The 57,671-nt window shown below is 70.6% G+C and carries 45 protein-coding genes and 1 pseudogene (1 of these 46 running past the window's edge); 17 read left to right on the forward strand and 29 right to left on the reverse strand.

Going from position 1 to position 57,671, the window contains the following annotated elements:
* The 9 genes and pseudogenes from BLW78_RS21815 to BLW78_RS21855 form a co-directional block, all read right to left on the reverse strand.
* On the reverse strand, positions 1-2,537 hold a 2,537-nt coding region (locus tag BLW78_RS21815), incomplete at its 3' end, for a S8 family peptidase (protein WP_244527012.1).
* Positions 2,538-2,981: 444 nt separating this feature from the next.
* A complete protein-coding gene (locus BLW78_RS21825) occupies positions 2,982-5,615 on the reverse strand; it encodes a TonB-dependent siderophore receptor (RefSeq protein WP_091682057.1) in 2,634 nt (877 codons plus the stop codon).
* A 117-nt stretch (positions 5,616-5,732) separates the two neighbouring features.
* Positions 5,733-6,680, reverse strand: coding sequence for a FecR family protein (locus BLW78_RS21830; protein WP_091682059.1), 948 nt, complete (start codon positions 6,678-6,680; stop codon positions 5,733-5,735).
* Between the two features lie 72 nt (positions 6,681-6,752).
* On the reverse strand, positions 6,753-7,262 hold the full coding sequence (locus BLW78_RS21835) for an RNA polymerase sigma factor (protein ID WP_056524283.1): 510 nt from the start codon (positions 7,260-7,262) through the stop codon (positions 6,753-6,755).
* A gap of 569 nt (positions 7,263-7,831) precedes the next feature.
* Positions 7,832-9,481: an ABC transporter ATP-binding protein gene (locus tag BLW78_RS21840; RefSeq protein WP_091682061.1), complete on the reverse strand. Its 1,650-nt coding sequence runs from the start codon at positions 9,479-9,481 to the stop codon at positions 7,832-7,834.
* 390 nt (positions 9,482-9,871) lie between these two features.
* Positions 9,872-10,366, reverse strand: a complete 495-nt coding sequence (locus BLW78_RS31805; protein ID WP_244527013.1) for a hypothetical protein — start codon at positions 10,364-10,366, stop codon at positions 9,872-9,874.
* Between the two features lie 121 nt (positions 10,367-10,487).
* Positions 10,488-11,309: a hypothetical protein gene (locus BLW78_RS21850; RefSeq protein ID WP_091682063.1), complete on the reverse strand. Its 822-nt coding sequence runs from the start codon at positions 11,307-11,309 to the stop codon at positions 10,488-10,490.
* Positions 11,310-11,768: 459 nt separating this feature from the next.
* Positions 11,769-11,919 (reverse strand): annotated as a pseudogene (locus BLW78_RS30760) (IS3 family transposase); the annotation flags it as partial.
* 48 nt (positions 11,920-11,967) lie between these two features.
* Positions 11,968-12,372, reverse strand: a complete 405-nt coding sequence (locus tag BLW78_RS21855) for a hypothetical protein (protein WP_244527014.1) — start codon at positions 12,370-12,372, stop codon at positions 11,968-11,970.
* Between the two features lie 529 nt (positions 12,373-12,901).
* Here BLW78_RS21855 and BLW78_RS21860 point away from each other — a divergent pair.
* Positions 12,902-14,359, forward strand: a complete 1,458-nt coding sequence (locus BLW78_RS21860; protein ID WP_056524270.1) for an FAD-dependent monooxygenase — start codon at positions 12,902-12,904, stop codon at positions 14,357-14,359.
* A gap of 185 nt (positions 14,360-14,544) precedes the next feature.
* On the opposite strand, the gene BLW78_RS21865 is transcribed toward BLW78_RS21860, so the two are convergent.
* Positions 14,545-20,898, reverse strand: a complete 6,354-nt coding sequence (locus BLW78_RS21865) for an autotransporter outer membrane beta-barrel domain-containing protein (protein WP_091682066.1) — start codon at positions 20,896-20,898, stop codon at positions 14,545-14,547.
* A gap of 598 nt (positions 20,899-21,496) precedes the next feature.
* Between BLW78_RS21865 and BLW78_RS21870 the strand changes: the two genes are divergently transcribed.
* The 3 genes from BLW78_RS21870 (at position 21,497) to BLW78_RS21880 (ending at position 23,013) form a co-directional block, all read left to right on the forward strand.
* Positions 21,497-21,820 (forward strand): ArsR/SmtB family transcription factor, encoded by a 324-nt coding sequence (locus tag BLW78_RS21870; protein ID WP_020095886.1) that lies wholly within the window; start codon positions 21,497-21,499, stop codon positions 21,818-21,820.
* 314 nt (positions 21,821-22,134) lie between these two features.
* Positions 22,135-22,560 (forward strand): YeeE/YedE family protein, encoded by a 426-nt coding sequence (locus tag BLW78_RS21875; RefSeq protein ID WP_091682068.1) that lies wholly within the window; start codon positions 22,135-22,137, stop codon positions 22,558-22,560.
* Between the two features lie 3 nt (positions 22,561-22,563).
* The gene (locus BLW78_RS21880) at positions 22,564-23,013 is read left to right on the forward strand and encodes a DUF6691 family protein (protein WP_091682069.1); all 450 of its coding nucleotides are present in this window, start codon (positions 22,564-22,566) and stop codon (positions 23,011-23,013) included.
* A 248-nt stretch (positions 23,014-23,261) separates the two neighbouring features.
* Here the strand turns inward: BLW78_RS21880 and BLW78_RS21885 are convergent, their stop codons facing one another.
* Genes BLW78_RS21885 through BLW78_RS21905 form a run of 5 tightly spaced genes read right to left on the reverse strand, consistent with a single transcriptional unit; the run spans position 23,262 to position 27,949 of the window.
* On the reverse strand, positions 23,262-24,149 hold the full coding sequence (locus BLW78_RS21885) for a VOC family protein (protein WP_091682071.1): 888 nt from the start codon (positions 24,147-24,149) through the stop codon (positions 23,262-23,264).
* A 52-nt stretch (positions 24,150-24,201) separates the two neighbouring features.
* Positions 24,202-25,149 (reverse strand): efflux RND transporter periplasmic adaptor subunit, encoded by a 948-nt coding sequence (locus tag BLW78_RS21890; protein ID WP_020095882.1) that lies wholly within the window; start codon positions 25,147-25,149, stop codon positions 24,202-24,204.
* 57 nt (positions 25,150-25,206) lie between these two features.
* Positions 25,207-25,416, reverse strand: coding sequence for a DUF1656 domain-containing protein (locus BLW78_RS21895; protein WP_091682073.1), 210 nt, complete (start codon positions 25,414-25,416; stop codon positions 25,207-25,209).
* Positions 25,413-27,455, reverse strand: coding sequence for an FUSC family protein (locus tag BLW78_RS21900; RefSeq protein WP_091682075.1), 2,043 nt, complete (start codon positions 27,453-27,455; stop codon positions 25,413-25,415). The genes BLW78_RS21895 and BLW78_RS21900 overlap by 4 nt, the downstream gene beginning before the upstream one ends.
* Positions 27,452-27,949 carry a MarR family winged helix-turn-helix transcriptional regulator gene (locus BLW78_RS21905; protein ID WP_020095879.1) on the reverse strand — a complete coding sequence of 166 codons (498 nt, stop codon included), beginning with the start codon at positions 27,947-27,949 and terminating at the stop codon, positions 27,452-27,454. Before BLW78_RS21905 ends, BLW78_RS21900 begins: the two co-directional genes overlap by 4 nt.
* A 384-nt stretch (positions 27,950-28,333) precedes the next feature.
* On the opposite strand from BLW78_RS21905, the gene BLW78_RS21910 reads away from it, so the two are divergent.
* Positions 28,334-28,495 (forward strand): YjiS-like domain-containing protein, encoded by a 162-nt coding sequence (locus BLW78_RS21910; RefSeq protein WP_244527015.1) that lies wholly within the window; start codon positions 28,334-28,336, stop codon positions 28,493-28,495.
* 14 nt (positions 28,496-28,509) lie between these two features.
* On the opposite strand, the gene BLW78_RS21915 is transcribed toward BLW78_RS21910, so the two are convergent.
* Entirely contained in the window at positions 28,510-29,316 is an 807-nt protein-coding gene (locus tag BLW78_RS21915; protein ID WP_244527016.1) for a phosphatase PAP2 family protein, read from the reverse strand.
* A gap of 120 nt (positions 29,317-29,436) precedes the next feature.
* Here BLW78_RS21915 and BLW78_RS21920 point away from each other — a divergent pair, with 120 nt between their 5' ends.
* Positions 29,437-29,655: a hypothetical protein gene (locus BLW78_RS21920; protein ID WP_020095876.1), complete on the forward strand. Its 219-nt coding sequence runs from the start codon at positions 29,437-29,439 to the stop codon at positions 29,653-29,655.
* 819 nt (positions 29,656-30,474) lie between these two features.
* Here the strand turns inward: BLW78_RS21920 and BLW78_RS21925 are convergent.
* Complete coding sequence (locus tag BLW78_RS21925; protein ID WP_091682078.1) at positions 30,475-33,297, reverse strand: patatin-like phospholipase domain-containing protein; 2,823 nt, start codon at positions 33,295-33,297, stop codon at positions 30,475-30,477.
* A 422-nt stretch (positions 33,298-33,719) separates the two neighbouring features.
* Here BLW78_RS21925 and BLW78_RS21930 point away from each other — a divergent pair, with 422 nt between their 5' ends.
* From BLW78_RS21930 to BLW78_RS21945, 4 genes are all read left to right on the forward strand, one after another.
* Entirely contained in the window at positions 33,720-35,600 is a 1,881-nt protein-coding gene (locus BLW78_RS21930; protein ID WP_091682080.1) for a di-heme-cytochrome C peroxidase, read from the forward strand.
* Positions 35,601-35,754: 154 nt separating this feature from the next.
* Positions 35,755-36,894 (forward strand): helix-turn-helix transcriptional regulator, encoded by a 1,140-nt coding sequence (locus BLW78_RS21935; RefSeq protein ID WP_091682082.1) that lies wholly within the window; start codon positions 35,755-35,757, stop codon positions 36,892-36,894.
* Positions 36,895-36,953: 59 nt separating this feature from the next.
* A complete protein-coding gene (locus tag BLW78_RS21940) occupies positions 36,954-38,258 on the forward strand; it encodes a cytochrome P450 (protein WP_091682084.1) in 1,305 nt (434 codons plus the stop codon).
* A 184-nt stretch (positions 38,259-38,442) separates the two neighbouring features.
* Positions 38,443-39,798, forward strand: coding sequence for a peptidoglycan-binding protein (locus tag BLW78_RS21945; RefSeq protein ID WP_056524238.1), 1,356 nt, complete (start codon positions 38,443-38,445; stop codon positions 39,796-39,798).
* Positions 39,799-39,848: 50 nt separating this feature from the next.
* Here BLW78_RS21945 and BLW78_RS21950 read toward each other — a convergent pair whose 3' ends face one another.
* The 7 genes from BLW78_RS21950 to BLW78_RS21980 form a co-directional block, all read right to left on the reverse strand.
* Positions 39,849-40,031, reverse strand: coding sequence for a hypothetical protein (locus tag BLW78_RS21950; RefSeq protein ID WP_020095869.1), 183 nt, complete (start codon positions 40,029-40,031; stop codon positions 39,849-39,851).
* Between the two features lie 26 nt (positions 40,032-40,057).
* Positions 40,058-40,759 (reverse strand): GntR family transcriptional regulator, encoded by a 702-nt coding sequence (locus tag BLW78_RS21955; RefSeq protein ID WP_020095868.1) that lies wholly within the window; start codon positions 40,757-40,759, stop codon positions 40,058-40,060.
* Positions 40,760-41,038: 279 nt separating this feature from the next.
* Complete coding sequence (gene oxlT / locus BLW78_RS21960; protein WP_091682085.1) at positions 41,039-42,340, reverse strand: oxalate/formate MFS antiporter; 1,302 nt, start codon at positions 42,338-42,340, stop codon at positions 41,039-41,041.
* 429 nt (positions 42,341-42,769) lie between these two features.
* Entirely contained in the window at positions 42,770-44,188 is a 1,419-nt protein-coding gene (locus BLW78_RS21965) for an FAD-binding oxidoreductase (RefSeq protein ID WP_091682087.1), read from the reverse strand.
* A 222-nt stretch (positions 44,189-44,410) separates the two neighbouring features.
* Complete coding sequence (locus BLW78_RS21970; RefSeq protein WP_091682089.1) at positions 44,411-45,712, reverse strand: MFS transporter; 1,302 nt, start codon at positions 45,710-45,712, stop codon at positions 44,411-44,413.
* A 129-nt stretch (positions 45,713-45,841) separates the two neighbouring features.
* Positions 45,842-47,014 (reverse strand): alpha/beta fold hydrolase, encoded by a 1,173-nt coding sequence (locus BLW78_RS21975; RefSeq protein ID WP_091682090.1) that lies wholly within the window; start codon positions 47,012-47,014, stop codon positions 45,842-45,844.
* 131 nt (positions 47,015-47,145) lie between these two features.
* On the reverse strand, positions 47,146-47,355 hold the full coding sequence (locus BLW78_RS21980) for a hypothetical protein (protein WP_091682092.1): 210 nt from the start codon (positions 47,353-47,355) through the stop codon (positions 47,146-47,148).
* A 223-nt stretch (positions 47,356-47,578) separates the two neighbouring features.
* Here BLW78_RS21980 and BLW78_RS21985 point away from each other — a divergent pair, with 223 nt between their 5' ends.
* Complete coding sequence (locus BLW78_RS21985; protein WP_010685278.1) at positions 47,579-48,493, forward strand: manganese catalase family protein; 915 nt, start codon at positions 47,579-47,581, stop codon at positions 48,491-48,493.
* Positions 48,494-48,544: 51 nt separating this feature from the next.
* Here the strand turns inward: BLW78_RS21985 and BLW78_RS31810 are convergent, their stop codons facing one another.
* Both BLW78_RS31810 and BLW78_RS21995 read right to left on the reverse strand, forming a co-directional pair.
* Positions 48,545-49,042, reverse strand: coding sequence for a hypothetical protein (locus BLW78_RS31810; protein ID WP_244527018.1), 498 nt, complete (start codon positions 49,040-49,042; stop codon positions 48,545-48,547).
* Positions 49,043-49,116: 74 nt separating this feature from the next.
* Entirely contained in the window at positions 49,117-49,335 is a 219-nt protein-coding gene (locus BLW78_RS21995) for a hypothetical protein (RefSeq protein WP_020095860.1), read from the reverse strand.
* A 412-nt stretch (positions 49,336-49,747) separates the two neighbouring features.
* Here BLW78_RS21995 and BLW78_RS31475 point away from each other — a divergent pair, with 412 nt between their 5' ends.
* The 4 genes from BLW78_RS31475 (at position 49,748) to BLW78_RS22005 (ending at position 50,794) form a co-directional block, all read left to right on the forward strand.
* Complete coding sequence (locus tag BLW78_RS31475; RefSeq protein WP_020095859.1) at positions 49,748-49,915, forward strand: hypothetical protein; 168 nt, start codon at positions 49,748-49,750, stop codon at positions 49,913-49,915.
* On the forward strand, positions 49,908-50,255 hold the full coding sequence (locus tag BLW78_RS22000) for a hypothetical protein (RefSeq protein ID WP_020095858.1): 348 nt from the start codon (positions 49,908-49,910) through the stop codon (positions 50,253-50,255). The genes BLW78_RS31475 and BLW78_RS22000 overlap by 8 nt, the downstream gene beginning before the upstream one ends.
* Positions 50,256-50,346: 91 nt before the next feature.
* Complete coding sequence (locus BLW78_RS30990; RefSeq protein WP_132368208.1) at positions 50,347-50,541, forward strand: hypothetical protein; 195 nt, start codon at positions 50,347-50,349, stop codon at positions 50,539-50,541.
* 19 nt (positions 50,542-50,560) lie between these two features.
* Entirely contained in the window at positions 50,561-50,794 is a 234-nt protein-coding gene (locus BLW78_RS22005) for a hypothetical protein (RefSeq protein WP_020095857.1), read from the forward strand.
* 719 nt (positions 50,795-51,513) lie between these two features.
* Here the strand turns inward: BLW78_RS22005 and BLW78_RS22010 are convergent.
* Positions 51,514-53,604 (reverse strand): prolyl oligopeptidase family serine peptidase, encoded by a 2,091-nt coding sequence (locus BLW78_RS22010; RefSeq protein WP_091682093.1) that lies wholly within the window; start codon positions 53,602-53,604, stop codon positions 51,514-51,516.
* Between the two features lie 408 nt (positions 53,605-54,012).
* Here BLW78_RS22010 and BLW78_RS22015 point away from each other — a divergent pair, with 408 nt between their 5' ends.
* Together BLW78_RS22015 and BLW78_RS22020 are read left to right on the forward strand one after the other, a co-directional pair.
* Complete coding sequence (locus BLW78_RS22015) at positions 54,013-54,564, forward strand: lipocalin-like domain-containing protein (RefSeq protein ID WP_244527019.1); 552 nt, start codon at positions 54,013-54,015, stop codon at positions 54,562-54,564.
* A 66-nt stretch (positions 54,565-54,630) separates the two neighbouring features.
* Positions 54,631-55,065, forward strand: a complete 435-nt coding sequence (locus BLW78_RS22020; protein ID WP_020096170.1) for a YybH family protein — start codon at positions 54,631-54,633, stop codon at positions 55,063-55,065.
* Between the two features lie 46 nt (positions 55,066-55,111).
* Here BLW78_RS22020 and BLW78_RS22025 read toward each other — a convergent pair whose 3' ends face one another.
* Together BLW78_RS22025 and BLW78_RS22030 are read right to left on the reverse strand one after the other, a co-directional pair.
* Positions 55,112-56,518: an MFS transporter gene (locus BLW78_RS22025; RefSeq protein ID WP_091682095.1), complete on the reverse strand. Its 1,407-nt coding sequence runs from the start codon at positions 56,516-56,518 to the stop codon at positions 55,112-55,114.
* A gap of 83 nt (positions 56,519-56,601) precedes the next feature.
* Positions 56,602-57,671 carry the 3' portion of an aldehyde dehydrogenase gene (locus tag BLW78_RS22030; RefSeq protein ID WP_056524199.1) on the reverse strand. It continues 454 nt past the right edge of the window, so 1,070 of the gene's 1,524 nt are visible here — the last part of the coding sequence; the start codon falls outside the window, past its right edge — the gene reads right to left on this strand; the stop codon is at positions 56,602-56,604.

The raw sequence follows: 57,671 nt of genomic DNA on the forward strand, positions 1-57,671 counted from the left end.
CCGTTGAGGGAGAGCGTGCCGGCCTGGATTGTGGTCGGGCCGGAGAAGAGGCCGGGGCCGGTGAGCAGGAGCGTGCCGGGGCCGGCCTTGGTCAGGCTGGTCGGGCTCGCGGTCTCCAGGATGGCGCCGGCGTAGGTGGAGGCGGCCGCACTGGAGACCGTGAGGGCGCCGTTGCCCAGGACGGCGGAGGCCGGGCCGGCGAGGTCGGTGAGCGTGAGGGCGGTGCCGCCGAGGTCGAGGGCGCCGGTGTTGGTCAGGCCGGTCAGCCCGGCGAGCGGGCCGGTGATCTGCACGAGGCCGGCATTGGTGAGCGTGCCGTTGAACTGCCCGGACAGGCGGGCGATGCCGGTGTTGGTCAGGTCGGCGGTGAGGGTGCCGTCGCTGGCCACCAGGCCGGCATTGCTGAGGCCGCCGGAGGCGGTGAGGCTGGCGCTCTGGGCGACGGCGACGAGGCCGGCATTGGCGAGGGGGCCGGCGAGGCTGTAGCTGCCGCCCCCCGTGACGGCGAGCGTCGCGCCGGCGGCGTTGGCGAAGGGGCCGCTGCCGGCCACGGATCCGGAGACGGCGAGCAGGCCGGCATTGTTGGCGATGGCCCCGTCGATGCGGCCGGCGCTGGCGAGCACGGTGCCGGCATTGGTCAGGCCACCGCTGATCGTGCCGCTGGTGGCGAGGAGGCCGGTGTTGGCCACGCCGCCGCCGATGGCGCCGCTGTTGCTCAGGATGCCGCTGCTGATGACGCCACCGCCGATGGTGCCGGTGTTGAGGGCGGTGCCGGTGTTGGTCAGTCCGCCCGCGAGGGTGCCGGCGTTGACCAGGCTGCCGCTGTTGGTCGCGCCGCCGCCGATGGTGCCGGTGTTGAGGGCCAGACCGGTGTTGGTCAGGCCGCCCGCGACGGTGCCGCTGTTGGACAGCGTGCCGCTGTTGGCCACGCCGCCGGCGATCACGCCGCTGCTGAGCGCCGTGCCGGCATTGGTCGCACCTCCGGAGATGGTGCCGGTGTTGATCAGGAGGCCGGCATTGCTGACGCTGCTCTGGGTCCAGCCGGCATTGAGATAGGTGCCCGCACTCTGGACGGAGACCGGTGAGGTCAGGCTGCCGCTGGCGGACAGGAACAGGGTGCCGCCGGCGACGGTGGTCGGTCCGGCATAGGTGTTGGTGCCGGCGAGTTCGAGGGTGCCGAGCCCGACCTTGGTCAGGCCGCCGACGCCGGAGATGGCGTTGGCGAAGCGGCCGTAATAGGCCTGTCCGTTGTAGGTGGTGTTGACGGTCCAGTCGGAGGTGAACTGGCCCGGGCCGTCGATGGCCTTGCCGAGGTTGAGCAGGCCCCAGCCGAAGGTGGCGTTCGGGGCGTTGGCGGGCCCGTCGCCGAGATGGGTGGCGGTGGTGAACATGGTCTGGGCGATCTGCGGCGCCGTCAGGAACGGGAACGCCTGACGCAGGACAGCGGCGGCACCTGCTACGTGCGGCGCGGCCATCGAGGTGCCTTGCTTAGATCCGTAGTTTGAGCCGTTAAGCCCCGTTCCGACCTGGACGGTGGAGTAGATGTTTGTTCCCGGCGCTGCAATGCACCACGCCGCTGTGACACCGCACAGATTACTGAACCAGGCAATTCGGTTGCTGGAGTCAACTGCGACTACAGACATGATGTAGCCAGAAAGACTGGAGAAGTCGATCTTGCTCTGATCGACTGGTCCGACCGGAGCTACATCCACGCTTTCCATGTTGGCGGATTTCAGTCCGCGGCGAGTGTAAAATTGGTAGATGCCGCTATTGGCATTTTCGGGCTTGATGAACGGGTATAGCGCGGCACCCGTCGGACTCGTCGTCACATCGGGTTGATCCAGACGTTCATTGCCAGCCGCAAACACCAAAAGCATGTCGCGGTCGACCGCCCGCTTTATCGCTCGATACTCATTAATATCGCCTAGCGTGTATTCTTGTGTCGTCAATCTCCGATAGGTTGGATTCGGAATGCCGTTACTATCGAATGGTTCGGAAACAGCAGGTCCATAGCTGCCATTTAAAACCCTAGCTTTCTGCTGAGCTGCGTAATCGATTGCATTTGCAGTATTCGTCAGGTCGAAGAGTGCTAGGAGCGTGCTGTCGAAAGCGACGCCCATCATACCCGTTCCGTTGCGGGCTGCTGCTATTGTTCCCGCTACATGGGTGCCGTGGCTTTTGGGGTCCGTGTCACCGAGCAGAAAAGGATCGTTTGGAGGAATGAAATTACGGGAATATGGAGAAATACGGCCGAAGCGGTTATTAAATTCGGGATGATTCGGGTCAATACCGCTATCAACAACAGCAACCAGGACGCCGTTTCCGGTGAAGCCGCGCGCATAGGCGGTCGCGGCGTTGATCGCTGCCAACCCCCAATCAGCCCGGTATTCGGGCGTGTCGAACTGCGCCGCCGTCAACGGAACGCCGAAGGCATCGAAGGTCGAGGGCGAGCGCGCCGGCACGGTCTGCGCCGCCACAGATCCCAGAGCCAGCGCGAGCGTCGCGAGCGAGCTGCCGACCAGCAATCCGAGCCGCACGGGGCCGCGCCGCCGGCTTCCGGCGCCCGCGCCCCGGCTCGGATCACAGGATCCGGTCACACGCTCTACATCGCTATACTGTTGGACCACCGGACTGACCCCCGTCATGCCTGCCGCAAGCTTTGCACGGGGGTTAGGAAATGCGCGTTCAACGGACTATCACATTGCGGCCACACTCGGTGCCGCGCGCGACGTCCTGAAACGGGGATCCCCCTTTCTGGAACGGATAGCCCCCCGCAATCGCGAGCTTGGCCGAGCGCCGCGGTTCGATGCGGCCAGATCGGGCCAGAACGGCGCCGGGATCAGCCCGCTCCCACGATGCGGCCACAGGCACTGGCGGAAGGTTCGCGAGGCGGTAAAGCGGCGGGCCGACGCCCGCCGATACCCCTCCGGTCCCGGCCGCCCGGAGACGGTCGGCGCCGCGCGCGTCATCGTCCGACGATCCTACCAGCGATAGGTGAGCGTCCCGAACACGCTCCGGCGGAACCCCTCGAAGACGTAGCCGGTGTAGAAGCCCGACGTGAAGTACCGCTGGTCGAAGATGTTGTTGGCGTTCACCGACAGGATTGCGCCCTTCCAGGCCGGGTTCAGCTGGGCGAGGTCGTAGTTCAGCGAGGCGTCGACGAGGGCGTAGGCCGGGATGCGATCGACGTTGGTGGCGTCCGTCCGCTCGCCGACGTAGCGCACGCCCGCCCCCGCCCGGAAGCCGGCGAAGGGCGAGTTCAGCGGCAAGGTGTAGTCGGCGAAGAGCGACAGGGTGTTGTCCGGCGCGTTCGGCAGGCGATTGCCGACGAGCGCCGGGTTGGTCGCGTTCCGCGTGACCTTCGTGTCGAGGTGGGCGTAGCCGAAGATCAGGTTGAACCCGTCGAACAGGCTCGCCTTGCCCTCCAGTTCGAAGCCCCGCGACTCCGCCGCGCCGGTCACGATGAAGAAGCCGGGGTTGCGGGGATCGGCCAGGGGGATGTTGGTCTGCGTGATCTCGAAATACGACGCGGTGACGAGCGCGTTGGTGCCGACCGGCTGCCACTTGACGCCGCCCTCGATCTGGCTGGCCTCGCGGGGCGGCAGCGCCGACCCGTCCGCCCGCTGGCCGGCGATCTGCGGGTTGAACGACGTCGAGTAGGCGGCGTAGGGCACGATTCCGGCGGCGAACTCGTAGCCCAGGGCGGCCCGGTAGCTCAGGGCCGAGAAGTTCTGGTTGTCGACCGTCGTCCGGTTGAGGGTCGCGACCGGCAGGTTCGGGAAGTTGAAGGTGGTCCGGACCTGCTGGTCGACCCAGTCATTGCGCAGGCTCCCCGTGAGGATGAAGCCGTTCCACTTCATCTGGTCCTGGACATAGGCGCCCGTCTGCTGCTGGAGCGCCCGGGTCGAGACGTTCGTGCGCTGCGGGAAGGCGATGCCGAGGTTGTAGAACGGATTGTACAGGTCGATCAGGCGGTTCGCGGCGATCGTCGGATAGCCGTTCGGGAAGGTCCGCGCGTCGCGGCGGTAGTAGTTCTGGAAGCCGACGCCGAAGACGACGTCGTGCTGGATGTCCCAGGTGTCGAAGCGCCCCTGGATATAGTTGTCGGTCAGGAGCCCCTGGCTCGACTGGTCGCGCAGGTACGGGAAGACCGAGACGGCGAGGAAACCGGGCGGCGTGAAGGCCGGGCTGGCGCCGACCGCGTCGAACTTCGAGGTGGTCTCGTAGGCCCGGAAGGCCGAGTGCAGCAGCCATCCCGGCGCGAAGCTGTGGTCGAGGATGTAGCCGATCTCCTTGTTCTCCAGGAGGCCGGTGTTGAAGTTCGGCTGCCCGACGAAGGGGCTGCGCGGGAAGAAGCCGCGCGCGCTCGGCAGGATCGAGCCGACGATCGGCAGGCTCTGCTCCGAGCCGCCGCCGCGGTACTCGGCGTACTTGCCCAGCACCGTGAGCGACGTGTCGGCGTCCGGCCGCCAGGTCAGAGCCGGGGCGATGAAGGTCCGGTCATCCGGCGTGTACTTGACCTGGCTGTCGGCGTTGCGGACGAGGCCGGTCACCCGGTAGGCGAATTGCGGCGCCCCCTCGACCGGGCCGGACAGGTCGAAGCCGGCCTGGATGCGCCCGTAGTTGCCGCCCTGGATGAACACCTCGTTGAACGGCACGAAGGTCGGGCGCTTCGAGACGAGGTTGATGATGCCGCCCGGCTGGCCCTGGCCGTAGAGGACCGAGATCGGCCCCTTCACGACGTCGATGCGCTCGTAGGCGTAGGGCTCGATGTTCTGGTCGAACGAGTTGAAGCCGTAGCGCAGGCCGTCCTCGTAGACGCTGTCGAAATTGTTGGCGTTGAACCCGCGCAGCGTGAAGGTCGGACCGCCCTGGCCGCCGGGATAGTCGACGGCCTGGACGTTGGGCGTGTAGGCGACCGCGAGGTTGACGTCCTGCACGCCCCGGACATTCAGCTCGTCGCGGGTGATGACGCTGACGGTGGCGGGCGTTTCCAGGATGGAATCGTTGCCCTTCGAGCCCGCCGTTGACCGGGTCGCGACGAAACCCGTCGTCCCGAAGGTCGGCTGCTGGGCCTCGACCGAGAGCTCGTCGAGGGTGACCGACGCGGCGGCCGCCCCGACCGGCGTCGGCGCGTTCGAATCCCCCGGCGGCAGGGACGCCTGGGCGTAGCGCGGGTTCACGAGCGTGATCGTCGCGTGCTTCGCCGCGCGGTAGGTCAGCCCCGTCCCGTCGAGCAGCTGCGTCAGCGCCTCCAGGGGCAGGACGTCCCCCTCGACGCCCCGCGTCGCGAGGTTCTCGGTCAGCGCCGTCCGGTAAGCCAGCGACAGACCCGTCCGCGCGATGAGGCTCGCCAGGGCCGGCTCGAGGGGGCCGGGCGCGATCGAGAGCCGGACGCGCCGCTCCGAGAGAGCGCGCGGCGGCGCGGCATCGCCAGTCGCGACGGGCACGATGTTGAGCCGCTCGCCCGCCCGCACGAAGGTCGGGGTGATCGAACGGTCCTGCGCGGCCGACGCCTGCCCGAGCGCGATCAGGGACGCGCTCGCCAGGGCCGCACCGCGCCATGGACCGCCCGGCGCGCGGCCGAGCGTGCCGCCAAGATCCCACACCGCCATTCATGCCCCCGTTCCGCGGAGGGCGGCGCGCTCGGCGCGCGCTCCGTGGCCCTCACGGACAAACGACAATCGAGGCGCGAAACTCCTGACCTCCCCGCGTCGGTTTTTTTCGCCTCGTCAGGCCGGCGGCCTGACGAGGACGAGGTACGGGGTCAGGCGCGTGACGCGCAGGCCCATCGTCGCGGCCAGAACGTCGAGCGCGTCGTCGGTGTCGCGGATGTCGAGCGTCCCGCTGAAGCGCTGCGCGCCGAGCCCCGAACCGAGCAGGACGATGCGCCCGCGCCGATAGCGGTTCAGGTCGGCCACGACCGCGGCGAGGGGCTGCCCCGTGACGACGAGCTTGCCCTCCCGCCACGCCGTGGCGCGCCCCACATCGCCGCGCTCGACCATCAGATGGCCGTCGGCGCTCCGGAGGGCGACCTCGCCGGCTCCGATGGTCACGGCGCCCGCGGTCGTCGACGCGTCCACGCGCCCCTCCGCCACGCCGACCGGTTCGGCGTCCCCGCCGGCCCGGACGAAGAAGCGCGTCCCCACAGCGCGCACCCGCAACCCGCCGCCGTAGACCACGAAGGGTCGGGCGCTGTCGGGCACGACATCGAACACCGCCTCGCCGCGCAGCAGGTGGACGTCGCGCGCGGCGTCCGTGAAGTGCAGGGCGAGCGCGGTGTCGGTGTCGAGGGCGGCGCGGCTGCCGTCGGGGAGCCGCGCCGTCTCGATGTCCCCGATCCCGGTCCAGACGTCGGCGCGGACACGGTCGAGGATCCCGCTCTCGTAGGTGATGAATCCGGACAGGCCCAGCGCTGCCGCGAGGCCGACGAGGCGCGTCGGCGGCGGCCGCCTGCGCCGGCGCGTATCGGGCACGCGCCCGGCGATGCCCCGCCACGCCTCCATCTCCGCGTAGGCCTCGGCATGGGCCGGGTCGGCGGCGCGCCAGGTCTCGAAGGCTGCCCGGTCGGCGTCGGTCGCGTCGGGGGAGGACAGGCGAACCACCCAGAACGCGGCCCGCGCGTAGATCGGGTCGTCGGCGGCCTCGTCGTCGCCCGCGGGCTTGCGCTCCTCCTCCATGTCGACCCGCTGCCCGCTCCGCCCGTCCGACCTATGAAGACCATCGAGGCCGCGAACTCCTGACGTGCCCGATCAGAAAAACTCGTGACACGCGCGACGAATGTGCAGCAGCGCCTTGATGAGGTGCTTCTCGACCATGTTGCGGCTGACGCCGAGACGGACGGCGACCTCCCCGTTCGAGAGGCCCTCGACGGTGCTGAGCAGGAACGCCTCCCGGCAGCGCGGCGGCAGCCCGTCGATCGTTGCCGCGACGAGGCGCAGCTGCTCGCGGGCGATCACCTGCGTCTCGGTCTGGGCGTGCCCGTCCACGACGCTCGACAGTTCGAGATCGGTCATGGATCGGAAGAGGCGCGCTTCGAACCGGCGGCGCTTGCCGAGATTGGCGGCGACGTTGCGCGCGAGGTGGAACAGGAAGAGGCGCGGATGCTCCAAGTCGGTGGTCGTGAGTGCTTTGACGAGGCGAAGATACGTCTCCTGCGCGGCGTCGGCTGCGTCGGCAGGGTTCCCGAGTTTGCGAAGAAGGAACCGCTGGAGGTTCAGGTTCTCACTGCGATGTAGGGCATCCAATGATACCGCCGCCATAACTCCAATCCTCAGGTGCCTCGCCGACGCACACGAGCGCGCGGCGCCGACCGATTAGACTGTCACGCCGAGGATAGACGCAAGCGTTCTGAACGCTTTTAGCCGATCTAAACTGATGCACCTGCTCTCAGCCAAACGCTTGTTCGGCCGCAACGAAACAGCGATGCGAATGCTGGGCCTTGAACTGGAATAGTTCTAGTAGAACGGCTGTTTTCCATGTTCTGTTGCAAATCTGCGGCATGGATCGGGGCATGCCGGTGGCGTTCTGGGACCCGGCTTCGCGCCGTTCGTGGTCGAGACGCGCTCAGCGTCCCGGGGCGGCCTTCCGTCAGACGTCGAACGCCCACGTCCTCGACATGGTGCTCGAACCCGGCCGATCGCGGAGCCGCCCGTTCCGGCCACGCACCTTCGCCTCGCAACGCGGCCTGCGATCTGGCGCTGCGAGGGTCTGAAAAGGGTCGGACTTGGTCCGTGCGGCTATATCCGCTTCGCTACATCTGCCGTCCCACAGCAAAAATGGCGGCATTCCACCCGGAGCCGCCCTTCGGCTGTCGGCTCATCTCAGACGGCTACGCCTGTGGTGGGGAAGCCGACAGGCGGACGTTCTGATCTCCTGGCCGTATCATGGAGGTGCGGTGCGTGACCGCGATGATGGTCAACCCGTCAACAAGGTCACGTAAGCCGTCCATGATGTGCCGCTCGGTCTCGTCGTCGAGGGCCGAACTGGCTTCGTCCAGAACGAGAATCGCCGGTTCGCCGTAGAGCGCCCGCGCGATGGCGATGCGTTGCCGTTCACCGCCCGACAGCTTGAGGCCCCGTTCGCCCACGACGGTCTCAAACCCTTCCGGCATGGCCTCGATGCGCGTGAGGATGGAGGCCTGCGCGGAGGCCCGGCGGAGGCGCTCCGCGTCGAACGGACGGCCCAGCACGATGTTGGCCGACAGCGTATCGTTGAGCAGTGTCACCTCTTGCGGCACGACGCCGACATGGTTGAACCAATCATCGCTCGCGATGCGAGTCAGGTCGGTTCCGTCGGCGAAGATGTGGCCGCCGCTCGGTTGCAATCCCTTCAACAGCAGGCGAACGACGGTTGATTTGCCTGCACCGGTCTCACCCGTAAGGAAGGTCGGCGTGCCGCGGCGAGCGACGAAGGAGAGGTCGGCAACGCCACGACCATTGGCGTAGCGAAAGCTGACGTTCTCGAAAGCGACGATGCCGAGGGACGGCCGGTAGGGCAGCGGATCGGCGGGCTCGAGCTCTTCCGGTGCTCTCCACATCATCGCTAAGGGCCGGAAGCGGGCCGCTGCTTCGACCGACTCCTTGATGGCCATGCCGACCATGTGGAACGGCTCATTCAACTGGATCAGCAACGTGTTGAAGAGCACGATGCCGCCAATCGAGATCAGGCCGCCCTCGAACCGGGGGACGAGGATCAGGAACGTGACGGTCAACTGCAAGGCTGCAGCGATGCCCAGAAGCCCACAGAAGGCGCTGCTCACCAGCGCGTAGCGCCGCAAATTCGCGAAGGCATCACCCGCGCTGGCAGTAAAGCGCTCGGTGATCCATCGTTCGCCGCGTGTCTGGCGCAGGGTGTCGATGACGGCGATGGCGTTGCCGACCAGGCGCGCATTGGCCTGACTTTGATTCATCGCCTCATTGAGAGCGGGTTTGACTTTGCCGATACGCGTGTAGTCGAGCGCGATCACGACCACGCCGTAGATGAATATGATCAGGGCTATGTCCCAGCTGACGAGGTTGCCGAGGACTAGGACGCTGAAGGCGATCTGGACGCATCCAGGGAGCAAGCCTCCGAGCCCGAGCTGGGTGATGAGGTTCAGCGTCTGGGTTCCCTGCTGACGGGCAGTCCCGATCTCCGCGGCGTTGTGCTCCAGGAAGAAGGCTGGCGTCTTGTGTAGGAGGCGCGCAAAGAAGGCCGTATTTGCAATGAACGATAGACGCTCCGCGCAAAGCACGATCAGGAACCGTGATCCAATGCCCAGAGCTTTCGCGCATCCGAACAGGAATGCGTAGGACATGAGGAGCGGGAGCGCGTCGGACCGCACTTGTCCGCGGGCCAGATCGTCGACGGCGCGTGAGAAAAGGTACGGAGCCGAGATCGAGGCCAATGCACCGAGCAAACTGGCCGAGATCACCGCGATGGTCGTCAGGCGGGCGTCACGCCAGTAGGCTCGCAGCAACGCATTCAGAATCGATATCATTCGAAATTGCCAGGGAAAATCCTGAGGGCGATTTTCGAATCCCTCGCAAGCTTGAGGAATGCAAGATTTTTCGCGGCACCCCGCGACTGGATCTGTCCGCCGCGATGCATCCGCCGCCCGGGAGAGGACGGGCAAGAAGCCAACTATCCCGAATAGTTTCCCTGTTCTGCCCTATGACCGAATGACGAACGAATACCCGATATCAACACGCTATATGTTCAGCGCGGGATACATCACATACTGCCATGCCAATCGATTATCCCTCACGCAACCCGGAAATTCGACCTGCTCCGATCCAAGCATCAATACAAGTTCTATTTTACGGAAAACCGGAATGAACCAATAGGACCTGAGTACGAGAGTATCGCTTGACGCAGATCTGCACGCGATTCAATTGGGTTTCCCATCTTCCGCGATGTCTGCCGTGAGCGGGCCGGCGGCCATTTCCTCAATGTGTTCAATCGCGGCTTTCAGACTTATGAACGCGCCGAGCGGGCCGCGCAGGTGTACGACTATCTTTCGCCGACTGATCGGGGTGCCGTCCGCGCTGGGCTCGGAGAGCATCATCTCGAGAGCGAGGCGACCGACGCCTCCTCCGACGCCATGCGTCGATGTGGCTTCGAAGTAGATGACGGGAGCTTCGAGAGTACCTTCGACCTCACTGGGGACGATCGGAACGGAGCTGATCTTGGGACGGCTGGTCAACGGTGTGTCTCCGGTGTTGGCCGCGTCGAGGGTGCAACCGGCCACATTGAGCACGCCATGCGGGCGTGCGCCTTCGCCGATGTCCTTCCATCGCTGCCTGTTCGACCTCCTCTGTCGCGTGCCAACGGTCGCCCGACAGAGCCACGATGCGCCCATGTTCAAGAGTGTCGGGACGATCACCGTCTCCCTGAGAGAGCGAACAGAGGACGAGCGTCACCTGGATCGAGAGGCGGACCGTCGATCCTGAGCAGCAAATGCTCCGGCGATGGCACCGCCCCACCCTCCACTTCGAGAGTTCCGCTCACGGGATGACAAAGGGATCCTCGAAGCCGTCGGGATACGTCGAGCAGGCCGGGGCGTCATTGAGCTTCCGACACGGCCATTGCGATCGGGCAATTCGATCGACGAGCTCGAAACGAGAACCGGTCCAGTGGACGAAGCCGAAGTGGGCCCAAGGGCCCGCGGCCTTCGGATCGTCCTTCTCGAGTGGTGGCGAGTCAGGATCGAATTCCATGATCCAGCGCATGGTGGGCGCATAAGGCAGCTTGTCGTCGAGCAGAAACAGGACGCTGCCGCCGTACTTCGTCTGACGCACGCGGTCGTCGGAGCTCAGGACCGGATCCGTCGGCAGCACGTCCGCACTGACATCCTGCAAGGCGCCGTCGGCAGCGAACCGAAAAGCCTTCCGACCCATGCCGTTGTGGCAATCCAACCCCGCCTCACCCTGATCGCATCGTACGGGCCAGATCAGGTACACGGTGTCTCGGGGGTCCGCTCCCTCGAAGCTGCGGACCATGAACGGGCCGGCCCCCAGCGTGAAGTCAGGACGGCGCCCGAAGCCGGGAGCCGCCAGATAAAAAGCTTTGCGCAGATCCTCACGGCGCGTGTCACGTTCGAGGTCGAACGCTCGGACAGGGAGGGCCAAGACAGCGTGTGCCACATGCTCAGGAGCCGGGCCGAAGCAGTGATCGTCGAAATGAAGCCCGAGGAACGAGGTCCCTCCGCCCGCGTCGTGGGGCTTGCAGATCGCCCCCATGGTCCGCCCAACCTCGAGGGGCATCCACGGACTTGGCATGATCGCCGGGACCCGAGGAAAGACGGGTTCGGCGTCAAACAGCTTCATGGCCGCGGGACGCACGATGGCCCCACGTGCGTCACCCAGTCCCGGAGCATGCCCTCGCGCGCACCCAATGCTGTAAAATCCGACCAGTGATGCGGCCACAAAGAGACGGGATAAGGATTTCATCCGACGACCTTGTCGCACGTCCGCGAATAAGCGATGTCACCAGCTATGGCTCAGCAGGAAATCGGCCCTGTATGGTAGTCAAAAGTCAGGTTTGTTCGTTGCCGCGAGCCACCAGCGTTCCCGCTCTGACTTCGGCAACCGTCGCAGACCCGTCGGACAAACCCGAGTCCACGCAGCGCAAGCGCCTGTGTTTCTGTACGCCGCGTAACAGGCGTCGTCACGCCACGGCGATGAGCTAGTCCGCTGGACAAGCCCACCGAGGTCTATGGTTTTGCGGGCCTGCGCCGTCACCCGCAGTGAACCGCGGCGGCTTTCCCGGAGCCTGTCCGGTTCGGGTCAGGCGGCCAAGGCTCGGACCTCGGCTTCGGCAGAAGCGGCGGGTTTCCGTCTCGGCGGGAGGCAGCGTGCCGATCGGTTGGAGCGGCCGCCGGTGGTTGAACCAGTCGACCCATTCGAGGGTGGCGTACTCGACCGCCTCGAACGAGCGCTCAAGATCTCACGCCGCAGCGTCCATCGCGCCCTACAGGACGCAGCATCACCGGAATCGCTCGGGCCGTCCCCGCCCCTCGAATGACTGGTCGGGCCGCTCGCGCCCCTCGTGTGACTGTACCATCGGGCTCCAGAAGCCATCCGGCGACCAACTGTGCGGCTGCACGGGAACATGCCCGCCGTCCCAGTTGCGAGGCCTCATGTCGGCGATCAGCCTCGACCCAGTCTCGTAGCGGTACATCTCACGGTGGTCGCCATCGGCGCGGCGTCGCACCGCGCTCAGGTCGGTGGTGATGTCGATGGGAGCCATCTTCCGGGAAGCGCTGCGCGGCGCGCGCTTCGCGGTCACGGGCTTCGCATCGAAATAGTCACGGTAATCCCCGTACGACTCGACCGCCATCGCGCCGACCGTCGATCCGAGAAGTATGGCGGCTGCGAGCAACGTCTTCACTATCCCACACCTTCTGCATGCACGGTGGCGTCTAGCAGATCCGCGTTTACGTCGGCCCGCCGAACTGTGTAGGATTGTAGGCGATCTTCCAGAGATTGCGGTGACGTGCGGCACAGGCCGGATGCCGCTCAGGCCGCACGAAGGCGCGGCTCTCCAGCTCTCACGCAGCTCCTGATTTAGCTCCGCCGCGCATCCCGATCTTCCTGGCGCAGGGCAGCACGGACAACCGCGTGCCGCCGCGGGTGACCGAGGAGTATCGCGCGCGGCTGTGCCGAGCCGGCAGCCGGGTCGCGTTCGACCGCGTGCCTGGCGTGGACATCTGTCGATGGCCAAGGACGCTGCGCCGGCGGCCCTCGACCGGATCGGTGACCGCTCCGCCGGCGTGCCGGCACCGAGCGAGTGCGGCGAGCCTTGACCGCCGGACGGCGCCCTTTAGGGTCGGGTCCCTCCGCTGGGCAAATTCGAGACTGAGGGGATACCGCCTCAGGATATGCGACCGAGCGAGCCACGTAGCGCGGGAGGCGGGTCCATGACGGACATTCTCATCGTCGGCGCGGGGCCGGTCGGTCTGACCATGGCGGCGGAGCTGGCCCGCTACGGCGTCGGAGTGCGCCTGATCGACCGCGCCCCGCACGCCACGGAGACCTCGAAGGCCCTCGTGGTCTGGTCGCGCACCCTCGAACTCATGGATCGCATGGGTTGCACGCGAGCCTTCCTGGATGCGGGACTGCGCGCTCCCGGTGCCTCGATCCGCAGCGGCGGCAAGGTGCTCGGCAGCCCGCGCCTGGAAGGCGTGGCGAGCGCGTACAACTTCGCCTTGATGATCCCACAATGCGAGACGGAGCGCCTGCTCACCGCGCAGCTGGGCGCCTTCGGCGTCGAGATCGAGCGTCAGGTCGAGCTGGTCGACTTCGCCGAGACGGCGGACGGCATCGACGCGCACGTGCGACACGCCGACGGACGCGAGGAGACGGTGAGGACGCCGTGGCTGATCGGCTGCGACGGTGCTCACAGCACGGTCCGGCACAAACTCGGCATCCCGTTCTCCGGCTCGGCGCAGGGGGACGACTGGCTGCTCGCCGACGTGCGCCTCGAGGGGCCCGCAGCACCGCCGGCGGACGAGATCGCGACCTACCTGCACCGTGACGGCCCCTTCGTCGTCTTCCCGATCCCGGGCGGTCGGGCGCGCGTCATCGCGACGGTGGGCAAGGCGGATGCGGCGCACCCGCGGCCGGAGCCCACCCTCGACGACGTGCAAGCCCTCGTCGATCAGCGCGCCGGCGGCGGCTTCCGCGTGTCTGACCCGGTCTGGTTGACGCACTTCCGCATCAACGAGCGCAAGGTCGCGGATTACCGGCGCGGGCGCGCCTTTCTCGCCGGCGATGCGGCGCACATCCACAGTCCCGCAGGCGGACAGGGGATGAACACCGGTATGCAGGACGCGGTGAACCTCGCCTGGAAGCTGGCGATGGTGGTGCGCGGTCAAGCGAGCGCGTCCCTTCTCGACAGCTACAGCCCAGAGCGCAGCGCGGTCGGGGAGCTGGTCCTGCGCAACGCGACCCGGCTGACCGACATGGCGACGCTGTCGAACCCGGCAGCGCAGACGGCGCGCAACCTCGCGCTGCGCTTCCTGCTCGGCCTCCATGTCGTCCGCGACCGGATGGCGACGCAGCTGAGCGAGATCGAGATCGCCTATGCCGACAGCCCGCTCTCTCTCGGACACGGCGCCGGGGCGCGTTGGGAGCCTGCTGCCTACGCGGGACCGCCCCCGGGCGCCGGCAGCGAGCCGCGCTTCGTCCTCTATGCGGCGGACGCGACGCGTGGGGCTGAACTGATCGAGCGCTTCCCCGGCCTGCTCGAACCGACGCGTCGGTCGCTGCCGAGCGGTTCCGACCTCATCGTTGTCCGACCCGACGGCTATATCGGTCTGGCTGCGAGGGACGGCGCGTGGGAGACCGCCGAGCAGTATCTGCGAGCCCTCGCGTAAGGTCCGAGCACCACCTGCTCCGCGCTCGTCTTCTGACCTCGCCGCATGCCCGACTTCTTCGGTCCTGGCCGATCCTCTCAATCAGCCCGGTCCAGAGCCAGTCGGTCAGGTCACACCGGCCTGTCCGTCACGCCCGCTTCGTCACCTCCGCCCACGCGACGTCCCTGGAATGGTCCACGTCGCGCTCAGAAGCGCAGCTGCATCCGAGCAGTCCCCGCATGCGAGAGGAAGTGATCGCCGACTTGACCCTGATACTCGCCGGTCACCTCGATGCCGCCACCGAGGCTGATCTGAAAGCCCAGCCCCATCTCGCCGAGGCGATCGGGGATCGACGATTCCGTAGCGAACAGCCCGAGAGCGCCGGTCCCCTGGAAGCTCGCCCGACCGGTGAAATGGTCGTCCGAGAGGAGCGTCACGCCGAGGATACCGTAAGGCCGGATCCAGCGCCCCGCATCGAGGTCGATCCGGCCGCCGATCTCCAGCATCGGGCTGAACGCCACCAGCGTCTTGGCGACCGGTCGCATGTCGAGGTTGAAGCCGGGGGCCCCGGTCTCTGAATAAGCAGGACTGTAGCTGTAGAGCAGATCCAGATCCGCGTAGGGCTTGAGATACCAATCGCCGAACAGGACTTGGTAGCTTGCCCGCAGCCGCCCGCCCGCCGAGAGGATCCCGGACTTGCTGCGCGCCGTGGCCGTGGCGCCGCCGAAGTCGATCAGGCGCCTGTTCTCGGCCCAGGAATATCCGAGATTGGCCGATGCCGCGAGCAGCCAAGGGCCGATCTGGTGCTTGAGCGCCGCCGAGACATCGCCGGCATCGCTGGTCGTTCCGGTGATCCGGTCGGGATCGCTCTGGATGGCGCGGGTGTAGGCGCCGGTCAGACCGAAGAACCAGTCAGGGGCGAACTCGGTCTGAAGGCCGGTCTGGTAGCTGAGGGCGGTCTGGCGATAGCCGCCGTCCTCCGCGGTCGCGGAAAGGGTCGTGTGGGCGCTCGTGATCCGCCCCCAGACACACTCGCCCTCACGCAGGAGCGTGCCGGTGCCGCTGAAGGCCGGACAGCTCATGGCCCGCTGAAGACCTTTGCGGGTGTCGAGCGTCCGGTCGGTCAGGCTGTCCTGGTTGGACTCGGGCTTCAACTCGTCGAGGGCGGCGGCGTAGGCCTTCTGGCTGTCGACCGAGAGGAAGCGCCCGTAGAGCGTTCCGAGCTGCCTGGTATTGCCGTCCCAGGCATCCTGCAGGCCCTGCGCGACGCTGCGCTGGTCCGGCGTGAGCGTGACGCCCGTCGGCTCCGTGAACCGGGCTCTCGGGACCAGGGAGAGGGTGTCGCCCGACGCGACGATCGACCAGGAGATCGGAACCGCGCCGGAATGGAGGCTGCTGCCGACAGCCATGGCGCCGCTCTCCACGACCTGACCGGCCCGGAGGAAGGCGTACCGGCCGGGCAGCAGCCCGTCGATCAGATGCGGCTCGACGAGGCCCTTCAGCGATGCGGTGCCGGTGACGGTGAGGAGATCGGCGCGCAGGGCCCCCTCCGGGGCCAGGGGCGCCACGTCGACGAGCATCCGCCCGTACGCGCTCTGCTCGAAATTGCCGGTCACCGTCGCTCGGGCGACCTTGCCGACGCCGCCGATGTCGAGGGTGGCGCTGTTGTGCAGGCGGCCGTTCGGCCCCAGGGCGATGACGCCTTCGGGTCCGGTGCGCAGGATCGCCGAGGTGCCACCCGTGTTCTGGAAACCGCCGTTGACGAAGGTGACGCCCCCCGCCGGGCCGGCGGCCAGGTCCACGTCGCCGATCACGGTGCCGTAATTGTTGATCTCGCCGGCGGAGAACGCGCCGACGATGGCCCGGCCCGAAGCCGCGCTGACCACGGCGCGCCCGCCGATCACGATCGTAGTGGAGCGCCCGCCGTCGATGCGGATCGCCGCCCCGGTGCCGCTGCCGCCCGTGACGAGGCCGTTCACCTGGAGGTTGATCCTGCCGCCCCGCTCCGGGTCGGGTTCGAGGCTCCCGTCGGTGCGTTGGACGCCGGACTGGACGAAGATCGCGTTCGCGTCGAGGCCCGACGCGATGATCGATCCGGACGACGCGACGGAGATGTCGCCGCCCTTGCCGGTCGCGTTCAGACGGCTCTGACCCGACGCCCCGGCGGCCGGGCCGGTGAGGTCCAGGAGCAGGCCGCCGCCGCCTCCGAGGCTCTGGGCGAGGAGGCCGTGGGACTGGGCGCCCGACGTGCGGATCGCGCTGCCCTCCTCCAGCGTCACCCGGATCGTCCCACCGTTGCCGCCGGACCCGTCGCGCAGAGCGTAGGGCACCGCGTATCCCATCGCCTGGTGCGCGCCGCCGTAGCCACCGCCGCCGCCGATCGACTGCAGCAGCAGCGCCGGCGCCGCGTCGCCGACGGTGGAGACCTGCGCGCCCGCGGTCAGGCTCACCCCGACCGGGCCGCCGCTCCCCGAGGCGCCGCCCGCGCCGCCGATCCCGAACGTGTAGCGGTGGCCGCCCGGGCCGGCCGCCACCGAGGCGAGACCGCCGCCGCCGCCGATGCTCTGCGCCAGGATGCCCACCGCCCCGAAGCCCGTCGTGGCGACCGTGCCGGATTGCACGATCGTCACGCCGCCACCATCGCCCGCCACGCGCCCGGAGCCGCCGAGCGTCAGGCTGCCGGATCTCTCGGAGACGCCGGCCGGATCCTCCGGTGGGGCGATCCGCTCGATGTCGAGCGCGGCGAGCAGGGCCTCCGCCAGCGCCTGAGCGTCGCTCTTCGTCCCGCCCTTCGTCTCGCTCTTGGTCTGGCTCTGAACCTGGCTCGCGGCCGGCTCCTTGGATGATTCCGTCCCCTCCGCCGCAGCGGCGGGGGTGGCAGCGGCGGGGGTGTCGGCCTCGGCGGAGGGCGCGGAGAAGCTTCCGCCACCGCCGCCGATGCTCTGGGCGACGACGGCATGCGCCTCGGCCCCGGCGGTGGTCACCGAGCCGCGGTTATCGACCCGGACAGATCCGCCCCGGGCGCCGGTCCCTCCCGATCCGCCGACGGTCAGGTTGAGCGTCAGGCCCTTGTTCGCTTGGCTGCCGGCGACCGTGGCGCCGACGCCGTTGCCGCCGCCGCCGCCGATGCTCTGCGCGTAGAGGCCGTAGGCGGCATCGTCCGCGGTGGCGACGGAACCGGTGTTCACGATCTTGGCCGTGCCGCCGATGTTGCCGCTGCCGCCCGTGCCGCCGAGCGTCGCCGTCACGGTCGTCCTGTTGGTCGCCTCCGCGTAGGCGAGGCCACCCTGGCCGCCGCCGCCGCCGATGCTCTGCGCCAGGATGCCGTGCGCGCCGATCCCCATCGTCCGGACGGTGCCGCCGTTCTCGACCGAGACGCGACCGCCGTTCCCGCCCTGCGCGCCGCTCCCGCCGAGCGACAGGGTGAACGCCACGTCGGGCAGCTTGGTGGCGCCCTTCTTCTGCGCGTCCAGATAGCTCGAGACGCTGCCGCTGTAGGACTTGAGCGCCTTGCCGATATCCGAGCTCTTGAGCTGATCCGCCAGGCCCTTATACGTATCGCTGGACTTGATGTCCTTCAGGAATCGATCGAGATCGTCCTTGTTCTCCTTGTCCTTCGCCCACTCCTGGTAGGCGGCGACACCGATCGTCTTCTTGATCTGCGTCCAGATCGTTCCGACGGTGTCGGGGTCGGAAACGTCACGCGCCGCGACGCTGCCGCCCATGCCGCCGCCGCCGCCGATGCTCTGCGCCACGATCCCGTGCGAGCCGTCGCCGCTGGTCGCGATCGCGCCGGCGGCGGCATTGGTGACGGTCACGTCCCCGCCGCTGCCGCCGCTGCCGCCCTGGCCGCCGAGCGTCAGGCCGACGGTGAGCTTGCCGACGGCCGATCCGGACACGGTGCCGCCGTTGCCGCCGCCCCCGCCGATGCTCTGCGCCTCGATGCCGTGGGCGTTCGACCCCCCGGTCGTGATCGCGCCCCGGTTCGTCACCGTGACCGCGCCGCCGACATTGCCCTTGCCCTTCCCGCCGCCGATCGTCTCCGTCACCGAGAGGGTATCGGCGATCGGAAGCTTTCCGACGAGGCCGTTCAGGGTCTTGTCGAAGGAGAAGCCGGGGGCCGCGAGGCTCGCGGCGTTGCCGCCGTTGCCGCCGCCTCCACCGATGCTCTGCGCGAGGATGCCGACCGCGCCGGCTCCCCCGGTGGTGACGCTGCCGGACTGCGTGACCGTGACCGCGCCGCCGATCCCGGCGACGCCCGCGGTGCCGCCGACGCTCCGCGAGACCGTGACATTCTGCTTGAGGCTCAGGCTGTTGCTCGTCGCGGTCGCGCCCCCGCCATTGCCGCCGCCCCCGCCGATGCTCTGGGCCTGGATGCCGATCGCGCCGTCCCCGGACGTGCGCACCGCGCCGCTATTCGCGGCGGTGATGGTGCCGCCATTGCCGCCGCCGCCGCCCGTCCCGCCCAGCGTGGAGGTGGCGGACACGGCCATCTGGCCCGGCGGGGCGACCGCCAGCGCGTAGGCGGCGGCATCGCCGCCGATCCCGCCGCCGCCGCCGACGCTGAGGACCAGCAGCCCCGCGGCAGCGTCGCCGTAGGTGGTGACCCGGCCGGCATTGATCACGCCCGCCGGGCCGCCATTGCCGCCGTCGCCCCCCGAGCCGCCGATCGCGGTGGAGAAGGCGAAGCTCGGCAGCGACTGCCCGCTCGGCGTGGCCAGGGGCGTCGTGATCGCCGTCGCGCTGGCCAGGCCGCCGACACCGCCGCCGCCGCCGATGCTGAGGACGGCCAGGCCGTCCGCCCCGAGACCGGCGGTGGTCACGGTGCTGCTGCTCTCGATGCGGGCCTCGCCGCCGTTGCCCCCCTTGCCGCCGGATCCGCCGATCGCCCACGAGGCGGAGAGCGCCGCGCCCACCGCGATGCTCCTGACGTCGCCGCCGGCGCCGCCGCCGCCGCCGATGCTCTGCACCAGCACGGCCGTCGATCCCGCCCCGCCGGTCTCGATCGCGCCGGCCCGGCCGGTGAAGCGCGCGAGACCGCCATCACCGCCGCCGCCGCCGCTGCCGCCCAGGCCGACCGCGAAGAAGGCCCCGGCCGGGAAGGCGCCGCCACCGCTGCCGCCGCTGCCACCGATGCTCTGCACCAACGCCCCGAAGGCCGCGTCGCCCTCGGTCGTGATCCGGCCACCCGCGTTGACGATCTCCGCGGTCCCGCCCGCGCCCCCGGTCCCGCCGGCCCCGCCGCGGCCGAACCAGAGCGAGATGCCTCCGGCACCGCCGCCGCTCCCGGGCGCCACGTCGAGGGCCGCGAGCGGCAGGGCCGAGAGGGCGCTGCCGCCGCCGATGCTCTGCGCCACGAGGCCGGTCGCCCCGGCGCCGGACGTCGTCACCGTCCCGCTGTTGGTCAGGGTCACCGATCCGCCCGGGGCGGCATCGCCCCCGCCGCCGCCGCCGAACACGCCGCCGCCGCCCTTGCCGCCCGGCCCGCCGACCGATTGCGCCACGAGGCCCAGGGCGTAGTCGCCCGCCGTGACGATCGTGCCGCTCTGGGTCACCGTGACGGTCCCGCCGTCACCGCCCCGGCCACCGGGCCGGCCGCCGGCATCGGGCTGTATCCCGCCGTCGCCGCCGATGCTCTGGACGAGGCCGCCGAGGGCAGAGTCGCCGGAGGTCCGGATGGTCCCGGCCATGTCGAGGCGCGCGGTGCCGCCCGCGCCGCCCGGCGTCACGAAGGGGTTGCTGTAGAAGGTCCCGGACCCGCGGATCGAGCCCGCGCCGCCGATGGACTCGACAATCACCGCGGTCGCCCCGACACCGTCGGTCGTCACCTGCCCGGAGCGTGTCACCGTGAGCGCGGCCGCGCCGCCGGCGCCGCCCCGTCTGGAGGCGGTCTGGTCGGCGTCGGTGCCCCCGCGGCCGGCATCGCCGCCGACCGCACTGACCCGGACCCCCAGGAAGGCCTGCCCCTCGGTCGCGACGCGGGACGACAGGGTCAGGGTCGCCGGCCCGGCATCGCCGCCGGCGCCGACATCCTTCTGGGCGTCGCCGCCGTTCCCACCCCGGGAGAAGACCCAGAACCGCGGGATCGGCCGGAACTGGAGCTGGGAGACGCGGGCGCGCGTCGTGTAGCCGACCTGATCCCCCTCTCCGCTCACATCCTCTCCGAGCGTCACCGCGACGGCACCGCCGCGCCCGCCGCTCGCGCCCGGGACGGATGCCAGCCCCACGATCGCGTCGCCGCGCCCGCCCGCTCCGCCCACCGAACCGGTCCGGATCGTCGCGGCGAGGTCGTTGCCGGCGGCCGCGGCATCGACATTGATCAAGGACAGGTCAGGGCCGTCAGCACCGGCCGTCGCGACGACATTCGACGCGATGACGTTGGCTCTACCATCGCGGCCGCTGGTGGCGGTCACCACCTCGGGCCGAGGTCGCTCCGCGGCGCGCGCCGGCAGGTCGAGGACCAGGACCAGGCCGGTGCTGGCCGCGACGACGAGCCGTCCGCCATCGCGGATCTGCCGGTCGCGGCGTGGGACACAGAGCTGACCTGGCCGGTGACCCATCAGGAACGCGTCTCTCTGCGCCGCTGTCTCAAGAAAAAATCCGGGCCCTCGCGGCTCAGGGCACCCAGCGATCGTCCGCACGAAGTTTTGAATGCATTCCTCTTACATGGTTAACAAAACGTTTAGAACGATCTGTCGGGCCGATGATGGTCCTATTTTTCCCAATTCTGGAGCAATTGTGCGGACTGAGATCGATATTTCTAACAGCGACCGAACCCATATTTCTTGGCGAATTCACGATTTTTAGTATCTGAGTCCATGTTTAAATGCCCTCAGATATTCGAGGCCGCGCCTGGAGCGAATTGAACGCGTCTCGGGTGCAGCAATGTAGGTGCGGTGGATTTCAGACGGTCGGCGTTTCCCACCCCGTCGGGGGACGCGTTTCACACCGCCACAGGCCGGAGACGGAACAGGAATGACGGCTGTCCCTCGACGACCGTCCTGCCGGGTCTCGTCGCCGTAGCCGGCCGTCGGAACCGGACAGGCTCGCCGAGCTGCTCGGTGAGGCAAGGCGCGCGCCGGCGTGGCAAATGGCGACGCCCGCGATATATTAGGATCCGCTAAATAAGAGACCCTGAGAGCGCCCGGATCCGGACCGATGGACGTCGTCACGCCGAACGAACTGCTGCGCCTTCAGGACAGGGCCGGCGACGCGGCCCGTCTGCTCCGTCTCCTCGCCAACGAGAAGCGCCTGCTCATCCTGTGCCTGCTGGTCGCCCGCGGCGAGATGGACGTGACGAGCCTCGCCGAGGCGGTCGGGCTCAGCCAGTCGGCCCTGTCGCAGCACCTCGCCAAGCTGCGGGAGGACGGGCTGGTCGCATACCGGCGCGAGAGCCAGACGCTTCACTACCGCCTGGAGGATCCCCGGGTCGCCCGCGTGCTGGCGACCCTCAAGGACATCTTCTGCCCGGAACTCGCCTGACCGCGTCAGCCACGCAGGATCTCCACCGCGAGTCCCGAACGGTCCGGCCGGTTGCGCAGCCGCAGGCTCGGCCCGCTGCGGCGTGACGCCATCGCGGCGATGGCGAGAGCGAGCCCGCAGCCCGTCGCGCGCGGCGATCGCGGAGGAAGCCCGCGCGCTCCGGGAAGCCGGCCGGCGCGTCGCTCCGGCGCTCGCAGGCTTGCCGCAGAACATTAGGGTGCGCTAAATAAGAACCATCTAATGTTCTCGCGCGGGACAGCGTTCTCCGCCGCCGAGCCGGGCCTCGCCTGGACCGGAGCTGTGGGCAGATCGAGATGGATCACTTCACCCCGGTCGGCGCCCTTCTCGGCGGAGCGATGATCGGCGCATCCGCGTCGCTCCTCCTCCTCCTCACCGGGCGCGTCGCCGGAATCAGCGGCATCCTCGGCAGCCTCTTGGTCCCGCCCGCGCGCGGGACCGCTTGGCGGGCCGCCTTCGTGGCGGGCCTCGTCCTGGCGCCGGTCGCTTACAGGGGTCTCGGGGGCGACTTGCCGCCGGTGACGATCGGGGCGTCGTTCCCGCTCCTCGTCGTCGCGGGCCTGCTGGTCGGCTTCGGCGCGCGCCTCGGATCCGGCTGCACCAGCGGCCACGGCGTCTGCGGCATAGGCCGCGGCTCGCCCCGCTCGCTGGCCGCCACCGGCACGTTCATGACCGTCGCGATCCTCACCGTCCTCGTCGCGCGGCGTCTCGTCGGAGCCTGAGCCATGGCCAAGACCGTCTCCGCCCTCGCCGCCGGTCTCCTGTTCGGCCTCGGCCTCCTCGTCTCGGGCATGGCCGACCCGGCCAAGGTGCGCGCCTTCCTCGACGTGACGGGTCGCTGGGATCCGAGCCTCGCCCTCGTCATGGCGGGTGCCGTCGCGGTCTCGGCCGCCGGTTACCGCCTGGCTCTGCGGCGCGGCCGGCCGGTGCTCGCGCCCAGGTTCGATGTCCCGACCCGGCGCGACCTCGACCTGCGTCTCATCGCCGGGGCCGCGATCTTCGGCCTCGGCTGGGGCCTGGTCGGCCTCTGCCCCGGCCCCGCCCTCACCATCCTGACGGTGGCCCCGGCCGAGGCCCTGACCTTCGTGGCGGCGATGGTCGCCGGCATGCTGCTGTTCCGCCTCGTGCCGCCGGTGCGTCCGAAGCCGAAGGCCGTGCCGGGAGCCGGCGCCTGAAGCGCACCGCTCGGGCAAGCGGGTTCGCTGCGTCGGGATCGGACGCTCCCGCCATGTCGTCCGCGTGCCGGCGTCGCCGTGCGCTCGCGGTCCGACAGCCTCAAGGCGACGCTCTGCGGGCGCGGCGGGCACGGCTCGGGTCCGGAATCCGGCATCGCTCCGGTGGTGGCGGCCGCGACGGTGATGCGGCTCCAGCCATCAGGTCTCGCGCTCCGCGCATCGCGCCCGACGGAGCGTCGGCGGCGCTGTCAGTCGTCGGGCTGGAGCCGCAGAGCGATGCCCCAGGGATCGCGGACAACGAGCGCGCCGTCGTCCGCGCCGAGGGGCGCGTCGGCCTCGCGCAGACGGTCTCCCGTCGATGCCAGGGTCGGTCGATCGACCAGCAGCACCACCTCGGCGAGGCCCGTCCGCCCCTCGGATCTGACGGCCGCACCGCGGCTGTTCCAGACGTTGCCGGCCAGCTGATGGTGGTAGCCGCCGGAGCCGAGGAACAGGGCCCCCGGATAGCGGCACATCACGTCGAAGCCGAGCAGGTTCGCGTAGAAGCGCTCTGCCGCTCCGAGGTCGCCCACCTGGAGATGGACGTGCCCGACGCAGGCGGCGGCCGGCATCGCCGACCAGGGACGTGTCGCGGCACCGACGATCCCGGCCTGATCGAGCCGTTCGTTGCGCATCACGACCGAACCGTCCGACGCACGCGGCCACGCCGATGCCGGGCGATCGACGTAGATCTCGATGCCGTTGCCTTCCGGATCGTCGAGGTAGACGGCCTCGCTCACGAGGTGGTCGGCGGCGCCCGTGAGCGCGATGCCGTGCCTCTCCGCGTGCAGGAGCCAGGCACCGAGGTCGCTTCGGTCAGGCAGCAGGAACGCCGTGTGGAACAGGCCGGCCTCGCGCGGGTCCCGTGACCGCGCGTTCGGGTCACGGCGCAGGACGAGGCGCGTCGCGTCGCCCGTCCCGAGATGCACGGCACTCTCGGTCTCCGAGAGGATGCCGAGCCCGATGATGTCCCGGTAGAACCGCGTGAGCGCGTCGAGGTCGCGCACGGCCAGGGTCACCGCACCGATCCGGTACGGCGCCTCGGCCAGGACGCGGTCCGGCCCGGCCTGGGGCCGGCTCGAAGCGGGTGTCGCCATGGTTCGTCTCCCGATCTCTGTCCGTCCGGCAGGTGGGATCGCCGGCCGGTCCTCAGCGGCTTCTCGTCTCCCGGGCGGCGGGTTCCGGCGCCCCGCGCCAGGATCCGAACAGGCTGAAATGCGGGGTCCCGCCCTCGGACGCGACCGCGACCGTCGCCGTGCGGCCCGCGACCAGGCGGGTCTCGTCGGGAACGTCGTCCAGCTTGATCCGCACCGGGATGCGCTGGGCCAGCCGGACCCAGGCGAAGGTCGGGTTGACGCTGGCCAGCAGGTTCGAGCCCGCCGTGCGCTCGCGGTCCTCGATGCCGCCCGCGAAGCTCTCCACGCGGCCGTTCAGCGTCGACGTCTCGCCCATCAGGCGGACGCTGGCCTTGTCGCCGACATGGATGCGCGGGAGCTTCGTCTCCTCGAAATAGCCCTCGACGCGCAGCGTGTCGCTGTCGATGAGCGCCATCACGCCCCGCCCGGTGGACACGTAGGTGCCGGGACGCAGCTCCATGTTGGTGATGCGCCCGTTGACCGCGGCCTTCACCGCGGAGCGTTCGAGGTTGAGCTTGGCGAGGTCACGGTCGGCCACCGCCTGCCCGTACGCCGCCCTGGCCTCCAGGTCGGTCGCCCGGGCGGCCTCGACCCTCTGCTGGGACGCGGCGGCGTCGCTGAGCTTCTGATAGCGGACGTAGTCGGCCGCGGCCCGCTCGGCGGTCGCCTGCTTGCCCTCCACCACCGCCTCCGCCTGGCGCAGGGCGAGATCGAAGCGCTCGGGATCGATGCGGAACAGCACGTCGCCCCGCTTCACCACCTGGTTGTCCGCCACCAGCACCTCGGTGACGAGGCCGGAGACGTCGGGGGCCACCTGCACCACGTCGGCGCGCACGCGCCCGTCGCGGGTCCACGGCGCCTCCATGTAGTAGTCCCACAGCGCCAGCCCGACGACGATCGCGGCGGCGACCGTCCCGAGGGTGACGAGGAGGCGGAACGAGAGGGCGAGAAGCCGGGGCATGGAGGGATCCGGAAGGTGTGGGCAGGGCGAGACCGGGCGGCCGGACGAGCCCGCCGGTCAGGAGGTGAGAGGGACCGCGACCGAGACGACGAGGCCGAGGAGCACGACGTAGAGGGCGAGGTCGAACAGGGGCCGGTGCCAGACCATGCGGTAGAACCCGGTCCGGGCCAGCAGCCGCCGCACGAGCAGGCTCAGGGCGAAGGCGATCAGCATCCAGGCCGCGAGGCTCGGCACGAACACGCCGTACAGGTCGAGTTCACCCGTCATGCCGCGAGCTCCGGATGCGTGGTGGTGGGCAGCGTCGACCGGTAGGGCGGCGCGTCCGGGAACAGGCCGCGCCGGACGCCGACGAGACCCATCAGCGCGGCCCGGCCGGCCGCCCGCCGCGCGTCGCGGGAGACGGCGTCGAGGGCCCCGTCGACGGCATCGAGCAGGCCGGGGGCGGGCTTTCCCGGCTCGGCCGCGAAGTGCCGCGACAGCGCGACGAGGAGTGCCTCGACCGCCGCCCGGGCCGGCTCCGAGAGCTGCCGCCGGTCGCGCCGCAGTTCCACGACGTTGATGCCGACCCGGACCTCGGCGAGGAGGTCGGCGGTCCATTCCGCGTCGTCGGACGGCAGGGCGGCCAGCCGCGGCGCGATCAGGCCGACCCGGTCGAGCATCAGCGCGGCGAGTTCGAGACCGTTCTGCGCGCCCTGGCGCCCGGCGGCGCGGGCGAGGCTGCGGCGGTTGACGGCCCGCAGGCGCCGCGCCGACCAGCCGGCGCCGACCGAGCGGACGAGGCGCGTGACGATGGCCGCGACCCACATGCCGACGATGACCGCGACGGAGGCGTTGGTGAAGGCCGCGAAGTCCCCCGTGTAGCTGCCCTGGAGGGCGATCATGGCCGAGCCGTTGACCGCCGCGCCCATCGCCAGGGGCGCGGTCCTCGGCTGGGCCATGAACACCCCGCAGGCCAGGAGGGCCGGGGCCAGCGCCAGGGCGAGCATCTCGAAGGTGGTGGCCAGCGGCAGGACCGCGAACAGGTAGGCGCCCGCCCCCAGGGCGCCGACGATGGCCGAGTTGGCGAAGCTGACGATGAACGGGGCGGGATCGTCCTGGGCGGCGAAGAAGCAGCAGCCGACCGCGGCCATCATCGGGGCCGCCGAGCCGTGCGGCCATCCGGTCGCGATCCAGATCGCGCAGGTGACCAGGATGGTCAGGAACACGCCCAGGGCCGACAGCAGCGCCATGCCGTGGTCGCGGTGGCGGATCGTGCGCGCCGCCGCGGTGTACCGGAAGGTCAGGTCCTCGGTGACCGGCGTCCCGTCCGCGATGTGCCGCTGCAGGATCCGCGCGTCCTGGCGCAGGTCGATGAAGTCGCGCAGCCGCGCCAGGAGGCTCGCCAGCACGAGGGCGTCCCAGGACGGCCGCTCCCCGAGCCCGGGTTCGAGGGCGTCCGCCTCGGCCTTCAGGCGGTCGGCCTCGGCCTGTTCGGTGGTTCCGGAGGCGAGCCAGCCGGCCATGGCGTCGAGGAGGATGCGCAGGCGCTGCGGCAGCGCGCTCGCCCGCTCCAGCGTCTCGATGCGGTCCGAGACCGCCGAGGCGATGGGCAGGAACATGAGCATGTGCTGGCGCAGAGTCGCCATGGCATCCGCCGAGCGTTCCGCGCCGGTCATGTCGTAGCGCAGCGGCGTCGCCAGGGCATCGAACGCGACCGCGTCCGAGGCCAGCTTCAGCCGGGTGGCCTGCGTGTCCGTCGTCGCGCGGGTGCGGCCGAGGACGTCGATGACCCAGCCCCGCGCGTCGCGCAGCCAGAGGTCGAGCCGGCCGGAGATCACCGGCGCCACCGATTGCGGCAGCACGATCGTGTTCACGAGGCTGGCGCAGAGGATGCCGAGGGTGATCTCCTCGGCCCGGGCCACCGCGACATCGAACATCGTCCCGGGATCGCCCACGGCCGGGAAGCCGATCAGCGCCGCCGTGTAGCCGCCGAGCATCATCAGGTAGCTGCGCGGGGTCCGGTCGAGGAGGGAGAAGTACAGGCACGTCGCGACCCAGGTCGCGATGGCGAGCGTCAGGAGTTCCGGCGCGTTCACGAGGTTCGGCACGAGGGCGACCGTGACCACGGCCCCGAGCAGGGTGCCGAGCACCCGGTAGAGCGCCTTGGAGCGGGTGGCGCCGGCCAGCACCTGGCTGGTGATGTAGACGGTGCCGAGCGCCCAGTAGGGGTTCGGCAGATCGATCCAGAACGCCAGGAACAGGGCCAGCATGCCGGCACCGAAGGTCTTGAGCGCGAAGGCCCAGTCGCGCCAGCCGGGGAGCGTCATTCCGCGGCCTCGCCGCGACGCGCCCCGGCCTCCGCCCCGTCGAGCCCGGCCTCGCCGCGGAGATGATCCTGCAGGGCCTGGAACACCCGCAGGCCGGCCTCCAGGTCCGCGGCGCTCACGGTCGCGAACACCGTCTCCCTGAGGCGCTCGAGATCCGCCTCGATCCGCGCGACGACCGCCTGTCCCGCGGGCGTCAGGGTCAGCACCTTCGCGCGGCGGTCGGTGGGGTCCTCCCGGCGCGCGACGAGGTCCGCCTTCTCCAGTTGATCCAGGAGCCGCACCAGCGACGGCCCCTCGATGCCGATCGCGTCCGCCAGGGTGGTCTGGCGCGGCTCGCCGCCCATGCGGGCGATCAGCACCAGCGGCAGGGCCTTGGCCTCCGAGATGCCGTGGGCCTCGGTCGCCGCGTTGGCCAGGCGCCGCCACTGCCGTCCGGAGAGCAGCAGCGTGTGGGTGTAGGCCAGACGGAGCTGCCGCAGGGTCTTGGCTGCCATCTCAAGCCTCCCGGCGGATCGTGGTGACGCGCATCGAGCGGCCCCGCACCGATATTGATAGTAACCTATCGATTGGCGCGGCGCCGTTCAAGGGCGCGCGCCGGCGGGCCACAACGCGCGGTGGTCCATCCCGCGGATCTTCGAGGCCGGAAGCCCGGTCCGCGAGGAACGCGACGCCGGCCTCGGCGATGCGCCCCTCGCGGCCAATGAGCCGACGCCGGCGCCGTCTCCGCCTGGGGCGCCCCGGCAACGCGGCGTGTGCGGCCGGGGGGCTCCCACCGTCCCGTCCATGCGGCGGGCCAGGCGCCCGGGCGTCCGTGACCTTCGTCACGGTCGCGGAGCGGCGCACAGGGCATGTCAGCCTCCGCAGGCCAGGAGGATCAGATGACGGCTCCGTTCTCCCTCATCAGGCGATGGCTCGACTGCCGTCGCGCGCGGAGCGAACTCGCGTCGTTCAGCGAGCGCGACCTCGCGGATCTCGATCTCGTCGGCTGTGACGTGAAGCGCATCGCATCGGCGCGGTCCGGGCGGAGAGGCGGGGCCTGAGGATCCCGGCGCCGTCAGCGCGGCGACCTGCGCCGGTCGCGTGTCAGGCGGTCGACGGCGAACTCCGCGGCGATGCCGATGACGGCACCCGCCAGCACGTCGGCGGGGAAGTGCGCCCCGCGGAGAACCTGCGCGGTGACGACGCCGGCCGCGGCGGCGTAGGACGGTCCCCTGATCTCCGGATAGGCGCGCGCGGCGGCGCACGCGACGGCGGTGCTCAGGGCGGAATGCCCCGAGGGGAAGGATTGCCACGGACCGATGCCCGTTCCCGGCCATCCCCGCACGTAGACCCCCTCATCCATCAGGACGTTCGGCCGCGTCCGATGCACCGCCCGCTTCAAGCTGGTCTTGACGACACCGGCCAGGAGACCGGCTTGCAGCATGTGCCGCCCCGCTTCCGCCATCCGGCGATCGCGCACCATGAGCCCCAGGACGAGGGTGCCGGCAGACAGCGAGAGCAGGGACTGCCAGCTCCCGATCTCGCTCGCCGTCCCCACCGTTCGAACGACGGGGTGGTCTTTCGCGCGTGCCAGCCTGACGCCGAGGGCGACGTCGGCCGCCTCGAACCGGTTGGCGGTGTCGCGTGCTCTGACGTCGGACGGTCTGTTCGGGGATCGCGCAAGCATGGCCATAAACGCGCCCGACGGGCGTTCGTTCGATGCGGCCCCCGCGAACGGCACCCGCCACCGCACCCGCGCCCGATCAGGGACGCGCGCCGCGTCGGCGAACTCACGGTCCGGACGGGAGAGGCCGTGATCGCCTGAACTCGGGCCCGGCGGATGGAGAGGATCGGCCAGGATCTGAGCCAGGATCTCGGTCAAGACCGGCGGAATCGGACATGCGGCTCGGCCCCGAATACCCGTCAGGCCGGCCCGGAGTTGACGGAATCGGACAGATTGGACAGGTTCCAGTGACTAACCTGTGTTACAGTCAGGGCGACGATGTCCACTGATCTCCCCCAGGGTAGAGTCACGTTCCGCGGCCGCGGTCTGGCCTTCGCGCACGGCGCCAAGCTGGTGCTGAAGGTCTGCCCGCTGTGCTCGCAGTGGAACGCGCCCCGGGCTGCCGACCTCGGGCAGTGCGGCTGGTGCGCCTACACCCCGTCCTGTCGCGACGTCGAACCGGCGCCGAGCCGCCACGACACCGACGTCACCTCGTGAGACCGCGGAGGCTCGGACCGGCGCGCGACGCCGCGCATCGCGACGGTGCGGGCGCGGCGATCCGCACCGATGCCGGCATGCCCCGCGCCGTTCAGCTGTACTGAAGCTCGGCCCGCGCGCGGGAGAGCTTGCGCAGGATACGGCGGATGTGCTCGCGGAGCATGAGGGTCTCGTCCGTCGGGTTCTCTTCCGAAGCCATCGCCGACACATCCAAGACACTTACGGCCCGGTAGCGCATCCGCTCCTCCGCACGACATCACGACGTGTCCTAGCAGCTACTTTCAATTAACGCATCCATCATTTGATCGATTCCGCGCCTCTGCAGCGCGCAAGTTTACGTAGATTTCTCAATCGATGCCCTGATCGGGCCGCGCAATAGAGTTTCCACGTCCCTCGCTTCACCGATCTGGCTTGCGCACGAAATAATCCCGGCCCCGATCAGCTTCGGCCGCTCGGTCTCGTGGCAGACGGTGGCCGGCTCGACACAGACCGCGCGCGGGTTCGAAGGACTTCCCTGCCCCGCCGGCCGGGCGGCGCTCGGGATGCCGCGGACAGGGGGCGCTCTGGTCGAGCCGCGATGCCTTGAACGACGTGCTGAGATCCTGAGCGCGGCCGGATCGGCATCGGCTTTCCTGCGCTTTGACCGCCCCGGAAGGAACTGATCTTCCGCTCTGCTACGACGCGCCGCCGCCGGGGCGCGGCCGGCGCGACGGACACCCCACCCCGGCGCCGGTCGTCCCGGACCTGCGCGTCCGCGCGGCCGCAGCGTTCGGCCGAGCGACCGTGATCGGGAGGTGCGCGCGTCCGGCGTCGCCCGCGCTAGGAATCCGCGGTCCGGCGCCCGATCTCGCTGTCGAGATACACGGACCAGTCCGACAAGGTCGTGAGCTGCGAGCCGAACATCTTGCTGACCTGGTAGTAGCCCAGGGCGCGATAGCTCTCGAACTGGCTCTCCGAGAACCACTGGTTGGCCGTGCTCTCGTGCGGGAAGGCCGGGCTGGTGGCGCCGTAGGCGCGGACTTCGGCGGGGATGTCGTCGAGGAAGCTCGGCTTGATGTAGATCAGCGAGGCCGCGTCGCGGGCCCCCGGATACGCGATCGTACCCCGCGCGTAGCCCAGCGCACCGGCACGCTTGCCCTCGCGCTCGATCGTCGCGCGGGGGAGAATGCGCATCTCGCCCATCTGGACCTTCGCCAGCCCGTCCACCTCGGCCTTCCGGATCACGTTGCCGAGGTCGAAGAAGGTGCAGCGTTCGTCCTGGCCCGCGTCGATCACCACGATCCGCGCGCAGCGCCGCCGCAGCATCTCGTAGACGCCGAGATTGTCGAAATGGCCGCCATCCGAGAGGTAGATCGCCTGCCGGACATCGGTGCTGCGGCCGCCGAGCTCGCTCAGGAGCGCGAGCACGGAGTTCCTCGGCTTGGCGAGCTTGAGGTCGTCCCGGCGCGCCACCGCGGGGTTGGGCAGCCAGGCGCCGAGCCGGACGTTGAACAGGGTCATCAGGAACGCGATCAGGCGCGACGAGTGATAGCCCCAGTTCGGGCTGACCGCCGCCCCGGAGATCGTCAGCAGACCGCCCAGCAGCGGCCCTCGGCCCGCGCTGACACGGTCGCCCGGGGTCTCCATCCCGGCATATTGCGACGTGCGGATGTAGGCCCCGCGCGGGCCGACGGTGCCGGGCCGGTCGCGCGCCCTGTCGGCGCGGTCGAGGATCGCCGAGCCGCAGGCGAAGGGTGTTGCGGTGAACGAGGCGGCCTTCCGCTCCGCCCACTCGGTGTGGAGGAGATCCGTCAGGTTGAGCGTCATGTTGACGACGGGAAGTAGCCGCTTCTCGGTCCCGAGATCGGCGATGCGCGGGCTGTCCTCCTCGTCGAAGTCGGTGAAGGGATCGGCGTCACGCCGCGTCCGCGCCGAGCCGAGGAAGCCCCGGGTCAGGCGGTTGCGGTAGACGCCGTGCATGGAGAAGCGGTTGACGTTGACGCGGCCGAACAGCCAGACGGCCCCGGCCAGGATTGCCGCCACCGCGACGTCCAGGAGCACGATCATGCCGTAGGGGTTGATGCCGCAGACGGAGCCGGCATCGGCGCCGGCGTCCGCGCCGCCGAGCGCCCGGCGCGGCAGCAGGCAGTCGCCCCACCAATCGTGCGCCTGGCCGAGGAAGCGGCCGAGCCACCAGCCCATCAGGGCGAACAGGCTGATCCCGAAGACCGCCGCCATCGCGCTGAGGCCGATCATCACGAGGTCGTCCATGCGTCCCTTGGCGGCCAGGGACTGCGCGCGGACGAAGACCTGCTTGCCCAGGAAGGCTGCGGCCGGGCCGGTGGCGAGGGCGCCGAGCGCGCCGAACAGGGCGGGGATCTGCGCGTCCTGGCGGCCGAGGGCGTCGGCGGACAGGACGAGGCAGCACAGGCACAGGCCCGTCCAGCCCATCGCGGCCAGCAGGAGCTGGCCGTCGACCCGCGCGACCCACTCGCGGTCGAGGTCGGCGCACTCGGCGCTCTTCCGGAACCCGATGAAGATGACGCTCTGGAGAAGGTGGATGACGGTCAGCGCCGGCGGGGCCGCGACCGTCAGGATCTGAGAGACCTCGGCCTTCGCGGCGTCGAAGCCGGCAGCGGAGCCACCGACCAGCCAGCCGATGGACGCGTCGGCGCAGACGCAGATCAGCCCGGCCGAGACGAGGCTGCTGGCGAGCCAGGGACCGAGATTCCGCTCGTACAGCCAGAGGCCCGGATGGCCCTTCGAGGTCTGCCAGATCAGGCCGCTGAGATAGGCCGCGACCTGCACGGCGAAGTAGGCGAGGCCCAGGCGGCACAGGGAGAGGCCCGAGACCGGCAGCGGCTGCTCGAACAGCGCGCGGAGCGTGAACGGCAGCGCGAGGGCCCAGACGCAGGTCGGCGCGATGATGCAGGCCGCGATCCGCGCCGGGGACGCGTACGCCGTGACGCCGCCCGTCCGTGGCCGATGGCTCGGCAGGAGGGTGCAGGCGCTGAACGTCGCGACGAACAGCGCCGCGCTGCCGAGCACCAGGGGCAGCCACAGCGTGCTGCCGCTCGCAGCCTCGAGCGCCGTCCGGTAGGCGAGCAGCGCGAGGGGGACGAACAGCAGCAGCGGGAAGATGATCAACCAGTTGAGGATCGTGTTCCGGATGTAGAGAACGATGCCGGCCCAGGTGTCGCGCGACAGGATCCCGACCTCCGGGGTCAGGTAGTTCGTGTAGCGCCGCAGCTTGGCGAAGATCTCGTTGCCCGAGCCGCCGAGCTGGCGCTCGGCCTCGGCGATGCTGCCGCACTGACGGATGAACGTCTGCAACCAGCCGCCGGCGAAACCGCCCCCCGATACCGTCGACAGGTAGTGGAATTCGCCGAGCATCCGCCGGCTGGCCAGGGCCTGCAGGGCGCCGAGGCAGAAGGTGGCGCTGCGGATCCCGCCGCCGGACAGGCACAGGGCGGCGAGCCGGGCCTGGTCGGCCCGCGCCTGCCAGGGCGCGCGATCGCCGGGCTCCGGCGGCCCGCAGAAATGATCCATCTCCTCCGCGAGCGCCTGCTCGGTGTCGAGGAACCACGCGTCCCGGCCCGTCGTCAGGGCGGGCAGATGGTGGGGAGAGGCATCCGCCTGGATGTCCGCGACACTGGCGCTCATCGCTCCTCCTATCGCCCGCTATCGCCCGCTATCGCCCGCGCTGTGCCGGACCGTGCCGGACTGTGTGGTTCAGCCGCCGGGGCACGACAGCGACCGTGCCCCGGCCGTCCTGATCGGTGACCTCTCGAACATCTCCCCGCCCGATGTCGAAACAAGTGACAATAAAATTTTACGGGATCAATAACCGCTGTATAAACGATATCGACAACAACGGTCGGGAGAACAGGTTACCCGAATCAGCATTGCGGCCGAGCAGGGGCGCTGCACCACCGAAGCCCGAAACTACCGGCGCGCCGACCCTCACAGAAAAACTGTATTCGAACATCATCCATTCGAATGACGCGCGCACGGGGATCGGCGTTTATTGAAATCGGTGAGACGCTTCGCGAAGGCAGGGTTCCCGCCATGTCCCAGGTGCGATCGTGACCCGCTCCCAGGCCGCCCGCCAGACTGCCCGCCACGCCGCCCGCCACGCCGCCCGCGTCGTCGCGCTCACCGCGGCGATCCTGCTCCCGGCGCAGGCCGGATCGCGCGCCGCCGACCGAGGACCGACAGACGGGCCGGGTGACGGGCCGGCAGACGGGCCGAGCGACAGGCCGGACGGCACCCCGCACTTTCTCGAACAATCCTGGACGCCGCAGGAGCGCGCGTGGTTCTACCGGGCGAGCCAGGGCTCGCAGATCATGCCGTATGCCTGGTTCATGTCCCTGGAGCGCCCGGACGACGACACGCTCTTCGTCGCAGACGGGCTCGCGCGCTTCGGCTACCTGCCGAACCCGTACGACGGGACGCGCGGATCGGACCGCAGCGGGCTCCCCATCGGGTTCGTGAAGGACGTCGACGATCGCGGCGAGTGGATCGGCATGACCTGCGCCGCCTGCCACGTGAACCGGGTCGACCTGCGCGGTCGGTCGATCCTGATCGACGGCGGTCCGGCCGATGCCGACATGTTCGCCTTCATCGAGGAACTCGGCCGCGCCCTCGCGCGGACGCGCGACGACCCGGCGCGCTTCGAGCGCTTCGCCCGCCGCGTCATCCCGGCGGAACTGTCGGCGCCGGGGACGGGCCCGTCCGAGCCCGACCGCCGCCGCCTGCGGGCCAGCCTGACGCGGCTGGCCGAGGACTTCTCCCGTTACGTCGCGTCGAGCCGGACCGCGGTGCCCTGGGGGCCGGCACGCCTGGACGCGTTCGGCATGATCTTCAACCGTGCAACGGGCATCGATCTGCGCGACCCGCACAACATCGCCCCGCCCGACGCGCCCGTCAGCTACCCGTTCCTGTGGGATACGTCGTGGCACGACCGGGTGCAGTGGAACGGCTCCGCCGCGAACGGGCTCGCCGTCGAGCGCCTGGGCCGGAACGTCGGCGAGGTGCTGGGGGTCTTCGCCCGCACCGACATCCGGGAGCCGACCCTGCCGCCGCTCTGGTTCGAGACCTCGGCGGACCGGGTCAACCTCCTGCGGATCGAGAACCAGCTGGGCGCCCTCACGGCGCCGGCCTGGCCCGACCGGATCGCGCCGCGCACCGAGGCGCAGGCCCGGGACGCCGCGGCCGGCAAGGTCCACTACGACCGGTACTGCCTGTCCTGCCACGCGATCGCCCCGACCGGCGCGAACCGCACGCTGACGGTGACCCTGACGCCGCTGGCGGAGATCGGGACCGACCCGAAGATGGCGACGAACGCCGTGTCCCGGCGCGCGCGGACCGGGATCCTCGAAGGGGTCCGGATGCCGTTCCTGGCGACGACCCCGCCGCTGGCCGCCGAGACGAGCAGCCTCGAACTCGTGGCCACGCTCGTCGCCGGCGCGATCCTGGCGCCCCTCGACCGCGCACCGGACCAGGCGGGCGTCGGGGCGGACCAGGCCGTCATCCTCGACCGGCTGCTCAAGCGCGGCACCGCCGCCCTCGAGGCCCGCAACGCGATGCTCGACGATGTCTCGACCGCCGGCGGCAAGGGCCTCGTCGCCGCGTTCGTCGGTGCGCGGAGAGACCGCGACCTCATGGTCTACAAGGCACGGCCGCTCAACGGCATCTGGGCGACGGGCCCGTACCTGCACAACGGCTCGGTGCCGAACCTGTACGAACTCCTGCTGCCGTCCAGCCGGCGATCCAGGACGTTCCGGGTCGGCAGCCGTGAGCTGGACGAGGACCGGATCGGGTTCCGGTCCGATGTCGGGCCGTTCCTGTTCGACACCGCGCTGCCGGGCAATGCCAATACCGGCCACGAGGGGCCGGCCTACGGGACCGAGCAGCTCGACGACGCGCAGCGCCGGCAGCTCCTGGAGTATCTGCGAACCCTGTAGGCGCGCTCCGCGGTTTCGATTTCTATCTTATCAGTATTGATTTGTCGTTCGATTGCATCCGTAATGGAACAACCGATTTCGGCACCTGCCGGTCCGACCGGATGGCTGGAGATCTGACAGCACTCAAGACTCGCACTCAGCGCGGAGCGTGGCCATGCAGGATCTCGAGGCGTATTCGGTTCTGGTGGGGTCGATCTACGACCGCGTCGGCCAGCCGGAGGAGTGGTCGGCGCTCCTGGAGGATCTGACCGATTTCGTCGGCGGCCGGGTCGGCCAGCTCGCCGTGTTCAGCCTCGACGGGAACCGCAAGCCGCTCTGGGCGGTGTCCGGCTTCGAGCGGTCGCGGTACCGCGAGTTCCTCTACCGGCACGCCACCGAGGATCCGCGTCTCCCCTACATCCTGTCGAACCAGGGCAAGGTCATCCGCGCCGAGGAGGGGGTCGACGCGGTGCAGTTCCGCGAGTCCGCCCTGTTCAAGGAGGTCGTGCAGCCCTTCGAGATCGAGCACAGCCTCGTCACCTACTTCGCCAAGGAAGCCGACGTCATGGCGACGCTCGCGGCGATGCGGGGCGAGGAGGGCGGCCCCTTCCGGTCCGACGAGGTCCGGCGCCTGGCGATGCTCGTCCCGCACCTGCGCCGGGCCTTCGAGCTGTACGCATTGATGCGGCAGGCCTCCGAGCGCACGTCCGATCTCGCCTCCGCCCTGGACCTGCTCGACGCCGCCGTGATCCTCACGGATTCCGACCTGCGCGTCGCGCACGCCAACCGCGCCGCCGAGGCGCTGGCGCGGTCCCGGACCGGCCTGTCCTTCGTGAAGGGCAGCCTCGTCCTCAAGGACAGCCAGACCGGGCGGCGGATCGCCCGCGCGGCCGGCGAGGCGCTCGCGGCCGCGAGCGGCGACGTCGCGATCACGCAGGCCGACCACATCACCGTGACCTGCGGCGAGAGCGGCATGCCCTACCGGGTGTCGCTGCACCCGCTGTCGAAGCGGCCGGCGGGCACCGGGTCGAAGGTGCGGGCCGAGCTGGCGATCGTGATCCGGACCGGGACCCCGAAGGTCCAGGGGAGCAACGCCGCGCGGCTGCAGAAGCTGTTCGGGCTGACCGCCGCCGAGTCGATCCTCGCCAACGCGGTCGCTTCGGGACGGTCCCTCGACGACCACGCCCAGGACCGCGGCATCGCGATCTCGACCGCCCGCACCCAGCTGCGCGCCCTGTTCGCCAAGACCGAGACGCACCGGCAGGGCGAGCTCGTGGCGCGCCTGCGCGAGGGGCTGGACGTCTCGCTCAACTGACCACCGGGTGTCGGGCCGGACGGCCCGCGCCGCTCCGCGAACGCCACAGGAGGTCGTGCATGCGCGCCGCCGCTCCCGAGACGCCCTGCCTCGCCTTCCTAGAGGCCCTGCCGGTGGCGGAGCGCTGGCAGCGCGCCCGGGACTGGATCGCCCGCGCGCCCCGGCCCTTCTTCGCGCAGCTGCGCGCGCGGCGGACCGCCCTGGATTGCGGCGCGGCCATCCTCGTCGCCGGCCGCGCCGAGGTCGAGGAGATCCTGTCCCTGCCGCAGGTCTTCTCCGTCGCGCTCTACAAGCCCAAGATGGGCGAGTTCATGCTGGCGCTCGACGGCACGGAGGTGAATTACCGCGACAAGGCGGTCATGCGCGCCGTGCTGTCCTGGCGCGACCTCCCGGCGATCCGCGATCTGGCGGGCGCCGAGACCGACGCGGCCCTCGACGCGGGCCTCGACCTGGGGCTCGACCAGGGCGGCGGATCCATCGACGTCGTGGCGTCGGTCTCGCGCCGCGTCCCGCTGCGGATCGTGCAGCGCTTCTTCGGGTTCGCGGCGCCCGACGCCGACCTGCTGCGCTGGTCGTACGCGAACCAGTTCGACCAGTTCAACAACCTCTCCTTCGACGAGCGCCCGGACGCCGACGCGATCCACGCGGCGGCGGATCTGGCGCGCCAGGAGATGCGGGCGGCCTTCGCCAGGATCATCCCGGCGCGCGTCGCGGCGATCGAGGCCGGCGCCGACCTGCCCGACGACGTCCTCACCCGGCTGCTCCGGCTGCACCTGCCGGCGGCGACCGGCTTCGGCATGGACCGCGTCGTCATCAACGTCGGCGGCCTGCTGATCGGGGCCATCGAGACCACGTCGGAGGCCGTGGTGCACGCCCTCGCGGAGCTCCTCGGCCGGCCGCAGATCCTCGCGGCGGCCCGCGCGGCCGCCCGGACCGGACCCGCCGCCTTCGACGGCTACGTGTGGGAGGCGCTGCGCTTCGCGCCGATCGTCGCCTTCATGTTCCGCCAGGCGGAGACCGACCACGTGCTCGGCCGGGGCAGCCCGGCCGAGAGCCGGATCGCCAAGGGCCGGGTCGTCCTGCCCCTCAGCCTGTCGGCAATGTTCGACGCGACCGGCGTGCCCGACCCGGACCGCTTCGACCCGGCCCGCCCGGAGCAGACCTATCTCCATTTCGGCCGGGGCCATCACGAGTGCCTCGGCCGCTACGTGGCGGGCGCGATGGTCCCGGAGATCGTTCGCCGCATCCTCCTGCGCGATGCCGTGCGGGCCGAGGGCGCGGTCGAGGACGGGGGCACGCCGTTCCCGACCGCGTTCCGCATCTCCTGCGCCGGCCGGCCGGCGGGGGACGCCGGGCCCGGTTAGCCCGGCGCGCGCGGGACGTCGCCGACACCGCGCCCGGTCCCTCCGTCGCGAGCCCGGGCGGCGCGCGACCGCGCGCGCCCGGATCCGGGGCGTCGCCCGGAGCCCCGCCCGATCGGCGCCCGGCCGCGCGCAGGTGCCGGCCGTCCCATCAAGGCTTCGTCACCGCAGAGCCCGGAGCATCGACATGGCATCCTTCCAGGATTTTCAGGACGGCTACGAGCGGACCTGGGCGTCGCTCCAGATCCGGCCGGAGAAGCTCGCGACCGTGCGCAAGCTCGCGCAGCAGCTCGCCGCCGGCAAGCCGCGCTACCAGGAGATCGAGGCGCGCACCGGCGTGCCCTGGTGGTTCATCGGGCTCTGCCACTACCGGGAATCGACCTTCGACTTCGACACGTATCTCGGCAACGGACAGAAGCTCGGACGGCGCACCACGATCGTCCCGAAGGGGCGCGGGCCGTTCACGGGGCCGCAGGCCTTCGTCGAAGGGGCAGTCGACGCGCTGCGCCTCCAGGGTCTGGTCGGGCTCGGCGACTGGAGCGTCGCGCGGGCCCTCTACCGGCTCGAGGGCTTCAACGGTTACGGCTACCACGGCCGGGGCGTGAACTCGCCCTATCTCTGGGGCGGATCGACGGCCTACGGGCCGCCGGGCGCGCGCGGCGGCAAGTTCGTGCGCGACCACGTGTTCGACCCGAACGTGGTCGACACGCAGATCGGCACCGCGGTGATCCTGCGGAGCCTCATCGACCTCGACGCGACGGTCGCGCTCGCGGCGCCGCGCGCCGTCGAGGCGGCCGTGTCCCGCGAGCCCGACGACGAACTCGCCGACAGCACGCTCTGGGTCCAGCAATCGCTCAATCGCCTCGGCGCGACGCCGCCCCTCGTCGAGGACGGCCGGAACGGGCCGCGGACCATGACGGCCGTCGCGACGTTCCAGGCGCGGTGCGGTCTGGACGATACCGGCCTCGCGGACGCGCGCACGATCGCCGCCATCCAGGAGGCGCTGCGGCCGGCGGCGCCGGACCACGCGGTGCTGACGCGGATCCAGGACCTGGAGCGACAGCTCGCCGCGAGGGCGGTCACCCCGATGCAGCCCGCCCCGATGCAACCTGCCTCGATGCCCCCGGTGGTGATCGCGCCGGCCGCGCCGCCCGCCGACGTCGCGGCGCGGCTCGACGAGTTCCTCCAGGCCCTGCGCCGACAGATCGACGGTGCGCGCCTCCCGACCGCCCCGATCTTGCCCGGCCCGCCCGCGGCGCGTCCCGACGGCGCGGTCCTCGGGCCGGTCAACGGCGCGCTCGGGCAGACGATCGGGCAGCTGCTCTCCGGCAAGAAGTCGGCGATCGGCATCATCGGCGCCGTCGCCACGCAGATCCTGTCCCAGGTGCCGCTCAACACCGGTCTCGGGCAGGTGCTCGCACAGCTCACGCCCGCCTTCGGGCTGAGCCCCTACACGATGCCGATCTTCATCGGGCTGACGGCGTGGGGCGCGCTCGGGAAGTTCGAGAAGTGGAACGCACGCGCGGGGCAGGCGACCCCGTAGCGCGCGGCGGGCTCCCGGGAAGTCCGGCGCTCACGACGCGCCGCGCCCGCTCACTCGGCGAGCACGAAGGCGAGGCCGAGGATCGCCACCAGCAGAGCCCCGCCCGCGAGCTCCTCGCGCGGCTCCTCTGCGAAACGCGCGGACCGGCTCGCGCTGGCGATCCCAGCTGCGGCGAGCCCGATGATCAGGAAGCCGAGGCCGAGCAGATCGGTCGTCTGAACGGACGGTAGCATCGGTGGTCCTCCGTCAGAGGTGCCTCTCACCCCTCTGGCCAAACCCAGTGCGCCTCGACATGCGCGATCAGCCCGAGCGCGTGATCGCGGACGAGGATCGCGGCCCGATCCGCGTCGCGTGCCTGCAAGGCGGCGATGATGGCGGCATGCTCGCGCATCGAGTCCTCGAGCCTCCCGGCCCGATGGAGGAAGGCCGACCGGATCGCCCGCATGTGGATGAACAGGTTGGTCGTCATCTCGACCATCAACCCGCAGCCGCCGAGACGGATGATCGTCCGATGGAAGTCGAGGTTGGCCTCGTCGTAGGCCTTCAGATGGTCGGGCAGAGTCGCGATGTCGAACGCCTCGAAGGCCCTGCCGAGCGCGCGGAGATCGGCATCCTCGGCGTTCCGTGCGGCGGCATGGGCCGCCATGCCTTCGAGCGCGGCCCAGACGGTGATCATCTCGACGATCTCGCGCTTGTTCTTGCGCGTCACGAAGAGGCCGCGGCGCGGCACCGTGGAGACGAAGCCCTCCCGCTCCAGGAGCGTCAGGGCTTCCCGGACCGGCGTGCGGCTGATGCCGAGATCCTGCGCGATCTGGTGTTCGTGCAGCCGGATCTGCGCCGATCCGGCGTAGAGATCCATCGCCAGGATCGATTGCTTGATGCTGTCGTAGGCCTGTTCACGCAGACTCAGGGTCTGTCCGATCGAGGCTAGACCCAGAGAGGTCTCGGAAGGCTGCAGCACAGTCGAACTCCGGGAACGCGAGAATGGATTCTGGCCTCAGGTCCTGGAATGGCGCCGAGCGCGGCCGGGCTATCGCGTGAGAGCGAGGCGCCAGGACAGCCGTCCCTCACCCGATCGTCGACGGACGCCCGAACATGCGCGATCGTCCGCGGCGCCCTGCGTCTCGACGAGACGGTCTCCGTGCGGGCCAGCTGCCCGGTGCTGGCCGACCCGGCTCCGGAATTCCGGAGCCGGGTCGGGGAGGCTTCGCCCCGGCCGCGGAGCGGCGGGGGCCGTCGCTCAGGCGTGGGCCAGCTTCATCGCCGGAGCCGCCGCGTCGTTGTTCGCCGCGTGGTGCTGCTTGAGCATCGGCCGCAGGACCGCGATCGCCAGGACGGCGGCGATCAGGTCCATGGTCGCCACCGTGTAGAGGACGGTCGCCCAGGTGCCGGTCGCCTGCATGATCAGGTTGCCCACCGGCACGAACAGCGCGGCGAAGCCCTTGGCGCAGTAGAGCACGCCGTAGATCTTGCCGATGTGCTTCGAGCCGAAGGTGTCGGCGGCGGTGGCGCTGAACAGCGAGTAGACCTCGCCCCAGGCCAGGAACACCACACCGGACAGGATCACGAAGGCCCACGGGTTGGAGCCGAAGTAGCCCAGCGCCACGATGCCGATACCCTCCATCGCGAACGCGATGAACATCGTCTTCTCACGGCCGATCCGGTCCGAGACGAACCCGAAGAGGGGGCGCGAGATGCCGTTCATGATCCGGTCGAGCATCAGCGCGAAGGGCAGCGCGGCCATGGCGAAGAAGTACAGGTTGACCTGGAAGTTCTTCACCCCGAGATCCTGCGCGATCACGCCGAGCTGGGCCACGGCCATCAGGCCGCCCGTCACCGTGCAGGTGAACATCAGCAGCATCACGTAGAACACGGGGGTGCGCAGCGCCTCACCCAGGGTGTAGTCGCGCCGCGACTGCAGGACCTTGGTGGAGAACGGCACCTGATCCTTGCGCGGGGCGCGCATGGCGATGGCGGCGGCGATGATGATGGCACCCTGGATCAGGCCGAAGACGAAGAAGGCCTGGGCGTAGTTGCCGCCGTCGATCATCTTGGCGATCGGCAGGATGGTGAGCGCCGAGCCGGCGCCGTAGCCGCCCGCCGTGAGGCCGACCGCGAGGCCGCGCTTGTCCGGGAACCACTTGAGCGCGTTGTTGACGCAGGTGGCGTAGACGCAGCCGACGCCGATACCGCCGGCCACCGAGCCGAGGTAGAAGCCGCTCAGGCTGGTGGCGTAGGAGTTGATGACCCAGGCCAGGCCCGTCATCAGACCGCCGAACATGACGACGCGGCTCGGGCCGTACTTATCGATGAAGTAACCCTCGATCGGGGTCAGCCAGGTCTGGACGACGACGAAGATCGTGAAGGCGACCTGGATCGCGGCGCGGTCCCAGCCGAAGGTCTTCTGAATCTCGGGGACGAACAGCGTCCAGGCATACTGGATGTTCGCCGCTGCAACCATGCAGATCACGCCGAGCACGATCTGCAGCCATCGATTTGTACTGGGTACTGCCGTAGCCGGCGTGGCATTTGGCATGGCCATGAGCTTCCTCCCTCATTCCTGCGCTGACATTCAGCGGCGTGCTATAGGATTGGCGTGCACGCCGACGAATTCCTTGCCCGCGCCGGAACCTTATGTCGGGTTCCGAAATTGGCACGGCGGCATGCATTATTCTGTGTGCCAGGAACGTATGGCAAGCAGAATAATTCATCCGTTTCGGCCGAGAATTCGGGATTAGAGGGCGATCTCGCGCGTGCTACCGGATCGCGCGGCCGGCCGCCGCTCTCGCGGATGCCCGTCCTCGGTGTGCCGGCGCCATCTGAGACCCGGCCCGCGGCGTCGGCGCGATCCCCAGCTTTGAGGATCGGACGACGTGATCGCTCGGCCCTGAACAGCACCGATGCAGACGATCGGCCCGGATCGGAGGGATCGACGGGCGACGCGGACGGCGGCGCCGGGTCGCGGGGCGCGTCAGGGAATCAGCTTGCCGGGATTCATGAGGTTCCGGGGGTCGATCGCGCGCTTCAGGGTCCGCATGAGGCCGAGCGCCTCCGGCCCGTGCTCGCTTTCCATGAAGCGCATCTTCTTCTGGCCGATCCCGTGCTCGCCCGTGCAGGTGCCGCCCAGGTCCAGCGCGCGGGCGACGAGCCGGTCGAGGAAGCCGGCCACCGCGGACATCTCCTCGGGGCTGTCGGCATCGACGAGCGGCAGGGTGTGGAAGTTGCCGTCGCCGACATGGCCGGCGATCGGCGCCGTGAGCCCGGTCGCGGCGATGTCGCGCTTCGTCGCCTCCACGCATTCCGCGAGCCGCGAGATCGGCACGCAGACGTCGGTCGACATGTTCTTGATCGTGGGACCCGGCCGCAGCGCGATCGAGGCCCAGTACACGTCGTGGCGCGCCTGCCAGAGGCGCGCGCGCTCGTCGGCCCCGGTCGCCCAGTCGAACGGGCCGCCGCCGAGATCGGCGGCGATCTCGCCGAACCGCTCGGCCTGCTCGCGCACGCCCGCGTCCGTGCCGTGGAACTCGACGAGGAGCAGCGGGGTCTCCGGCAGGGCGAGCTTCGAGTAGCGGTTGCAGGCCGCCACCTGCACCTCGTCGAGCAGCTCGATGCGCGCGACCGGGATGCCGGACTGGATCGTCAGGATCGTGGCGTCGCAGGCCGCCTTGATCGAGGGGAACGGGCAGATGCCCGCCGAGATCGCCTCGGGGATGCCGTGCAGGCGCAGCGTGACCTCGGTGATGATCCCGAGGGTGCCCTCCGAGCCGACGAGGAGCCGGGTGAGATCGTAGCCGGCCGACGACTTGCGCGCCCGCCGGGCGGTCGTGACGATGTCGCCGTTCGGCATCACCGCGGTGAGCGCGAGCACCGCGTCCTTCATCGTCCCGTAGCGCACGGCGTTGGTGCCCGACGCCCGCGTCGCCACCATCCCGCCGATCGTGGCGTCCGCCCCGGGATCGATGGGGAAGAACAGGCCGGTGTCGCGCAGGTACGCGTTCAGCGCCCTGCGGGTGACGCCGGCCTCGACCGTGCAGTCGAGGTCGTCGGCATGGACCGCGCGGACGCGGTTCATCGCCCCCGTGTCGATCGAGACGCCGCCGAACGGCGCGTTGACGTGGCCCTCGAGGGAGGTGCCGACGCCGTAGGGCACGATCGGCACGTCGCGCTCGGCACAGGCGCGCACGACGGCCTGCACCTCCGCGGTGGAGTGCGGGAAGACCACGAGGTCCGGCGGCTCGCACGGCGCCCAGGTGAGCTGGTTGGCGTGCTGCTCGCGCACCGCCGGGCTCGCCGTCACCCGGTCCCCGAGCACGGCCCGCAGGGCCTCGGTGAGACCCGCGATCGTCGCCGCGTCCGGGCGGGTCCGCGGGGCGGGAACGGGGGCGTTCATGGGCTGCTCCGATGGGCTCGAACTGGGGCGTCGCCGGGGACGGCGTGTCCCGGGGGGCGCGCGGCCCTGCGACACGGCCTCCGCCGGGAGGACCTAGCAACGCGACCGTAGGTCGATCGGCGGCCGCCCGCCACCCGGGCGCGGCGGGGCGGCGGCGCTGCCCCCTCCCCCCGGGTCGCGTTCACCCACCGCGTCTGCCCCGCCACGTCTGCCCAGCCGCGCCTACTCCGCCACCCGCGCGCCGCGCGCCGCGGCCTGCTCCAGGTGCCGGTCGTGGGTGAGGCAGAGGACCGTCACCATGGCGGCGAGGCCGGCCGCCGCGATGAGGAGGAGGCCGCCCGTGAAGGTGCCGGTGGCGTCCTTGATCGCGCCGACCGCGTAGGGTGCGGCGAAGCCGGAGAGGTTGCCGAGGGCGTTGATGATGGCGATGCCGCCGGCCGCCGCGGCGCCGGACAGGTAGGCGGTGGGCAGCGTCCAGATCACCGGGAGGCCGCCGAAGATGCCGAAGGCCGAGACGCTGAACAGGGCCATCTTGGCGTAGGGATCGGAGACCAGCGCCGCCGCGGCCGTGCCGCCGGCCGCGAGCAGGAGCGCGAAGGCCGCGTGCCCCTTGCGCTCGCCCCTGCGGTCCGAGGAGCGCCCGAGGGCGAGCATGCCGACGATCCCGATCGCGAAGGGGATGAGGCTGACGAGACCCGTCTGGACGTTCGTGAGGTCGAAGCCCTTGACGATCTGCGGCAGGAAGAAGCTGAGCCCGTAGAGCAGCGCCACGTTGCCGAAATACACGAAGGCGACGGCGAGCACGCGCCGGTCGAGGAGCGCCTCCGCGACGCTGTAGCGGCGGGCGGATTCGCGCGCCCGCCGCTCCTGCGCGAGGCGCCCGGTGAGCCACGCGCGCTCGTCCTCGGGCAGCCAGGCCGCCTGCGCCGGCCGGTCCGTCAGGAAGGCCAGGACGATGCCCGCGAGGATGACGGCGGGCAGCGCCTCGAGGACGTAGAGCCACTGCCAGCCCTTGAAGCCCCAGACCCCGTCGAGGCCCAGCAGCGCCCCCGAGACCGGCGAGCCGATGACGCTCGAGAGCGGGACCGCGGCCATGAAGGCGCCGATGATCCGCGCGCGGTAGCGCGCGGGGAACCACAGCGTGAGGTAGAAGATGATGCCGGGGAAGAATCCGGCCTCCGCGGCGCCCAGCAGCAGGCGCACGGCGTAGAAGCTCTTCTCGCCGACGATGAAGGCCATCGCGCCCGACAGGAGCCCCCAGGTGAGCATGATGCGGGCGATCCACACCCGCGCCCCGACCCGCTCCAGGATCAGGTTCGACGGCACCTCGAAGACGAAGTAGCTCAGGAAGAAGATGCCGGCCCCGAGCCCGTAGGCCGTGGCGGAGATGCCGAGATCCTGGTTCATGGTCAGCGCGGCGAAGCCGACATTGACCCGGTCGAGGTAGGAGATGAAGTAGCAGGTGATCAGGAGGGGCAGGAGCCGCCTGCTGACCCGCCGGATGGCGCGCGCTTCCACATCCATCGTCGCCCCCTCGAGGATCCGGAACGGACGCCGGGCGCCCGATCCGACCGGGCCTCCGGTCAATTCGCGGGTGACATAGCCGGGCCGTCGGCGCCCCGATAGGAGCGGACGCGGTGCGGCGGCGGGCGCCTACGCGCCGGGGCGGGACCCGGCCCCGCCGCGACCGAGCGCGTCGAGCAGGAGGTCCGCGACGGCCCGGGGCTGCTCCTGCTGAACCCAGTGCCCCGCCCCTGCCACGAAGTGGCAGCCGAGCAGGCCCGCGCCGGCGGCCTCCTTCATGCGCTCCAGCGCGCCCGGCGCCTGGAACGGGCCCCAGTCGCGCGCCCCGGACACGAACAGGAGGGGGACCTCGATCCGCCGGCCGGCGAACCGCGCGAGGTCGCGGTCGATGCTGCCATCCATGCGGCACCGGTAGCCCTGGAGCGCGCCCTGGAAGCCGGAGCGCGCGTACTCGGCCGCGTAGACGGCGAGTTCCGCTTCCGTCAGCCAGGCGCAGTCCGCGCCGCCCCGCTCCGGCATCTCCGGCGCCACGGTCGCGGGCATCGTCCGGCCTTCATCCATCACGTAGTAGGTCGGCATCTCGGCGAGGGCCTCGGCCGTCCAGCCGGCGAGCGCGCGGGGTCGATTGTCCGGCCAGTCCGCGCTCTTGTGGTGGAAATAGGCGCGCAGGAACGCGGCGAGGCCCTGGGGACTGCGCTCCATGTCGGCGGCGGCACGGCGCGTCGCGTAGTAGCGGTGGTAGTGCGTGCGCGGGCGCGGCAGGGCGGCCAGCGCCGCGTGGATCGGGTCGTCGGCCGGCGTCCGGAGGCCGCGGGCCAGGGCGTCGAGCCCCGGCGCCCCCGCGAAGGGCGCGCTCATGAGGGCGACCATGCCGAAGAGATCGGGCCGCGCCAGGGCGCAGTAGCCGCAGACCCAGGACCCGTAATCGTGTCCGACGAGCGCCGCGACCCTGTCGCGCTTCAGGGCGCTCATCAGGCACAGCAGGTCGAGGAGAAGGTTGTGCAGCCGGTAGGGCGCGAGGTCGTCCGCGAAGGCGACCGGCGCGTCCGCGGTGCGGCCGTAGCCCCGGAGGTCGGGGGCGACGACGTGGTAGCCCGCCGCGGCCAGCGCCGGCATGACCTTCCGCCAGGAATAGGCGATCTCGGGGAAGCCGTGCACCAGGAGGATGAGCGGGCGGTCGGGACCGCCGTCGCCCGCCTCCAGCACGTGCATGCGCAGGCCGTTGACGCCCTCGACGAAGCGGGCGCGGATTCCGGCCGGGAGGGCGGCCGGATCGAGCGGGGGCAGGACGTTCGTCACCATGGCCGCGCGCTCCCGTGCCGATTGTTCGACGGCCGCCGAGCGTACACGCTCCGCGATCCGACCGCGAAATCCGACCCGCGCGCATCCGGCCCTGCCCCACCTCCGCGCCCAGTCGGCGCGCCGCCGAACCGTCAGGCGGTCAGGGCGACGCGGGCCTGCCGGTGCCCGGCCTCGGCCCGCCACGCGTCGCGCTCGGCCTCCAGGCCCTGGATCCGGGCATGGAGCTGCCCGGCATCGATGGCCGTCTCCATCAGCATGTCCTGCGCGCTGGCGAGCTGCTCGCGCAGCTCGGAATTCTCGGTCACGAGGGTCAACAGGATCGCCGCCACGTCGTCGCCCATTCGTCCACCTGCCTCACCGTCCGGGGTCGCGGCTGGTAGGACCGGCATGGTTACCGCTCCGGAAAGGATGGCGGCCGGGCGCCCGCGCCGAGGCCACTGTCCACAGCCGGATGGCGCCGGCCGCCGGGAGGCCGCCCGCGGGCCGCGCCGTCTCAGCCGCAGGAACAATCGTCCGTGCGGGAAGATGCCGTCATGCGCACCCCGCGCGAACGGAGCTGCTCGCATGTTCATGAAGCTCGACCGCCTTCAGGCCGAACTGCCACAGCCGAAGAAGCCCGATCCCAACGCGGCGGCCGCGCTGCAGGAGCTGCTCGGCGGCAAGTACGGGGAGATGTCGACCCTCGGGAACTACATGTTCCAGAGCTTCAACTTCCGCAACAAGTCGAAGCTGCGCCCCTTCTACAGCCTCGTGTCGAGCATCTTCGCCGAGGAGCTTGGGCACGTGGAGCTGGTCTCGACCGGCATCGCGATGCTCAACAACGGCCCCGGCGACGACACCGAGGAGGTCGACGTCTCGAAGGCCCCGTTCCACGACATGCAGGACATCCGGCTCGCCGGAAGCTTCCTGAGCAACGGCGGCGGCGCGACGCCGGTCAATTCCAACGCGCAGTCCTGGAACGTCGACATGGTGACGACGACGGGCAACATCATCATCGACCTGCTGCACAACTTCCACTTGGAGTGCGGCGCGCGCCTGCACAAGCTGCGCGTCTACGAGACCCTGAAGGACCCGACCGGCCGCGAGGTCTGCGGCTACCTGCTCGTGCGCGGCTCGGTGCACGCGCACGCCTACGCGCTGGCGCTCAAGAAGCTGACCGGCGTCGAGATCGAGAAGATGCTACCGACCCCGAACATCGTTCTCGACAAGATTCCGGAGTGCCAGAAATATCTGCAGGAGGGCTCGCACCGGCGCCTCTACCGCTTCAGCCCGGACGACTACAAGGAAGCGGCCGGCGTCTGGTCGAACGACGAGGTCGCGCTGCCGGGGGATCCGCCCGGCAACCTGGAGGTCGTCGACGGCCTGCCGGAGGGCGGCAAGATCCCGGAACTCGACGGCAATTACGGGGCCTTCGCGCCCAACTACGCCCCCGAGGAGATCTTCGAGATCGCCAGCAAGCTCTACAAGAAGGGGCGCTGAGAACCAGGCAGGGCCCCGCGGTCTCAGAACCGCGGGCCGCGCCGTCCCCGGTCAGTACCAGTCGTCGTCGTCGGCGGGCGATCCCGGCGGGAGGGGGCCGTCACCCATCACGCCGGGATCCCCGTAGTTGAACGGAGGTCCGTCGAAGCCGACCACACCGTCCGGATTGTCCGGCGTCACGTTCGGATCGACCTTCAACTCGGTATCCTCGCGCCCGAGCCGTTGATCGAGGCGATCCATGCGCTTGAGATCCTGCTGGATCGGGATGTCCTGCTGGGCCTGCGCGACGATCGGGGGACTTGCGAGGGCGAACACCAGCGCGGCGACGGTCAAGCGTGTCATAGCAATCGGCCCTTCGCGTCCCGGCGCGCTCCTGAAGTCGATGCATACCGTGGACGGACCACCGAGCATAGCATTGACGGCCGTCAACACTAATCGCGCGTGCATGTCGACCGGGCGCGCGCTCGGCGAATGCGCGTCGCCGCCCGGCTCGACCGGATCGAGATCTGCCTTCGTGCCGTGAGACGTGCCCTCCCCGCCGGGCATCATGCGGGCACCGTGCAGGCCTCGTGCAGGTCAGATCGCGGAAGGCCGGCAATCCTGCGGGCGCCGGGCCTGACCGGTCAGCGCGGCTGGCGGCCGGCCGGGCCGGCGACGTGCGGGCCGGCGGAGCGGTCGGCCGGCACGGGCCGGTGGTAGGTGACGGAGATCTCGGGCAGCATCACCGCGGTGACGTCGGACAGGCCGTGGCGTGCGGCGGATCCCTGCGCGGAGGCGGGCGTCGCGAGGGCGGCGGCGAGGGTCGCGGCGAGCGCGGCGGCAGCGAACAGGCGGACGGTCATGGCAAACCTCTTCTGACTTCGGCACGAAGTCATCCGGTCAACTGTCGCGAGTGAGGAAGATCGTCGTTCCGGCGGTCTTGATCGCCTCGGCTCTGTCGGGCCGAATGTCATCCTTCAACATGGATGTTAGGCCGGCGGTTGCCGCGAATGCGTGCGACGCCGCACAATCGTCAGTATCGAATCGAGCGCGAGGTCTCTTCGTCGCGCCGGACCGGCCCCTTTTGGGCGCGCCCGGCACCGCTGCTCGATCCGGCGCGGCGATGGCCGGCATCCGCGACTCGCGGGCGCGCCGGGGCGCTCCCGCCGGGATTTCGTGGACGGACGTTCGCTTTCCGTACTCATGTGGCATCGGAGTGGCAGCCGGCGCGCGACGGCTCCGCTACGGTGCGGACGTCTCCCTGAGGCGCCCTCGATGCTCATCCCCGCCCCGACCATCCGCCGTCTCCTCATGCTGGGGCTCGTGCTCGTCGCCCTCGTCGCGCTCGCGGACGGCGTGGCCCGCCACGAGTTGCGCACGGCCGCGCGCGCGATGACCCTCGCCGACGCGGCCCCGCAGACGGAGCGCGCGTCGGATGAGTAGGCGCTCGCCCCTCGCGGCCGGCCTGACGCTCCTCGCGGCCCTGGCGGGGGCCGAGCCCGCCGCGGCGCTGGCAGCGGAGCCGGCCGACCTGCCGGGCCTGGAGCGGGCGTGGCACGGCTGCGTCCGCGAGGCCTTCGACCGGCAGCCGGCGCACCGGAGCAGGCCCGGCCGGGAGCGGGGCGCCCTGGACGCGTGCAAGCCCCAGGAGGACGCCTACGTGGCGGCCCTGATGGCCGCCCGGCCGATCGACGCGAACCGCCCTGCCCTGGCCTGGGCGCGGACCTGGATGGCCTACGTGGTGGATCCGCTGAGGGACTGGATCGCCGCGCTGCATCGCTGAGCCGTCCCACCCGCGGCCGGGCGGAGGTCGGGCGCGGACGGCCGCCCGCGCGGGGCGGGACGCCCGCAGGTCTCGCGCAGCTCTACCGAAGATGCGCCCCGAGCATTCGCGCCAGTATTGTGCATCCCTTTCCGATGTTCGCGCGTTCCAATCTCGAACCGGCCGATATTTCGGTGCGATTGTCGACATAGAGGAGGCGCGAATGCTGCGCGGTGGATTGCTGTGGCTGCTGGGAATCCCGCTGCCGATCATCCTGTTGCTGTATTTCCTCGGCGTGTTCCACTAGGTCGAGGCGGACGGTCGTCGTGCCCTACACGGTCGAGATCACCACGCCGCCGGTGCGGATCGACGGCGCCGAACAGGCCTCGCGGATGTATCAGCTGCCGGACCCGTTCAGCACGCTGGCCGAGGCCAAGGAAGCGGCGATCGCGCATATCGGGGGTCTCGGCCTCGATCCGGCCGGCATCCTCTACACCGTCTTCGACCGCGAGGGTTTCACGGTCGCCTCCAACGCGGATCAGGGCGCGGGGGCCGGATAGAGCGGGCCGGCGGGTCGGGGTCCCGTCCCGCTCTGCGGGGCCCTCCGAGCCCGGAGGCGGCCTCCCTGCCCGCCTCCGGCCGGTGCGCGGCCCGGGATCCGTGCGCGAGCGGCGGCCCTGCAGGTGTTCCGGGACACGCCGGACCTGAAAGCTTGGGCGTACATCGGGATCACACCGCGAACACAGTCGCGAACCCGATGGAGACGACGATGACCTGGACCAACCGCATCGCCCTGGCGGCGACCCTGATCGCCGGCGCGGTCGCCCTCGTGACCTACGCGCAGGCCCTCAGCCTGCCGGCCCATTTCGCGTGAGCGAGACGGGCCCGGCGGCCGTCTCGCCCACCGTCGCCGCCTGAACGCGCGCCGAACGGTTCCGCGGCGCAGCGTGACTCTTCGCACCGCACGCAGCCGGCCGATCCGGCATCATCATTGCAGTCGGTGATCCCGGGTCTCGCCCGAGACCCGCTGCTCGATGAGAGGCGTGCACGACATGGTCCTGAAGGGCTTCTCCTACGCGATGATCGGCGCCTTCCTGGGCGGCCTCGCGATGACGGTGACCGGCTCGGCCGGGGTGCTGATGGGCTTCTGAGCCGCGGCGGTCCTCGGGGCCGCCCGGGCGACGGACTGCCCGAACGGACGGCGTGAGCGGCGGGGCGAGAGCCCCGCCGTTCCCGTATGCGGACCCGGACGATGCCGCGGTTCGGGTCGAGGCCGCGCTCACGCGACCGGGTCATCCCATTCGATGGCGCGGCGCAGGAAGGTGAGCCCCAGCGCCCGAAACGCCGCCGTCTGCTCGCTGTCCTTGCCGGCGCCGTGCCCGCCGGTCGCGGGCTCGTAGAAGGCGACGTCGCAGCCGAGGACGCGGAGCTTCTGCGCCATCTTCCGCGCGTGGCCGGGATGGACCCGGTCGTCGCCGCGGCTCGTGGCCAGCAGGATCGGCGGGTAGGCCCGCCCGGCCTCGGCGGCGTGGTAGGCGGAGATGCCGGACAGGAACGCCCAGTCCTGCGGGTCGTCCGGATCGCCGTACTCCCCGATCCAGCTCGCGCCGGCCAGGAGCTTCGTGTAGCGGCGCATGTCGATCAGCGGGATCGTGCAGGCCAGCGCCCCGAACCGCTCCGGGTAGCGGGTGAGCATGTTGGCGATCAGCAGGCCTCCGTTCGAGCCGCCCTCGGCCGCGATCCGCCCCGGCCGCGTCACGCCGCGGGCGACGAGATCGGCGGCCACCGCGGCGAAGTCGTCGTGCGCCCGGGCCTTGCCCTCGCGCCGGCCCGCGTGGTGCCAGCGGGTGCCGAACTCGCCGCCGCCGCGGATGTTGGCGGTCACGCAGGTGCCGCCGCGCTCCAGCCAGAGCTTGCCCAGCACGGGCTGGTAATCCGGCAGGCGCGAGAGCCCGAACCCGCCATAGGCCGTCAGGTAGACGGGGGCCGCACCGGTCTCGGCCTCCGGTCCGACCTGAACGTAGGGAACGCGCGTCCCGTCCGCCGACACGGCCTCGTGGCGCGTCACCCGGACGCCGCGCGCGTCGAAGGCCGGGGGCGCCCGACGCAGGACGGCCGGGGCGTCGAGCGCGGGCGGGAAGGCGAGCAGCGCCGGCGGCGTCACCGGATCGTGGGCCAGCGCCAGCAGGGCTCCGTCCGCCCGCTCCGGATCGCCGTCGAGGGGCCAGAGATGGACGGAACCCAGGGCGGGCAACCCCGCGAGGGGCCGCTCGGTCCAGCCGCCCGGCCCCGGCTCGAAGACCCGGTAGGTGGGACGCAGGTCCTCGAGCACGTCCACGATCAGCCGCCCGGCCGACCAGAACACCCTCTGCAGGGCGAGCCGCGCGTCCGGCTGCCAGAGGACCGTGAAGGCGCGGCCTCCCGCCAGCAGGTCGGGGAGCGCGATCGCCAGCACCGTGTCGGTGTCGTGCGCGACGCCGTCCACCGTCCAGGGCCGCCGCAGCCGCACGGACAGGTGGTCGCGGTGCAGCTGGACCCCGGCATGCGTGGGCAGGTCGAGGCGCGCGCGCAGGCCGCCGCGATCGCCGATATGGACAGCCGCGTCGAAGAAGCCGAGCTGCTCGACGACCGTGATCCGCTCGGTCCCGGTCTGCCGGTCGGACGCGCCCCAGACCGCCATGCTGGTCTCGGCGGTCTCGAACAGGACGGACGCGTCGCGCGGGTCCGTGCCGCGCGGCCAGAGCCGGACGGTGCGCGCGTAACCGGACCGCGTGGCCATGCCCGGGCCGAGGGCGCTCGACAGGAGCACCGTCTCGCGATCGAGCCACGTCGCGCCGCCCTTGCTCTCGGGCAGGACGAAGCCGTCGGCCACGAAGGTGCGGGTGTCCAGATCGAACTCGCGGATCACGGCCGCGTCCTTGCCGCCGCGGCTGAGGCGGACGAGGGCGCGATCGAGCGCGTCCCTGAGGATCGTCGCCCCGGCCCAGACCCAGTCCTCGCCCTCCGTCGCCGCGAGATGGTCGAGATCGAGCAGGATCTCCCAGTCCGGGACCGCGGCGCGGTAGCCGGCCGCGTCGACGCGCCGCCACAGGCCGCGCGGATGCGCGCCGTCCGTCCAGAAATTGTAGAGCCAGGTGCCGAAGCGCTGGACGAACGGGATGCGGTCCGACCGGTCGAGAAGCGCGCGGGCGATGTCGCGGTCGCGGAGGAAGCCGACATCGCCGTAGCGGGCGAGCGTCTCCGCGTTGCGTGCCTCGACCCAGGCGAGCGCGTCGGGCCCGTCGACCTCCTCCAGCCAGAGGTAGGGATCGTCGTCGGGCCGCGCGAGGGTCGGCCTGGGGTCGGGGTGGGGGTCGGTTGCCGCGGACATCAGTGGGAGCGTAGCCCCTGCGCGCCACCCTCGATAGGCGCGCGGCATTCTCCCGATGAGCGGTCAATCGTCTCGGACGCGCAGGTGTTCGCACGCCTCGCGCAGGTGGAAAGGACGATCCGGACACGCGGATCAGGACGTTTCCGCATGCGGGGGGCCGATCCCCCTCCCGAACGTCGCCCCCGCGCGCCGTCGACTCGGCCGGCAGGCCGCGCAGGTCTCTCGGGCGCATCTATACTTATCTTTCCAGCGCAATTCGGACCATATCAGATCTTTGACTGTTTTCGCTTTTATCAAATCAGCACATATGCCTTGCATTCGCACCGATCATGGTATTCAATGATGGTTCGGTCGCGTACGGTCTGGTTCGTGCTCTGAGTCCCCATGGCCTCACCGGGGGTCGCTGCGATGCGCGTCGTCGAACAGGGGTTGCGCAGGTCTCGGCTCGCCGAGGCGGCGATGGTCGGCGTCGCGGGCGCCGCCGTCCTGGTCTCGGGTTGTCTCGGCATCTCGCCCGGGTGGGCGGTGGACGCGGACGCGGTCGTCGGGACCTGGCGCCTCGCCGCGGCCACGCGCCGGATCGTGGACACGGGCGAGACCATCGACGCCTACGGCGGCCCGAAGCCGACCGGGTGGATCCATTACGGCCGCGACGGGCGCATGATGGTGGTCTGCGCCCACGAAGGCCGGGAGCGGCCGATCGCCAACGACAAGATGTCCGACGCGGACCGGATCAAGCTCCACAAGACCTTCTTCGCCTATGCCGGGACCTACCGGCTCGAGGGCGACCGGATCGTCCACGACATCGACACGTCCTGGAACGAGGCCTGGACCGGGACCTCCCAGGTCCGGCACGTCGCGCAGGAGAACGGGCGGCTCGTCCTCACGACGGTGCCGTTCAAGTTCAATGTCGACGGCAGGATGAGCGTCATCACCCTAACCTGGGAGAAATACCCTTAGCCCGCCCCCGCAGATCCTGTGCCGTCCCGCACTCATCAACCAGAACATTTCACGATGGAGGAAGACATGCTGCGCCCCCACGTCCTGCACGCGACCGTATTCGCTGTCGCCCTGATGACGCCGAGCCTGTGCCGGTCGGACACCGTGCAGGCCGACGCGCAGAGCGCCGCGAGCCAGTGGGACGCGGCGTATAACGGCGGCGACATGGACGCGCTGGCCAAGCTCTACACGCCCGACGCGATCGTCGTCACGAAGGGCGCGCCGCAGACCAGCGACGGCATTCAGAAGTTCTTCGCCGGGCTGAAGGCGAAGGGGTGGGACGAGCACAAGACGACGGTCAAATCCGCGCTGCCGAAGGACAACCTGCTCATCGTGTCCGGCCGCTGGGAGATGACCGGCCCCGGGGACGGGGGCGCGAAGAAGAAGTTCGAGGGCAACTGGGTGAACGTGCTGGAGAAGCGCGACGGCGCCTGGCGCACGGTCCTGCACACCTGGAACTGATCGCTCCGCCCAGCCGGGGGACGGCCGGGCGGAGCGCCTCCCGGTCTCAGTGGATCGGGCGCGGAACCGTGCCCCGCGCCCGGGCGGCCGGGCCGCCCTCGGCCGGCACCACGCCGGCCTCCAGGCTCTCCAGGCTCTGGCTGCGCGGCTCGACGCCGAAGGCCGCGACCGCCACGATCTGCAGGGCGAGCAGCCCGATCATCAGGCCGGTCACGCCCGCGATGCCGTAGGCCTCGAACAGGGTGACGACCAGGAAGGGCGTCACGATAGTCGCCCCGCGCCCGACCGTGTTGCACAGGCCCGAGGCTCGCAGGCGCACCTCGGTCGGGAACAGCTCAGGGATGTAGATCCCGAACAGCAGGGCCACCAGCACGTAGATCGGCACCGTCAGCCCGAACCCGACCAGCGGCAGCAGGACCGGGTCCAGGGTCATCGGGTAGAGGATCCCGAACAGGATGGCCGTCGCCGAGGCGCCGATGATCGTCGGCTTGCGGCCCCAGCGGTCGGCGGTCAGGGCGCCGATGGCGCTGCCCACCGGCGCGCCGAGCCCCATCAGCAGCGCGTAGCCGAAGGAGGTCGCCACCGAGAGGCCCTGCCGGATGAAGAAGGTCGGCAGCCAGGTCACGAAGCCGTACAGCAGGGTGTTGATCACCACGAGGCACAGGCAGCCCAGCAGCAGCCGCGACAGCAGCGGCGGCCGGAACAGGGCGGCGAGCCCGAGCTGCGTGACCGGCGCCATCGCGGCGGCGGGCGGCAGGGGCGCGCCGCGGGCGGCCTCGGCCTCGATCGCGCGCATCAGCGCCTCGGCCTCGGCGTGGCGCCCCACGGCCTCGAGCCAGCGCGGCGATTCCGGCAGGCTCTTGCGGGCGTACCAGACGGCGAGCGCCCCGAGACCGCCCAGCGCGAACATCGCCCGCCAGCCGAAGGCCGGGATGATCAGGTAGCCGATCAGGGAGGCGGCCGGCAGGCCCGTGACGACGAACACCGCCATGAGGCCGAGGAAGCGCCCGCGCGAGCGCGCCGGCACGAACTCGGTCATGGTCGAGTAGCCCACGACGTTCTCGGCCCCGAGCCCCACGCCCATGATGAAGCGGAGCACGATCAGCACCGTCATGTTGGGCGCGAAGGCCGCCCCGAGCGCGGCCAGCCCGAAGACCAGGAGGTTGGCCTGGTAGGTGAAGCGCCGCCCGTAGCGGTCGCCGAAGAAGCCCGTCAGGAACGAGCCCGCCATCATCCCCACGAAGGTGGCCGAGACGAACCACGCGTTCTGCGGCAGGGTCGAGAAGCCGCTCTTCAGGGTCGCGCCGAGCACGGTGGCGGCGATGTAGATGTCGAACCCGTCGAAGAACATGCCGATCCCGATCAGCCACATGATGCGGCGGTGGAACGGGCCGATCGGCAGGCGGTCGAGGCGGCCTCCGGCGTTGACCGCCGGGCTCACGGCTTCGGACATGGGGCGTTTCCTTCCTCGGGTTCGGGGCCGGCGCGGAAGGGGTCCGTCTGGCGCGGACCTCGCATCCCCCGCGCCGCCGGTCGTCAGTTCAGGCGGCGCTGGCCGGCCGTGTCGCGGTACCAGTCGAAGGGCCCGTCGCCGGTGGCGACCATCACGCTCTTCACGTCGAAATGGTCGTTGAAGCTCTCGATCCCGCACTCGCGGCCGAGCCCGCTGTCGCCGACCCCGCCCCAGGGCGAGGCCGGGTCGAGGCGGTGGTGGTCGTTGATCCAGACGATGCCGGCCTTGACCGCGTGCGCCACCCGGTGGGCCCGGGCGACGTCGCGGGTGCGCACGGCCGCGGCGAGGCCGAAGGGCGAGTCGTTGGCCAGCCGGAGCGCGTCGGCCTCGTCCTCGAAGCGGGTGACGCTGGTGAAGGGCCCGAACACCTCCTCCTGGAAGATGCGCATGTCGGCCGTGACGTCCGCGAACACGGTGGGCTCCACGAAGTAGCCGCCCTCGAAGCCCGGCACCCGGGCCGCCCGCCCGCCCGCCACCGCGCGGGCGCCCTGGTCGCGGCCGTAACCGGCATAGGCCAGCACCCGCTCGCGCTGGCGCTCGGAGATGACCGGGCCGAGCTGGGTCGCCGGGTCGAAGGGGTCGCCGAGGCGGATCGCGGCGGTCTTGGCGGCGAGCCGCTCGACGAACTCGTCGTAGATCGAGGCCTGGACGAGGTGGCGGCTGCCGCAGACGCAGGTCTGGCCGGCGCCGATGAAGGCGCCGAAGGCCGCGTAGTTCACCGCCCGCTCGACGTCGAAGTCGTCGAACACCATCACGGGGGTCTTGCCGCCGAGCTCCATGGTCTGGTGGGCGAAGACCTTCGCGGCCGCGGAGCCCGCGATCCGGCCGGCCTCGGTGCCGCCGGTGAGCACGAGCTTGTTGATGTCGCCGTGCTCGGCCAGCGCCTTGCCGGTCGAGGCGCCGAGCCCCAGCACGATGTTGAACACGCCCGGCGGCAGGCCGGCCTCGGTGAAGATCTGCGCGAGCTTCAGGGTCGTGAGCGGCGTGTACTCGGAGGGCTTGACCACTGTGGTGCAGCCGGTGGCGAGCACGACCGCCAGCGACTTGCACAGGATCATCAGCGGGTGGTTGAACGGCGTGCAGTTCGCCACCA

The organism is Methylobacterium sp. 275MFSha3.1 (assembly GCF_900108435.1).
Classification (GTDB): domain Bacteria; phylum Pseudomonadota; class Alphaproteobacteria; order Rhizobiales; family Beijerinckiaceae; genus Methylobacterium.

What these genes read in the sequence shown, in the direction of transcription:
- BLW78_RS21825 (WP_091682057.1), bottom strand. Translation starts at nt 5,615, where the DNA reads ATGGCGGTGTGGGATCTTGGCGGCACGCTCGGCCGCGCGCCGGGCGGT.
- BLW78_RS21830 (WP_091682059.1), bottom strand. Translation starts at nt 6,680, where the DNA reads ATGGAGGAGGAGCGCAAGCCCGCGGGCGACGACGAGGCCGCCGACGAC.
- BLW78_RS21835 (WP_056524283.1), bottom strand. Translation starts at nt 7,262, where the DNA reads ATGGCGGCGGTATCATTGGATGCCCTACATCGCAGTGAGAACCTGAAC.
- BLW78_RS21840 (WP_091682061.1), bottom strand. Translation starts at nt 9,481, where the DNA reads ATGATATCGATTCTGAATGCGTTGCTGCGAGCCTACTGGCGTGACGCC.
- BLW78_RS21850 (WP_091682063.1), bottom strand. Translation starts at nt 11,309, where the DNA reads ATGAAGCTGTTTGACGCCGAACCCGTCTTTCCTCGGGTCCCGGCGATC.
- BLW78_RS21860 (WP_056524270.1), top strand. Translation starts at nt 12,902, where the DNA reads ATGACGGACATTCTCATCGTCGGCGCGGGGCCGGTCGGTCTGACCATG.
- BLW78_RS21865 (WP_091682066.1), bottom strand. Translation starts at nt 20,898, where the DNA reads ATGGGTCACCGGCCAGGTCAGCTCTGTGTCCCACGCCGCGACCGGCAG.
- BLW78_RS21870 (WP_020095886.1), top strand. Translation starts at nt 21,497, where the DNA reads ATGGACGTCGTCACGCCGAACGAACTGCTGCGCCTTCAGGACAGGGCC.
- BLW78_RS21875 (WP_091682068.1), top strand. Translation starts at nt 22,135, where the DNA reads ATGGATCACTTCACCCCGGTCGGCGCCCTTCTCGGCGGAGCGATGATC.
- BLW78_RS21880 (WP_091682069.1), top strand. Translation starts at nt 22,564, where the DNA reads ATGGCCAAGACCGTCTCCGCCCTCGCCGCCGGTCTCCTGTTCGGCCTC.
- BLW78_RS21885 (WP_091682071.1), bottom strand. Translation starts at nt 24,149, where the DNA reads ATGGCGACACCCGCTTCGAGCCGGCCCCAGGCCGGGCCGGACCGCGTC.
- BLW78_RS21890 (WP_020095882.1), bottom strand. Translation starts at nt 25,149, where the DNA reads ATGCCCCGGCTTCTCGCCCTCTCGTTCCGCCTCCTCGTCACCCTCGGG.
- BLW78_RS21895 (WP_091682073.1), bottom strand. Translation starts at nt 25,416, where the DNA reads ATGACGGGTGAACTCGACCTGTACGGCGTGTTCGTGCCGAGCCTCGCG.
- BLW78_RS21900 (WP_091682075.1), bottom strand. Translation starts at nt 27,455, where the DNA reads ATGACGCTCCCCGGCTGGCGCGACTGGGCCTTCGCGCTCAAGACCTTC.
- BLW78_RS21905 (WP_020095879.1), bottom strand. Translation starts at nt 27,949, where the DNA reads ATGGCAGCCAAGACCCTGCGGCAGCTCCGTCTGGCCTACACCCACACG.
- BLW78_RS21910 (WP_244527015.1), top strand. Translation starts at nt 28,334, where the DNA reads ATGACGGCTCCGTTCTCCCTCATCAGGCGATGGCTCGACTGCCGTCGC.
- BLW78_RS21920 (WP_020095876.1), top strand. Translation starts at nt 29,437, where the DNA reads ATGTCCACTGATCTCCCCCAGGGTAGAGTCACGTTCCGCGGCCGCGGT.
- BLW78_RS21925 (WP_091682078.1), bottom strand. Translation starts at nt 33,297, where the DNA reads ATGAGCGCCAGTGTCGCGGACATCCAGGCGGATGCCTCTCCCCACCAT.
- BLW78_RS21935 (WP_091682082.1), top strand. Translation starts at nt 35,755, where the DNA reads ATGCAGGATCTCGAGGCGTATTCGGTTCTGGTGGGGTCGATCTACGAC.
- BLW78_RS21940 (WP_091682084.1), top strand. Translation starts at nt 36,954, where the DNA reads ATGCGCGCCGCCGCTCCCGAGACGCCCTGCCTCGCCTTCCTAGAGGCC.
- BLW78_RS21945 (WP_056524238.1), top strand. Translation starts at nt 38,443, where the DNA reads ATGGCATCCTTCCAGGATTTTCAGGACGGCTACGAGCGGACCTGGGCG.
- BLW78_RS21950 (WP_020095869.1), bottom strand. Translation starts at nt 40,031, where the DNA reads ATGCTACCGTCCGTTCAGACGACCGATCTGCTCGGCCTCGGCTTCCTG.
- oxlT (WP_091682085.1), bottom strand. Translation starts at nt 42,340, where the DNA reads ATGGCCATGCCAAATGCCACGCCGGCTACGGCAGTACCCAGTACAAAT.
- BLW78_RS21965 (WP_091682087.1), bottom strand. Translation starts at nt 44,188, where the DNA reads ATGAACGCCCCCGTTCCCGCCCCGCGGACCCGCCCGGACGCGGCGACG.
- BLW78_RS21970 (WP_091682089.1), bottom strand. Translation starts at nt 45,712, where the DNA reads ATGGATGTGGAAGCGCGCGCCATCCGGCGGGTCAGCAGGCGGCTCCTG.
- BLW78_RS21975 (WP_091682090.1), bottom strand. Translation starts at nt 47,014, where the DNA reads ATGGTGACGAACGTCCTGCCCCCGCTCGATCCGGCCGCCCTCCCGGCC.
- BLW78_RS21980 (WP_091682092.1), bottom strand. Translation starts at nt 47,355, where the DNA reads ATGGGCGACGACGTGGCGGCGATCCTGTTGACCCTCGTGACCGAGAAT.
- BLW78_RS21985 (WP_010685278.1), top strand. Translation starts at nt 47,579, where the DNA reads ATGTTCATGAAGCTCGACCGCCTTCAGGCCGAACTGCCACAGCCGAAG.
- BLW78_RS31810 (WP_244527018.1), bottom strand. Translation starts at nt 49,042, where the DNA reads ATGATGCCCGGCGGGGAGGGCACGTCTCACGGCACGAAGGCAGATCTC.
- BLW78_RS21995 (WP_020095860.1), bottom strand. Translation starts at nt 49,335, where the DNA reads ATGACCGTCCGCCTGTTCGCTGCCGCCGCGCTCGCCGCGACCCTCGCC.
- BLW78_RS31475 (WP_020095859.1), top strand. Translation starts at nt 49,748, where the DNA reads ATGCTCATCCCCGCCCCGACCATCCGCCGTCTCCTCATGCTGGGGCTC.
- BLW78_RS22000 (WP_020095858.1), top strand. Translation starts at nt 49,908, where the DNA reads ATGAGTAGGCGCTCGCCCCTCGCGGCCGGCCTGACGCTCCTCGCGGCC.
- BLW78_RS30990 (WP_132368208.1), top strand. Translation starts at nt 50,347, where the DNA reads ATGCGCCCCGAGCATTCGCGCCAGTATTGTGCATCCCTTTCCGATGTT.
- BLW78_RS22010 (WP_091682093.1), bottom strand. Translation starts at nt 53,604, where the DNA reads ATGTCCGCGGCAACCGACCCCCACCCCGACCCCAGGCCGACCCTCGCG.
- BLW78_RS22015 (WP_244527019.1), top strand. Translation starts at nt 54,013, where the DNA reads ATGCGCGTCGTCGAACAGGGGTTGCGCAGGTCTCGGCTCGCCGAGGCG.
- BLW78_RS22020 (WP_020096170.1), top strand. Translation starts at nt 54,631, where the DNA reads ATGCTGCGCCCCCACGTCCTGCACGCGACCGTATTCGCTGTCGCCCTG.
- BLW78_RS22025 (WP_091682095.1), bottom strand. Translation starts at nt 56,518, where the DNA reads ATGTCCGAAGCCGTGAGCCCGGCGGTCAACGCCGGAGGCCGCCTCGAC.